This window comes from Exiguobacterium sp. s128, from assembly GCF_018618815.1.
GTDB classification, from domain to species: Bacteria; Bacillota; Bacilli; order Exiguobacteriales; family Exiguobacteriaceae; genus Exiguobacterium_A; species Exiguobacterium_A antarcticum.
This window is the reverse complement of the sequence record NZ_JACSMT010000005.1, coordinates 57,058-110,731: the sequence shown is the minus strand read 5'-3', so window position 1 is coordinate 110,731 and position 53,674 is coordinate 57,058. Positions and strand designations below refer to the sequence as shown.

The 53,674-nt window shown below is 49.9% G+C and carries 50 protein-coding genes, 7 tRNA genes and 2 rRNA genes (1 of these 59 cut by a window edge); 45 read left to right on the top strand and 14 right to left on the bottom strand.

The features are described 5' to 3' along the window. The 30 genes from KNQ13_RS03810 to KNQ13_RS03665 all read left to right on the top strand — a co-directional run. Positions 1-98, top strand: a 23S ribosomal RNA gene (locus KNQ13_RS03810); the annotation flags it as partial. 48 nt (positions 99-146) lie between these two features. After that, a 5S ribosomal RNA gene (gene rrf / locus KNQ13_RS03805) occupies positions 147-262 on the top strand. Positions 263-278: 16 nt separating this feature from the next. Next, positions 279-353 (top strand) — tRNA-Asn (locus KNQ13_RS03800). 2 nt (positions 354-355) lie between these two features. Then, a tRNA-Glu gene (locus tag KNQ13_RS03795) sits at positions 356-430 on the top strand. Between the two features lie 11 nt (positions 431-441). Then, a tRNA-Thr gene (locus KNQ13_RS03790) sits at positions 442-514 on the top strand. A gap of 37 nt (positions 515-551) precedes the next feature. Then, a tRNA-Tyr gene (locus tag KNQ13_RS03785) sits at positions 552-635 on the top strand. A gap of 4 nt (positions 636-639) precedes the next feature. Next, positions 640-712, top strand: a tRNA-Lys gene (locus KNQ13_RS03780). Between the two features lie 6 nt (positions 713-718). After that, a tRNA-Gly gene (locus KNQ13_RS03775) sits at positions 719-790 on the top strand. A 12-nt stretch (positions 791-802) separates the two neighbouring features. After that, positions 803-878 (top strand) — tRNA-Ala (locus KNQ13_RS03770). 216 nt (positions 879-1,094) lie between these two features. Continuing rightward, positions 1,095-2,003 carry an arginase gene (gene rocF / locus KNQ13_RS03765; RefSeq protein WP_014969176.1) on the top strand — a complete coding sequence of 303 codons (909 nt, stop codon included), beginning with the start codon at positions 1,095-1,097 and terminating at the stop codon, positions 2,001-2,003. Between the two features lie 127 nt (positions 2,004-2,130). Continuing rightward, positions 2,131-2,694, top strand: a complete 564-nt coding sequence (gene sigW / locus KNQ13_RS03760) for an RNA polymerase sigma factor SigW (RefSeq protein ID WP_014969177.1) — start codon at positions 2,131-2,133, stop codon at positions 2,692-2,694. Between the two features lie 16 nt (positions 2,695-2,710). Continuing rightward, on the top strand, positions 2,711-3,325 hold the full coding sequence (locus KNQ13_RS03755; protein ID WP_014969178.1) for an anti-sigma factor: 615 nt from the start codon (positions 2,711-2,713) through the stop codon (positions 3,323-3,325). An 80-nt stretch (positions 3,326-3,405) separates the two neighbouring features. After that, entirely contained in the window at positions 3,406-4,266 is an 861-nt protein-coding gene (gene cdaA / locus KNQ13_RS03750; protein ID WP_014969179.1) for a diadenylate cyclase CdaA, read from the top strand. After that, complete coding sequence (locus tag KNQ13_RS03745; protein ID WP_026830529.1) at positions 4,266-5,552, top strand: CdaR family protein; 1,287 nt, start codon at positions 4,266-4,268, stop codon at positions 5,550-5,552. The genes cdaA and KNQ13_RS03745 overlap by 1 nt, the downstream gene beginning before the upstream one ends. 29 nt (positions 5,553-5,581) lie before the next feature. After that, positions 5,582-6,937: a phosphoglucosamine mutase gene (gene glmM / locus KNQ13_RS03740; RefSeq protein WP_014969181.1), complete on the top strand. Its 1,356-nt coding sequence runs from the start codon at positions 5,582-5,584 to the stop codon at positions 6,935-6,937. 645 nt (positions 6,938-7,582) lie between these two features. Further along, entirely contained in the window at positions 7,583-9,379 is a 1,797-nt protein-coding gene (glmS, locus tag KNQ13_RS03735; protein WP_014969182.1) for a glutamine--fructose-6-phosphate transaminase (isomerizing), read from the top strand. 89 nt (positions 9,380-9,468) lie between these two features. Beyond that, the gene (locus KNQ13_RS03730) at positions 9,469-10,014 is read left to right on the top strand and encodes an Imm64 family immunity protein (protein ID WP_014969183.1); all 546 of its coding nucleotides are present in this window, start codon (positions 9,469-9,471) and stop codon (positions 10,012-10,014) included. A 4-nt stretch (positions 10,015-10,018) separates the two neighbouring features. Next, on the top strand, positions 10,019-10,600 hold the full coding sequence (locus tag KNQ13_RS03725; RefSeq protein WP_026830530.1) for a PLC family EF-hand domain-containing protein: 582 nt from the start codon (positions 10,019-10,021) through the stop codon (positions 10,598-10,600). 246 nt (positions 10,601-10,846) lie between these two features. After that, the gene (locus tag KNQ13_RS03720) at positions 10,847-11,407 is read left to right on the top strand and encodes an isochorismatase family protein (RefSeq protein WP_026830531.1); all 561 of its coding nucleotides are present in this window, start codon (positions 10,847-10,849) and stop codon (positions 11,405-11,407) included. A 13-nt stretch (positions 11,408-11,420) separates the two neighbouring features. Beyond that, positions 11,421-11,897 (top strand): GNAT family N-acetyltransferase, encoded by a 477-nt coding sequence (locus KNQ13_RS03715; RefSeq protein WP_026830532.1) that lies wholly within the window; start codon positions 11,421-11,423, stop codon positions 11,895-11,897. Continuing rightward, complete coding sequence (locus tag KNQ13_RS03710) at positions 11,894-12,790, top strand: phosphotransferase enzyme family protein (protein WP_026830533.1); 897 nt, start codon at positions 11,894-11,896, stop codon at positions 12,788-12,790. The genes KNQ13_RS03715 and KNQ13_RS03710 overlap by 4 nt, the downstream gene beginning before the upstream one ends. A gap of 65 nt (positions 12,791-12,855) precedes the next feature. Then, positions 12,856-13,845 (top strand): NAD(P)/FAD-dependent oxidoreductase, encoded by a 990-nt coding sequence (locus tag KNQ13_RS03705; RefSeq protein WP_026830534.1) that lies wholly within the window; start codon positions 12,856-12,858, stop codon positions 13,843-13,845. A 97-nt stretch (positions 13,846-13,942) separates the two neighbouring features. Further along, complete coding sequence (locus tag KNQ13_RS03700; RefSeq protein ID WP_026830535.1) at positions 13,943-14,794, top strand: PPK2 family polyphosphate kinase; 852 nt, start codon at positions 13,943-13,945, stop codon at positions 14,792-14,794. A 168-nt stretch (positions 14,795-14,962) separates the two neighbouring features. Continuing rightward, positions 14,963-15,301, top strand: coding sequence for a zinc ribbon domain-containing protein YjdM (locus tag KNQ13_RS03695; protein WP_026830536.1), 339 nt, complete (start codon positions 14,963-14,965; stop codon positions 15,299-15,301). A gap of 139 nt (positions 15,302-15,440) precedes the next feature. Continuing rightward, positions 15,441-15,866 carry a DMT family transporter gene (locus KNQ13_RS03690; protein ID WP_014969191.1) on the top strand — a complete coding sequence of 142 codons (426 nt, stop codon included), beginning with the start codon at positions 15,441-15,443 and terminating at the stop codon, positions 15,864-15,866. 12 nt (positions 15,867-15,878) lie between these two features. After that, positions 15,879-16,547 carry a Crp/Fnr family transcriptional regulator gene (locus tag KNQ13_RS03685; RefSeq protein WP_014969192.1) on the top strand — a complete coding sequence of 223 codons (669 nt, stop codon included), beginning with the start codon at positions 15,879-15,881 and terminating at the stop codon, positions 16,545-16,547. Between the two features lie 12 nt (positions 16,548-16,559). Next, positions 16,560-17,030 (top strand): DMT family transporter, encoded by a 471-nt coding sequence (locus KNQ13_RS03680; RefSeq protein ID WP_014969193.1) that lies wholly within the window; start codon positions 16,560-16,562, stop codon positions 17,028-17,030. 3 nt (positions 17,031-17,033) lie between these two features. Continuing rightward, positions 17,034-17,747, top strand: coding sequence for a YjjG family noncanonical pyrimidine nucleotidase (locus KNQ13_RS03675; protein WP_026830537.1), 714 nt, complete (start codon positions 17,034-17,036; stop codon positions 17,745-17,747). 156 nt (positions 17,748-17,903) lie between these two features. Continuing rightward, positions 17,904-18,344: a GNAT family N-acetyltransferase gene (locus KNQ13_RS03670; RefSeq protein ID WP_026830538.1), complete on the top strand. Its 441-nt coding sequence runs from the start codon at positions 17,904-17,906 to the stop codon at positions 18,342-18,344. Positions 18,345-18,645: 301 nt separating this feature from the next. Further along, positions 18,646-19,125, top strand: a complete 480-nt coding sequence (locus tag KNQ13_RS03665; RefSeq protein ID WP_026830539.1) for a GNAT family N-acetyltransferase — start codon at positions 18,646-18,648, stop codon at positions 19,123-19,125. Positions 19,126-19,198: 73 nt separating this feature from the next. Here the strand turns inward: KNQ13_RS03665 and KNQ13_RS03660 are convergent, their stop codons facing one another. Further along, positions 19,199-19,756 carry a putative periplasmic lipoprotein gene (locus KNQ13_RS03660; RefSeq protein WP_014969199.1) on the bottom strand — a complete coding sequence of 186 codons (558 nt, stop codon included), beginning with the start codon at positions 19,754-19,756 and terminating at the stop codon, positions 19,199-19,201. A 131-nt stretch (positions 19,757-19,887) separates the two neighbouring features. Between KNQ13_RS03660 and KNQ13_RS03655 the strand changes: the two genes are divergently transcribed. The 3 genes from KNQ13_RS03655 (at position 19,888) to KNQ13_RS03645 (ending at position 22,753) form a co-directional block, all read left to right on the top strand. After that, on the top strand, positions 19,888-20,940 hold the full coding sequence (locus KNQ13_RS03655) for a YcjF family protein (RefSeq protein ID WP_026830540.1): 1,053 nt from the start codon (positions 19,888-19,890) through the stop codon (positions 20,938-20,940). A gap of 58 nt (positions 20,941-20,998) precedes the next feature. Further along, complete coding sequence (locus KNQ13_RS03650; RefSeq protein WP_026830541.1) at positions 20,999-21,634, top strand: peroxiredoxin-like family protein; 636 nt, start codon at positions 20,999-21,001, stop codon at positions 21,632-21,634. A gap of 159 nt (positions 21,635-21,793) precedes the next feature. Then, a complete protein-coding gene (locus tag KNQ13_RS03645) occupies positions 21,794-22,753 on the top strand; it encodes a type I phosphomannose isomerase catalytic subunit (protein WP_026830542.1) in 960 nt (319 codons plus the stop codon). A gap of 33 nt (positions 22,754-22,786) precedes the next feature. Here KNQ13_RS03645 and KNQ13_RS03640 read toward each other — a convergent pair whose 3' ends face one another. Then, positions 22,787-24,118: a sugar phosphate nucleotidyltransferase gene (locus tag KNQ13_RS03640; protein ID WP_026830543.1), complete on the bottom strand. Its 1,332-nt coding sequence runs from the start codon at positions 24,116-24,118 to the stop codon at positions 22,787-22,789. A gap of 35 nt (positions 24,119-24,153) precedes the next feature. Between KNQ13_RS03640 and KNQ13_RS03635 the strand changes: the two genes are divergently transcribed. Continuing rightward, a complete protein-coding gene (locus KNQ13_RS03635) occupies positions 24,154-24,765 on the top strand; it encodes a response regulator (RefSeq protein WP_026830544.1) in 612 nt (203 codons plus the stop codon). On the opposite strand, the gene KNQ13_RS03630 is transcribed toward KNQ13_RS03635, so the two are convergent. The 3 genes from KNQ13_RS03630 to KNQ13_RS03620 are packed head-to-tail and all read right to left on the bottom strand — an operon-like array spanning position 24,749 to position 27,935. After that, positions 24,749-25,615: a glycosyltransferase family 2 protein gene (locus KNQ13_RS03630; RefSeq protein WP_026830545.1), complete on the bottom strand. Its 867-nt coding sequence runs from the start codon at positions 25,613-25,615 to the stop codon at positions 24,749-24,751. The two genes, KNQ13_RS03635 and KNQ13_RS03630, sit on opposite strands and share 17 nt — an antisense overlap. Next, positions 25,612-26,751 carry a glycosyltransferase family 4 protein gene (locus KNQ13_RS03625; protein ID WP_026830546.1) on the bottom strand — a complete coding sequence of 380 codons (1,140 nt, stop codon included), beginning with the start codon at positions 26,749-26,751 and terminating at the stop codon, positions 25,612-25,614. Before KNQ13_RS03625 ends, KNQ13_RS03630 begins: the two co-directional genes overlap by 4 nt. Further along, entirely contained in the window at positions 26,748-27,935 is a 1,188-nt protein-coding gene (locus tag KNQ13_RS03620) for an MATE family efflux transporter (protein WP_026830547.1), read from the bottom strand. Before KNQ13_RS03620 ends, KNQ13_RS03625 begins: the two co-directional genes overlap by 4 nt. Before the next feature lie 51 nt (positions 27,936-27,986). On the opposite strand from KNQ13_RS03620, the gene KNQ13_RS03615 reads away from it, so the two are divergent. After that, on the top strand, positions 27,987-29,141 hold the full coding sequence (locus KNQ13_RS03615) for a glycosyltransferase (protein ID WP_034774130.1): 1,155 nt from the start codon (positions 27,987-27,989) through the stop codon (positions 29,139-29,141). A gap of 47 nt (positions 29,142-29,188) precedes the next feature. Here KNQ13_RS03615 and KNQ13_RS03610 read toward each other — a convergent pair whose 3' ends face one another. Together KNQ13_RS03610 and KNQ13_RS03605 are read right to left on the bottom strand one after the other, a co-directional pair. Next, a complete protein-coding gene (locus KNQ13_RS03610) occupies positions 29,189-33,649 on the bottom strand; it encodes an MFS transporter (RefSeq protein ID WP_051590474.1) in 4,461 nt (1,486 codons plus the stop codon). A 141-nt stretch (positions 33,650-33,790) separates the two neighbouring features. Next, positions 33,791-35,317, bottom strand: a complete 1,527-nt coding sequence (locus KNQ13_RS03605) for a methyl-accepting chemotaxis protein (protein ID WP_209548054.1) — start codon at positions 35,315-35,317, stop codon at positions 33,791-33,793. 204 nt (positions 35,318-35,521) lie between these two features. Here KNQ13_RS03605 and ypfJ point away from each other — a divergent pair, with 204 nt between their 5' ends. Further along, positions 35,522-36,367, top strand: coding sequence for a KPN_02809 family neutral zinc metallopeptidase (gene ypfJ, locus KNQ13_RS03600; RefSeq protein WP_026830550.1), 846 nt, complete (start codon positions 35,522-35,524; stop codon positions 36,365-36,367). A 48-nt stretch (positions 36,368-36,415) separates the two neighbouring features. Here ypfJ and KNQ13_RS03595 read toward each other — a convergent pair whose 3' ends face one another. Both KNQ13_RS03595 and KNQ13_RS03590 read right to left on the bottom strand, forming a co-directional pair. Then, a complete protein-coding gene (locus KNQ13_RS03595; protein ID WP_026830551.1) occupies positions 36,416-36,805 on the bottom strand; it encodes a nuclear transport factor 2 family protein in 390 nt (129 codons plus the stop codon). Positions 36,806-36,820: 15 nt separating this feature from the next. Beyond that, the gene (locus KNQ13_RS03590) at positions 36,821-37,303 is read right to left on the bottom strand and encodes an RrF2 family transcriptional regulator (protein WP_014969205.1); all 483 of its coding nucleotides are present in this window, start codon (positions 37,301-37,303) and stop codon (positions 36,821-36,823) included. Between the two features lie 211 nt (positions 37,304-37,514). Between KNQ13_RS03590 and cydD the strand changes: the two genes are divergently transcribed. Both cydD and cydC read left to right on the top strand, forming a co-directional pair. After that, positions 37,515-39,245 carry a thiol reductant ABC exporter subunit CydD gene (gene cydD / locus KNQ13_RS03585; protein WP_026830552.1) on the top strand — a complete coding sequence of 577 codons (1,731 nt, stop codon included), beginning with the start codon at positions 37,515-37,517 and terminating at the stop codon, positions 39,243-39,245. Beyond that, positions 39,242-40,960 carry a thiol reductant ABC exporter subunit CydC gene (gene cydC / locus KNQ13_RS03580; protein WP_026830553.1) on the top strand — a complete coding sequence of 573 codons (1,719 nt, stop codon included), beginning with the start codon at positions 39,242-39,244 and terminating at the stop codon, positions 40,958-40,960. The genes cydD and cydC overlap by 4 nt, the downstream gene beginning before the upstream one ends. 291 nt (positions 40,961-41,251) lie before the next feature. Here the strand turns inward: cydC and kynB are convergent, their stop codons facing one another. The 4 genes from kynB to kynU are packed head-to-tail and all read right to left on the bottom strand — an operon-like array spanning position 41,252 to position 45,418. Beyond that, positions 41,252-41,875 (bottom strand): arylformamidase, encoded by a 624-nt coding sequence (gene kynB, locus KNQ13_RS03575; RefSeq protein WP_026830554.1) that lies wholly within the window; start codon positions 41,873-41,875, stop codon positions 41,252-41,254. A 13-nt stretch (positions 41,876-41,888) separates the two neighbouring features. Next, the gene (gene kynA / locus KNQ13_RS03570; RefSeq protein WP_026830555.1) at positions 41,889-42,728 is read right to left on the bottom strand and encodes a tryptophan 2,3-dioxygenase; all 840 of its coding nucleotides are present in this window, start codon (positions 42,726-42,728) and stop codon (positions 41,889-41,891) included. 20 nt (positions 42,729-42,748) lie between these two features. Beyond that, entirely contained in the window at positions 42,749-44,131 is a 1,383-nt protein-coding gene (locus KNQ13_RS03565; RefSeq protein WP_026830556.1) for an amino acid permease, read from the bottom strand. 9 nt (positions 44,132-44,140) lie between these two features. Continuing rightward, on the bottom strand, positions 44,141-45,418 hold the full coding sequence (kynU, locus tag KNQ13_RS03560) for a kynureninase (protein WP_026830557.1): 1,278 nt from the start codon (positions 45,416-45,418) through the stop codon (positions 44,141-44,143). 111 nt (positions 45,419-45,529) lie between these two features. Between kynU and KNQ13_RS03555 the strand changes: the two genes are divergently transcribed. The 3 genes from KNQ13_RS03555 to KNQ13_RS03545 are packed head-to-tail and all read left to right on the top strand — an operon-like array spanning position 45,530 to position 47,233. Continuing rightward, entirely contained in the window at positions 45,530-46,153 is a 624-nt protein-coding gene (locus tag KNQ13_RS03555; protein WP_026830558.1) for a TetR/AcrR family transcriptional regulator, read from the top strand. A gap of 45 nt (positions 46,154-46,198) precedes the next feature. Continuing rightward, positions 46,199-46,651 (top strand): DUF4385 domain-containing protein, encoded by a 453-nt coding sequence (locus KNQ13_RS03550; RefSeq protein ID WP_014969213.1) that lies wholly within the window; start codon positions 46,199-46,201, stop codon positions 46,649-46,651. Positions 46,652-46,696: 45 nt separating this feature from the next. After that, the gene (locus tag KNQ13_RS03545) at positions 46,697-47,233 is read left to right on the top strand and encodes a DM13 domain-containing protein (RefSeq protein WP_261974119.1); all 537 of its coding nucleotides are present in this window, start codon (positions 46,697-46,699) and stop codon (positions 47,231-47,233) included. Positions 47,234-47,289: 56 nt separating this feature from the next. On the opposite strand, the gene KNQ13_RS03540 is transcribed toward KNQ13_RS03545, so the two are convergent. After that, complete coding sequence (locus KNQ13_RS03540) at positions 47,290-48,486, bottom strand: MFS transporter (RefSeq protein ID WP_014969215.1); 1,197 nt, start codon at positions 48,484-48,486, stop codon at positions 47,290-47,292. A gap of 523 nt (positions 48,487-49,009) precedes the next feature. On the opposite strand from KNQ13_RS03540, the gene arcA reads away from it, so the two are divergent. The 4 genes in view from arcA to arcC are tightly spaced (at most 27 nt apart) and all read left to right on the top strand, a layout consistent with a single transcriptional unit that may run on beyond the window. Further along, positions 49,010-50,278 carry an arginine deiminase gene (gene arcA / locus KNQ13_RS03535; RefSeq protein WP_051590475.1) on the top strand — a complete coding sequence of 423 codons (1,269 nt, stop codon included), beginning with the start codon at positions 49,010-49,012 and terminating at the stop codon, positions 50,276-50,278. Positions 50,279-50,299: 21 nt separating this feature from the next. Continuing rightward, positions 50,300-51,325, top strand: coding sequence for an ornithine carbamoyltransferase (gene argF, locus KNQ13_RS03530; RefSeq protein ID WP_026830562.1), 1,026 nt, complete (start codon positions 50,300-50,302; stop codon positions 51,323-51,325). A 27-nt stretch (positions 51,326-51,352) separates the two neighbouring features. Next, positions 51,353-52,822, top strand: a complete 1,470-nt coding sequence (arcD, locus tag KNQ13_RS03525; protein WP_034774132.1) for an arginine-ornithine antiporter — start codon at positions 51,353-51,355, stop codon at positions 52,820-52,822. Between the two features lie 12 nt (positions 52,823-52,834). After that, positions 52,835-53,674: the 5' portion of a carbamate kinase gene (arcC, locus tag KNQ13_RS03520; protein ID WP_026830564.1), read on the top strand. The gene runs 117 nt beyond the window's last position; the window shows 840 of its 957 coding nt (coding positions 1-840); the start codon lies at positions 52,835-52,837; the stop codon falls past the right edge of the window.

Below are 53,674 nucleotides of genomic sequence, written 5' to 3'. Positions count from 1 at the left end.
AGAAAGACCCCTCAGAGACGATGAGGTAGATAGGTCACGGGTGGAAGCATGGCGACATGCGGAGCTGAGTGATACTAATCGGTCGAGGCCTTGTTCTAGCAGATGATCTTGTTGATGACTTCAGTTTTGAGGGCGCGAGCCCGTCGTCTGGTGACGATAGCCAAGTGGTCACACCCGTTCCCATGCCGAACACGGAAGTTAAGCACTTGAACGCCGAAAGTAGTTGGGGGCTTCCCCCTGTGAGGATAGGACGTTGCCAGGCCATTTATTTTACTTATTCCGCAATAGCTCAGTGGTAGAGCAACCGGCTGTTAACCGGTAGGTCGTAGGTTCAAATCCTACTTGCGGAGCCAATGGCCCGTTGGTCAAGCGGTTAAGACACCGCCCTTTCACGGCGGTATCACGGGTTCGATTCCCGTACGGGTCACCATTTCTTTTTTTGCCGGTGTAGCTCAGCTGGTAGAGCAACTGACTTGTAATCAGTAGGTCGCGGGTTCGACTCCTGTTGCCGGCACTGTTTTTTTTCAATTGTATAAGTTCCTAGACAAACTGGGGGGGTAGCGAAGTGGCTAAACGCGGCGGACTGTAAATCCGCTCCCTCGGGTTCGGCGGTTCGAATCCGCCCCCCCCCACCATGTCGAGCCATTAGCTCAGTTGGTAGAGCATCTGACTTTTAATCAGAGGGTCGCAGGTTCGAATCCTGCATGGCTCATATTTTGCGGAAGTAGTTCAGTGGTAGAATACGACCTTGCCAAGGTCGGGGTCGCGGGTTCGAATCCCGTCTTCCGCTTTTTGTTTTTGAGGGGCCTTAGCTCAGCTGGGAGAGCGCCTGCCTTGCACGCAGGAGGTCAGCGGTTCGATCCCGCTAGGCTCCACCAATTTTGCTTAAAGATCTTAAGCGAGTTTCGTTCGTCTTAAGTTTTTTTATACTTGAAATGCCTGCACTTAAAGTACGTACGCGAAAGCACTGTGAGTTTACTCACGGTGCTTTTTTGTTGGGGTTCTGTATAATCATGCGTCATCATGTCGAGTTGAACCACTTGGTTGTTACCGCTTACAATTGAGATAACTTACTGAGTAAAGGGGAATACGTGATGAACATTGCATATATCAGCGTACCGTATCGTTATGGTCAAGGAAAACCGGGGACGGAACAAGGACCGGCTGCTGTCGAACAAGCGGGGTTATTTGAGACACTGGCAGTACACGGTCAAGAAGCGGTCCGCTACGGGGAAGCGGCTGTCTTGTCAGAGGATGCAGTCCGGGAAGAAGATCCGCAACTGAAACGCCTAGAAGGTGTTGTCCATACGACAAACGATTTACATTTAATCGTTCGTGATACGCTGACGGAGCAACGTTTTCCATTACTTGTCGGTGGCGATCACAGCATGGCGATCGGAACGATTGCCGGGCTCCAACAAGTCGTGCCACGTCTTGGAGTCATCTGGTTTGATGCGCATGGTGATTTAAACACACCCGATACGTCACCATCAGGTAACATTCACGGGATGCCGCTTGCCGTCGCATTAGGGGAAGGGCATCAACGTTTAACGGAGATTGGTGGCAGTGACGTCAAACTACAACCGGAACACCTTGTGTTCATCGGCTTACGGGATGTCGATGCAGGGGAACAGGAATTGATTGATCGTCTTGGGATCCGCGTCTACGATATGGAAGCGATTCGGACACGGGGAATGGATACGATCATGGAAGAAGCGATCGCCTATCTGAAAGAGACGACGGATGCCTTTTATCTCAGCTTCGACATGGACGGCCTCGATCCGAGTCTGGTCGAAGGGACAGGGACGCGTGTCGCAGACGGAATCCTACTGGATGACGCGAAAACGGTCTTACGTCATTGTGCGGAACAAGAGGACTTCATCGCAGCTGAATTCGTCGAAGTTAATCCGTTGTTGGAAGAAGGAAACGGGACGGCACTCCTTGCCAACGAATTGATTGGAAACTTACTCCAGTATATGCGGAACCACCGTTTAGTAAAATAATGGATGGAACTTGAACTCTTTTCGTCAGAGTTCAAGTTTTTTTTGTTACAATTCAAATTGAGATGAAACATTATGTAGGTCGACTCCGTATAAGAGATTGACCGCATAGAGCGGGGGGTATTTGAAAGTGGAAGAAACAACACTACGTTTGATTGAACGGGTGAAGCAGGGAGACCGTGACGCATTTGCGGCACTTGTTGATCTATATAAAGAAGGTGCTTTTCTAGTTGCATTCCGCGTCCTGCGTGACCGGATGGAAGCAGAAGATGCGACACAGGAAGCCTTTATTCGGGTATTCACGAAAATTGACTCTTACAATGCCCAATGGAAGTTCCGGACGTGGTTGTACCGAATCGTGACGAATGTCTCGATTGATCGACTTCGAAAAAAACGTCCCGACTATTCGCTTGATGCTGAAATGTCAGGAACAGAAGGACTGACTTTGTACTCCCAGTTAGAAAGTAAGGACCAGCTCCCCGAAGATCAAGTGATTGATTCTGAACAACGGCAAGACGTTGGGGAAGCGATTGCCGGTTTACCGGAAAAATACCGGATTCCGCTTGTCTTGAAATACATTGAAGATTTATCGCTCAAAGAAATCAGCGAACTGATTGATTTACCTGTTGCTACTGTCAAAACTAGAATTCATCGTGGACGGGAAGCATTGAAAAAGCATTTTGGGAAACGATGAGAAGGAGGCACTCACCATGACACGAGAAAAAGTGTACGAACGGATACAGGATTATTTAGATCAGAATCAACCCCCAGAAGACTTCAAACGACTTGAAGCGGAGTTACGGGAAGCGGATGCGATGAACGAGTTCGAAGAGTATCGGCTCCTCGATGCAGAGTTACGCACGCTTCCAGCACCCAAGCTTTCGGCGGACTTTACATCCCGCGTGCTGGCACAATTGCCCGAACAGGTGGAACATCCGAATGTAACTCCGCTTCGCTCATCATCTCGCTTCGGCGGCAAGATGAAACAGTATCCGTTACTGGCTGCAGCGTCTGTCTTCATGCTGTTATCCGTCGGCAGTCTCGGTGGATACTTGACGCAAGAAGAACAGGACTTGTCCTATACGAACGTCCCTGGAATCGTCGCTGAAAATGGCGAGGTCGTCGTACCGGAAGGGGTCACGGTCGACCAAGACCTTTACGTCGAAGGTGGAAACGTCCGCATCGAAGGGAAAGTCAACGGGAACGTGACGACGGTAGACGGGAAAGCCTACACAGCAAGCGCCGGAAACGTCACGGGCGAGATCAAGCAGATCGATCAGCTGTTTGAACGCGTCTGGTACGGAATTAAACGAATCTTTGAATGAATCAGGTGGGACGAGTCTAACTCGTCCCTTTGTGCTATAATGAAAGCTGTTTAAATCAGATGAGATAGGGGGCACGGTTGGTGAATTACTTCAACTGGCAACCACTTCAATTTCAATTGTTGAAACTGGGAGAAAACGTACATTGGTACGATTATATTAATGATGTGATCGATATCGCGGTCGTGACATTCGTCATTTACCGTTTGATGATCATTGTCAAAGGAACAAAAGCAGTCCAATTGATCAAAGGGATTTCTGTCATTTTGATCAGCTGGTTCTTAAGCGGATTCTTCGGACTGAAGACGTTACAATTTCTGCTGAACCAAATCATTACGTACGGCCTGCTCGGAATCATCATCATCTTCCAGCCGGAGTTACGCCGGGGACTCGAACACCTCGGACGGACGAGCAAATTTTTCTCGCGCAGCGCCATCAGTGATGAAGACGAGCAAGTCCGGATCGTCGACGCGTTAGTCACGTCGGCTCAGTACATGTCAAAACGTCGAATCGGGGCACTGGTCACGATCGAGCGGGAGACGGGGCTCAGTGAATATGTCGAAACGGGCATTCCGCTTGGTTCACAAATCACGAGTCAGTTGCTGATCAACCTGTTCATCCCGAACACACCACTCCATGACGGAGCGGTCATCGTCCAACAAGGGAAACTCGCAGCAGCAGCTTGCTACTTGCCGCTTTCTGAGAGTGCACATATCTCAAAGGATCTTGGGACACGCCACCGGGCAGCAATCGGTGTCAGTGAAGTGACGGACAGTGTCACACTGGTCGTGTCGGAAGAAACAGGTGGTGTCTCACTTGCGATCAATGGTCGTCTTTACCGAGAGCTGGATGAAGAATCCCTCCGAACGAAGCTGCTTGAGACGATCGTCAAAGTCGAACCGACGAATACTTCCTTCTTGAACTGGATGGGGGCGAAAAAATAATGTTCGAAAAATGGTTCAATGAACGCTGGTTCCTTCGAATCGTTGCCGTCTTGCTCGCCATCATGCTGTATTTGATGGTGGCTGGGTCGAATTCGACCGGAAAAAGTGATGCCGCCAGTCTGTTACCGATTGCCGGTCAAGGATCAGCAAAGTTTGACGTACCGGTGACCGTCAATTATGATGAAACGCAGTGGGTCGCCTATAATATTCCAGAAACGATTGAAACGACGGTCAAAGGACCGTCCAGCAGCTTAACGATGTTACGGCTCGTCAAAGACTTTGGTCTATCGATTGATTTGACGGGACTTGATCCCGGGTATCATCGTGTCCGCTTAGCGGCGAATGGATTTGGCAAGGACGTCGAAGTGACCCCAAAACAAGAAACGATCGAAGTTTTCCTTGATAAAAAAGTCACAAAAGAAGTCCCGGTCCAAGTCGCACTCTTAAATAAAAACAAGATTGCCGAAGGATATGTCGTCGGCGAAGCACAGCCGACGCGGCAAACGGTGTCTGTGACGGGCGGGGCAGAAAAACTTCAAGCCATCACGGCGATTCAAGTTCCGATTGACGTGACGGGACGAGCGGAGACCTTTACGGAATCGTTTAACGTCAAAGCAACGGATGCGAACGGAAATACGATCAGCGCGACCTATGACCCAGAACAACTGGATGTCACGGTGCCGGTCTATAAAGAAAGCAAAACCGTTCCGATCAATGTCGAGACGACAGATGCGGTCAAAAAGGGTTATAAAGTCGTCAAAATCGTTCCTGTCATCACGGAAGCGCGGTTATACGGAACAAAAGAGGAGTTATCCCGGATTGGTTCCGTCAATACGGAAGCAGTCTCCTTAAAAGGTTTAACGAAGACGGTGGATCGGACGGTCAAACTGGTCGAACCGGATAACGTGACAGCGATGGAACCAACATCGATCACGGTCAGCATCGTCGTCGAAAAGGAAAATGCCAAAGCGACGACGGAAACAGTCGAAGATCGGGCCGAAAAAACGATTTCCGGTATTCCGGTCACGCTGAACGGATTTGACGAGGCGAAGTATACGATTGACTATGAACAGACGATTGATCTTGTCGTCCGTGGCAGTGAAGCGGATCTTGCGTCGATTGATGCAACGGATATCAAAGCGGTCATCGATGTGACCGGTTTAAAAGAAGGAACACACGGATTACCGATTTCGTACCAGACGTCGAAAGCCTTTGACGTCTTGCGTCCGGATAATATGGATATCACACTAAAAGCGATTCCCCGGACATCGGTCCAAACCAATTAAATCAACTTTGTGAAATGAGGAAATAGAACATGGGTAAGTATTTTGGAACTGACGGCGTCCGCGGCGTCGCAAACGTAGAATTGACACCTGAACTGGCATATCGTCTTGGTCGGATAGGTGGATATGTCTTAACGAAACACGAAAGTACACGTCCGAAAGTTTTGATCGGTCGCGATACACGTGTCTCTGGACAAATGCTTGAGAGCGCGTTGATCGCAGGGCTCCTATCGATCGGAGCAGAAGTCATGCGTCTTGGTGTCATCTCGACACCCGGCGTCGCCTACTTGACGAAAACAATGGATGCGACTGCAGGCGTCATGATTTCCGCGTCACACAACCCGGTTGAAGACAACGGAATCAAGTTCTTCGGGTCAGACGGCTTTAAGCTTGATGACGCAACAGAACTTGAAATCGAAGGTTTACTGGATGAAGTGGAAGATACGTTACCACGTCCGTCAGGCAAAGAACTTGGATTCGTTCATGACTACTATGAAGGGGCACAAAAGTACCTTCATATGTTACGTCAGACATCGGATGAAGATTTCTCAGGCATCCATGTCGCAATCGACGGAGCGCACGGAGCGACTTCAAGTCTTGCGCCACGTCTGTTCGGTGACTTGGAAGCGGAAGTCTCGACGATCGGTACGACACCAAACGGTCTCAACATCAATGAAGGTGTTGGTTCGACGCATCCGGAACACTTGGCGGCATTCGTCCTTGAAAAAGGTGCTCACGTTGGTCTGTCGTTTGACGGCGACGGTGACCGTTTGATTGCAATCGATGAGAACGGTGAAATCGTCGATGGCGATAAAATCATGTTCATCTGTGGAAAATACCTCAACGAAATCGGTCGTTTGAAAGACAATACGATCGTCGCGACGGTCATGAGTAACCTTGGTTTCCACAAAACAGTTGAAGCCCACGGTATGACAGCATTACAAACAGCGGTCGGTGACCGCTACGTCGTCGAAGAAATGCGTAAAAACAACTATACACTCGGTGGCGAACAGTCAGGGCACATCATCTTCATGGATTATTCGACGACAGGAGACGGCATGCTTTCAGGCGTCCAACTTCTGCAAATCATGAAGGCGACGGGCAAGAAATTGTCGGAACTGGCAGCCGAGATGCCGGTCTTCCCGCAACGTCTCGTCAACATCCGCGTGTCGGATAAAAATGGTGCGATGAACGGTCCAGCCGTTCAAGCGATCATTGCGGAAGTCGAGTCGGAAATGGCCGGCAACGGTCGGATTCTCGTCCGTGCGTCCGGAACAGAACCACTTGTCCGTGTCATGGCGGAAGCACCTTCGCAAGAAGCGTGTGACATGTATGTCGAACGGATTGCGAACGTCGTCCGTGAAAACTACGCGTTACAAGAAAACTGAGTGAATCGGAGGGGCGGATGAATAATCCGCTCCTTTTTTTGTTGGACGGATTGTCAGAGGGACTATGACAGCTTTCAAACTGACTCTGTCAAAATGCTTTTTTTCACGCGCTTTTCTCAGGCGGAACGCAAGCTAGCTGTCGTCTTTGACAACCGGGTCTTGCCTGTTCCTGGCGGAAGCGGAGCTTCCTCTTCCTGTAGAAGTCGCATGAAAAATGCATTTCTGTGTCACATGATAAAAAAGCATCATCAAACAGACAAAAGACAAAAAAGCAGAGCAAAAATAAAAAAAGAGTTTTTTACAAAATCTAGGTATTAGAGGTATCGTTTAGAAAAATATCGGGAATAGTTACAAATACGTTACCTTTCTTGCTTTTTCCAAATAAAGTTCGTATGATTGTAAAGTCGGACAGAAACGGGGTCAGACAGAATCAAAAAGCGCCAGGGCTGTCTATGTGATAGGCAGCTGACGAGGTGGGGGTTTATCGAATCATTCGGCGGATGCCTCCCGGTACCATGTCAGTACCGAAAAACTCATCTGAAATCGTTTAAGTGATTAGACGGACAAACAGATGTGTCATGACAACTCTCGACAAGAGCCGTTTCCTCTTCAGGGAAATACTTGTAAATGGGAGAGAAAAACATTATGTGCGGTATCGTAGGTATGATCGGACAGGTTAACACAAAAGAAATTTTATTAAAGGGACTCGAAAAACTCGAGTACCGTGGTTATGATTCGGCTGGTCTTGCGTTCGTCAACGACGGCGTTCAAGTCCATAAAGAAGTTGGCCGCATCGCCGCGCTACGCGCAGTCGTTCCTGCAGAAGCAGATGGTCTCGTTGGGATTGGTCACACACGTTGGGCGACACATGGTGTCCCAAGCGTACCGAATGCCCATCCACACCAAAGTGCGTCATCACGTTTCACACTCGTGCATAACGGTGTCATCGAAAACGATGAGCAGTTAAAAGCAGAACTCAATGTCGATCTCCTCAGCGACACGGATACAGAAGTCATCGTTCAGATGATCGAAAAGAACTTTGAAACAACAGGTGACGTGACGGAAGCATTCCGCCAAACACTTCGTGTCCTTCACGGTTCATATGCACTTGCATTAATCGATGCTGAAAACCCGGATGTTTTGTATGTCGCAAAAAATAAATCACCACTTCTCGTGGGTCTTGGTGACGGTACGTTCAACGTTGTCGCGTCTGACGCGATGGCCATGCTTCAAGTAACGGATCAGTTCGTTGAGTTGCATGACGGCGAAATGATCATCTTGACGCGTGACAGTGTCACGATCCAGGATTTAGACGGAAACGTCAAAGAGCGTGACGCGTATACAGCGGAAATCGATGCATCAGATATCGAAAAAGGCACATACGCACACTATATGCTTAAAGAAATGGATGAGCAGCCGGCAGTTATCCGGAACATCGTTCAAAAATACCAAAACGAGTCAGGCGAAATCACACTCGATCAGTCAGTCCGTGATTTAGTCCTTGGACGTGATCGTGTCTACATCATCGGTTGCGGAACAAGCTACCACGCGGGATTGATCGGAAAACAATTGATCGAACAAATCGCGGGTATCCCGACAGAAGTCCACATCTCGTCTGAGTTCGGCTACAACATGCCGCTTTTGACGGAGAAACCATTGTTCCTCTTCCTGTCACAATCAGGTGAAACAGCGGACAGCCGTGCGGTTCTCGTCGAAGCGAAAAAACTCGGTCACCCGGCACTCACCATCACAAACGTTGCAGGTTCTACCCTGTCACGTGAAGCAAACGCAACGCTCTTGTTGCATGCAGGTCCTGAAATCGCGGTTGCCTCAACAAAAGCGTACACAGCACAAATCGCTGTTCTCGCAGTCCTTGCGTTTGACCTCGCTCAAGCAAAAGGTGTCGCCGTCAACTTCGATCTTATGAAAGAACTCGGCAAGATCTCAAGTGCGATGGAATCCGTCATGTCACAAAAAGAACGGTTCCAGGAAATCGCTACAGAATACTTGTCTGAATCACGCAATGCCTTCTTCATCGGTCGTGGTCAAGATGCGTATGTCGGAATGGAAGGGGCGCTCAAGCTCAAAGAAATTTCGTATATCCAAGCAGAAGGTTACGCCGGCGGCGAATTGAAACACGGTCCAATCGCTTTGATCGAAGACAACACACCGGTCATCGCCCTCGTGACACAACCACACGTTCACCTCAACAACCGAGGTAACGTCAAGGAAGTCGTCGCACGTGGCGCTAACGCGTGTGTCATCGCAGCGGAAGGTCTCGAATTGCCGACGGATGCGTTCGTCATCCCAGCAGTCGAGCCGCTCTTGTCACCACTCTTGTCTGTCTTACCGCTTCAGTTGATCTCATACTATGCGGCACTTGGCCGTGATTGCGACGTCGACAAGCCACGTAACTTGGCGAAATCGGTAACAGTCGAATAATTGACTCATCCTATACCCTTTCAGATGAAACCATCTGGAAGGGTGTTTTTATATGCCGGAACGTATTTGAAAAGGGAAGGGGACATCCTATGATCAATATCGGATTGGTCTATGACGAAACGAACAAAATCGACAAGGAACTGGGGCGACTCCTTCACTATCTTGAAAAGCAAGGTGCGTGGGTGCTCGACGCATGCGTTTCTTTGGACGAAGACGGGGAGAAGTGGGTGGGAAACAATCAGAAAGAACTGGACTATGCGCTGCTCACCCGTTATTACTACGGAGAAGTTTCCGTCTGTCTCAAAGTTTGTCATGGAATGAAAGAGATTCCGATTCAGATTAGTATTCAAAAAGAACAGCAGTTTTTTGGATTTGTTCTGTCTTTTGACGAGATACGTTTTGAAGAAGTAGGAATCGATCGACTAGAAGACATCGCGATTCAGTTCATGCGACAGCTAACCAATGTGACTCATTTTCAATATGCTTTTTGTGATTACGATAGCGAAATCGAACTGCATCCAAAACAAAAGAAACAAATAGACAGCGGATACGCCATCGTCTATTGGCATGGAGAAGAAGTGATGAAAAACAGTTGGAAAATTGATGGACTGACAGCGCGAGGAAAGGAGGAATGAGCAGATGAATAGAAAATGGAACTGGGTCCAAGCCTTTCCGCAGTCCTGCGCGGTCGATGTACGGCTCGTGACACGTCTTTTGCCACGCCGATTATTCAGAACAACGACTTCTGGAACGATTGAGATCGCATGTGGGGAAGAACGGTTGATTCTTCCGTCCCGTGTGTACTTCGAGGAAGTACCAGAGGAAAAAATCCAAGCATTAACGAAACGACAACGGTGGTTGCTGTATTGTTTGTACACGCGCCATCATGATGGGTATATCCGTGAAAAATACGTGCGACGGCTGGAAGCAGAGCAGGCGGATGCGGACTGGGTGCTGCCCTATCTGATTGAATTGACCGGAGAATACGTCTACGAGATTCTCGAGAGGATTGAACCGATGTTACATGACTGGTCAGAGATGCAACTGTCTTCCTTTGTTCAAACCGATGATGTCTATATGGCACGCATCGAGCAGCGGATTATCAGTTACTGGAACTTACATCAGCGGACAGCCTATCCGATTTTGTGGGATTCCTCGTATGTAGGGTTCCGAATCGGAGAATATTATCGGTTGAAACGTCGTCCGGGAGTTCGTTCTTGAAGAATATGTTTGATTTTAGGCTAAAGTAAATCACCAGCACAAAAAAACCGTACTTCCGATAGAGGGAGTACGGTTTTTTGGGTTAGACCTTGCAACAATTCCAGACATAACATCCTTCCTATCGTTTTACTTAAGGCATCAGACAGTCGAAAAGTTTCAGGAAGGATTGAATTCGCTCACAAAAACAGGATTTTCCAGGGGTAAAAGGAAAAGAGTATCAAAGAAACTAAAAGGAGGTACATTACGATGCGACAAGCGGTACTCATCATCGATTTTCAAAACGATCTCGTCGAAGGTACACCCGAAGAATCCGGTGTGCATGCGAAGGAAAACGTCATCGAGGTCATCAATCAGGTCGTGCAAGAAGCACACAACGATCATCATGCCATTGTCTTTATTCGGGATCTCGATGTCGCGAACGGACAAGGAGCTGGTTTTTTGGTCCATCCGTCGATTCAAATCCCGAATCATGCCGTCACGTTCGATAAAGCCGCAACCAACTCGTTCCATGGGACCCCGTTGCTCGGTTATCTGAAAGAGCAACAAATTGAACATGTGGTCATCCTTGGCTGCAAGACGGAACACTGTATCGACACGGCTGTCCGCAGTGCAACGGTCAACGGTTTTGATGTGACACTTGTCGCCGACGGACATACGACAAACGGATCCGTTGTTTTATCGGCAGAGCAGATGATTGCCCATCATAACCAGGTCTTGCATGGTCATTACAATGTCGAACATTTTGCGATGGTCCGTCCTTCAACGGAGAAGTTGTTTGAACCGATCCACGATCAATATAGAATGTAAAAGGAGTGAAGTCATGATTGAACTGCGAAAGATGGACGAAGCGGATTATCCCGCCTATGCGACACTCGTCATGGATGAGCGGGTCATGCGGACGGAACACGCCTTAACGGAAAGCGAAGCGAAACGACGGTTTGCGTCAATCATCGAACGACAACGGCATGATCGTCTCGGAACGTATGTGGTCTATCAGGACGAAACATGGATCGGCATCGGTCATGTCACACGTAGCGTACGACAACCGTTTGAAGCAGAACTCGGGTATATGTTATTACCGGAACAATGGGGCAATGGGTATGGATCATTGCTCGCCTCACGATTGCTCGAACTGGCAACGGAACATGAATTGACCGTCGTCACGGCAACGATTGATCCAAATCACCTGGCGTCACGAAAGATATTAACGAATCTTGGATTCCACTCGACGTATGTGGGACCAATTGACGGGTTGCCCGGCGAAATTCTCGAAAAACGATTGGGGGATCCGGTATGACCCGGGAAGAATGGATCCAATGGTTTGACCTCGATGTTGCAGACAGTTTTCCCGTCACCGATTCCTACAGTTCAGACGTCGACCGGCTGTTACTGCGCGACGGACGGACCGTGTTTTTAAAGCGACCTTATACTGCCGACAAATGGTATCGGGAACACGGTTGGTTGACGTATTTAGCCAATCGAGTCGCTGTGCCGAAGATTCTCATGGAGGCGCGACCGACCAGACAGACGACGGGTGCATTTGTGCTGGAAGCATTAAATGGTGCGACAATCGAGACAGTGACACCGGCACTGGCAATACAAATCGGACGGTTGCACGCAACACTCCACAATTGTACACGCGATGCCTACGGCGATTTTAGCGAGGATGGATTTACAGCGTTTCCTTCGCAGGACTGGCATGTTTTTCGGAACGCGAAATTGACCTCGTTCCAACCGGCCATCCAACACGTTTTATCACCCGCTCTGTATCACGCCGCCTTTACGGAATTAGAGCGGCGTGAACGTGAGTTACCAACTCCGTCAGACTCCGTTGCCGTTCATCTGGATTTTCGACTCGGCAATCTGCTCGCAGACGGCGAGTCATTGACGGGGATGATTGACTTCGAGACAGCACGTTTCGGGGCGACGGAAATCGACTTCACGAAACTCGATCGGGATGTGTTCCAAGGGGGAAGAGCCTTGCTTGATGCCTATCAAGACGGATACGGACAGGTCCGGACACCGGAACCAATCGAAGTCTATTTGCCGTACTACCGTCTCTTTGAAGCACTGACGGGAATCGGCTGGTGTGTTAAGCGCGGACTGGAACACCATCAACAGTTTTTTAACAATAACCATGCCCGCTTACTGGTAGAGTTGGAACGGACGAGCATATTCGAAGAACGTTAAAAGACGTTGTTTGACCGGCAAACCGTTATACTTGGAAAAATGAAGCAAGTAGAGGGGGAAGTTGGATGGAACAACAAAAACGGATTGGGATTATTGGTGGCGGACTCGCCGGGATTTTTGCGGCACGTCAACTGTTGGCGGAAGGATATGCGGTCGAGGTCATCGAAAAAAGCCAGAGTGTCGGGGGACGGATGGCGACGAGACGGATTAATCAAGGGACAGCGGACCATGGCGCCGTCTTCTTTACGGTCCGGACGGACGAACTCGCGCAAGAAGTCGACGAATGGCTCGAAAAAGGATGGATCCGGAAGTGGTTCGGCGATGATTTTCCACGCTATATCGCAGTCAACGGGATGAATCAGCTCGTTCAATCGATTGCCAACGGGATTCCGGTCTACTTGAACGAACAAGTCGAACAAATCATATCGGATGAGCCCGGTCTTCAGACCATCTCGTCTGAACAAACACGGACATATGATGCGATTCTCGTAACGGCACCCGTTCCGCAAGCCTATGATTTATTTAAGGCATCACCACTGACGCTCGTTGAGACCGATCACGCCCGTCTCGAAAAAGTGACGTTTGAGCCGACTTTCGTGGGGCTGTTTGAGCTTCAAGAGGCATTCGACATTGGCGAATTTGGTCTACTCGACGAGGGTCTCGTATCCGGAATGTTGAAAATCGTCAACAATGCGCAAAAAGAAGTCTCAACCACCCCACTCCTGAGCGTCTATATGACAGGTGATTGGAGTGAAGCCTGGTATGACAAAGGGGAAGACAAGACGCTTACGGAAATCGAACAGTTACTGCAGAAGCAACTTGGACCAGTCAAAATAATTTCAAAACAGCTGAAACGTTGGCGGTATGCACAGGCGCGGGACGTTTTCCATACCCCTTATCTGAAGCTCGATCGGCACCCTGTTTGGCTCGCGGGAGATGCCTTCCTTGACCCGCAAGATACGTCCGGAAGGACACGGGTCGAGAGTGCCGTCATCTCTGGTCTGCGTGTCGCAGCAGCGCTCGATACCCATTTTAAACAATTGACGAACGTTTAGCCCCAGCGATTATGATAAAGATAAGTTCATCTGAACGTTTCTGATTCAGACGCTTTGGGTAAATATCCCTTACGTACTTAAAACAAGGGGGACTATCATGAACATCAAAAAATATCGTGTGGCACCAGGTGAATCGATCCGATTATCGGACTATCCGACATCGGATGAAGAACGGATTGCGGAAGACGAATTACTGGAAACACATATTCCAAAAAGCGTCGAGGAGTTAAAAGAACTCCATTGGCGTCTGCATGCGGAAGAGAAAAACGGGATTTTGGTCATCCTGCAGGCGATTGACGCCGGCGGGAAAGATGAAGCCATCAGTTATATCTTCTCGAACTTGAATGCTCAAGGCTTGCGGACGATTTCGGTCAAGAAACCATCCGACACGGAGAAAAAACATGACTATCTCTGGCGGATCCATGAAGGATTGCCGGAAAAAGGTGAAGTCGGTATTTTGAACCGGTCGTATTACGAAGAAGTTATCGCACCGCGGATTCATGATTTACTGGAAGAAGAAGAAGTGCCGGACGATCAAGATGTCTGGAAGATGCGTTACCGTCAAATCAATGACTTTGAGCGGTATCTCGTCGAAAACGGCTTCCGCGTCGTCAAGTTTCTATTTAACGTCTCAAAAGACGAGCAGAAAAAACGGTTGCTCGAACGGATCAAAGACCCGAAGAAGAACTTCGAGTTTTCGTTCAGCGACGTCGAAGAACGGGAACATTGGGACGAGTACCAGGACATTTTTGCCGAACTCGTTTCACATACATCGACGGAACACGCGCCGTGGCACATCCTGCCGGCAGACGACGAGTGGTTCACACGCTATATCGTGACGGAAGTCATGAACGACGTCCTGCGTGAGATCGACCCGCAGTATCCGAAGCTGACGGATGAGGATCAGGAAAAACTCGACGAAGCGATCAAAAAGCTGGAAAGTGAATAAACGCAGGGGCTGACACGAAAGTCAGTTTCAGATGCTAACGGGAGACGGATTCCAACATCCGTCTCCCGTTTTGTCTGTTTCCAACCAACTCTTTTTTCCTGCAACAAGCTGTTTGTTCTTTTGCTATACTCAAGTGAAAGAATCAATCAAGTATTGGAGGAATGAGATATGAATGAATACCCAAATTGTCCGAACTGCGGTTCAACGTATACATACGAAGATGGTAACCTGTTCGTATGCCCGGAATGTGCCCATGAATGGACAGCTGCGGATACGGAAGTGGCAGAAGAAACCAACGTCATCCGCGACGCGAACGGAAATGTACTGAACGACGGCGATACGATCACCGTCATCAAGGATTTAAAAGTGAAAGGCACATCACTTGTCGTCAAACAAGGGACACGCGTCAAAGGAATCCGCCTCGTCGATGGGGACCATGACATCGATTGTAAGATTGATGGACTGGGTGCGATGAAGTTGAAGTCGGAGTTCGTCAAAAAAATTTAATTGAGATGCCGCCTGTCATCACGATGAGGCGGTTTTTCATGGAGAGGTTATGAATGATTGTTCAGGACAAATGTCCTTTAACAGTTTTTCAAATTCCGTTTAAATGAAGATAAGAAAAATCAGGAGAGGAGGAACACGGATGCGGGGAGTTCTTTTTGCAATCAGCGGTGGTTTTTTTCTGACGCTCCAAAGCGTTGCCAATGCCCGGATCAGTAACGGCATCGGCACGTGGCAAGCGGCGACATTGACTCAGATGACAGGTTTTATCGTCGCTTTATTGATTACACTGATCTTACGCGACCGGACCTTTCGGCAGATGAAAGAGGTCAAATTGCTGTATCTGTCCGGTGGTGCCTTAGCGGCAGCGGTCTTATTCAGTAACATGACGGCCGTTCATTTGATGGGTGTGACGTTGACGATTTCTTTATTCCTGATTGCTCAGCTTGGATTAGCTTTGGTAATTGATTGGAACGGCTGGTTCGGGATGATCAAACGACGGCTCCAGCTGCCGCAAGTCATCGGAATCTTGATGATGATTGGCGGCGTGCTGATCTTAAAGTGGTAAGGGGGAAACAACGTGGAACAAGCGCAACTGGACGAGTATTTGGAACGGTTTCAATTGACGGAAGTGTTTGCCGGCGGGTTGCGTGAGCATTTACAACCGGTCGCTTTTCAAGCAGGAGACTGGTTGTGCCGTCAAGGGGATGCGGCGGACCGGATGTACTTGTTGCTCGAGGGGAAACTGAAAATCACCCATATGTCGGCGACTGGAAAACGGCTCGTCTTATCGTTTAAGCATCCGTTTGATCTGGTCGGCGACATCGAATACGTTCGCCGGACCCCGTTGATGAATACAGTCGAAGCCGTCACACCGGTCACGGCAGTCAGCATTTCCTATGCGGCACTCGAGCAAAAGGGAACGGACAATCCGGCACTGCTTCGGTTTTTACTCGAGACGATTACGATGAAGTTTGAATTGAAGTCGCATTCGATGAGTTTTAACCTGCTGTATCCGGTCGAGGTCCGGCTCGCCAGTTATCTCCTGTCGATGACACCGGAAACACCGACGTTACCGGTCAGTGATCTGGTCGATGCGGCGGATTTGATCGGGACGAGTTATCGTCACCTCAACCGTGTCTTACGGCAATTCAGTCAGGACGGCTTGATTGAACGGACGAACCGGACGATTACGATCGTGGACCGGAATGGTCTGACGGAACGGGTCGGCGAAAGTATCTATGAGTGAGGAGGAAACAAGATGACGCTTGGAATAGTCCTCGCCTTATTCGGCGGGATGATGGTCTGTATCCAAAATACATTTAATGCCAAGGTCAAGGAACGGGTCGGGGCATGGGCGACGACGACACTCGTGTTAGGTCTCGGATTCCTCGCTTCCCTGACGATCGGATTGATCGTTGAAGGCGGCGGACTTTTTTCGATGAACGGGATGCAACCGTGGTTTTGGTTCAGCGGGATTATCGGCGTCGGCGTCGTTTTGTGTGTGACGCAAGGAGTGCAACAGCTCGGACCGAGTTACGCGATCTCAATCGTCATGGTCTCACAAATCCTGTTTGCTTTACTCTGGGACACACTTGGCTGGTTCGGACTCGATCAAGTGGCGTTCACCTGGACAAAAGCTGTCGGTGTGGTTCTGATCGGCGGCGGTGTTTTATTGTTCCAACTCGGCGGCAAATTGACTGAACGACGGATGTTACGAAAAGGAGCCTAATAAATGAATTACACGACATTGTTATTTGATATCGATCATACCTTGCTTGATTTTGATGCGACGGAACGCTCTGCTTTACGACAATTGTTTGAAGACGAGCAGCTCGAGTGGACAGAAGAGCGGGAAGCCCGTTACCGGACGATTAACCAATCTTTATGGAAAGCGCTTGAACGGGGAGAAGTAACACGGAATGAAGTGATTACGTCACGTTTTGTGACGTTTTTTGCCGAGCAGGGCCGGACGGTCGACGGCAGTCAAATCGATGCACGATACCGGACCTACTTAAGCCGTGGAACAGAATTAATCGAAGGAGCGATCGAACTCCTCCATGTGCTCAAAGGGAAGTATCAGTTGTATGTCGTGACGAACGGTGTCGCGGTGACACAACGGGCACGACTTAGAGGATCTGGTCTCGCGCCTTATTTTGACGGGGTTTTTGTCTCAGAAGAAACCGGTTATCAAAAGCCGATGGCGGCCTTTTTTGATTATGTGTTTGACCGGATCCCGGATGCGACGCGCGAACAGACCATGATTATCGGCGATTCGTTGACGGCAGACATCCAAGGCGGCATTATGGCAGGGATTGCGACATGTTGGTTTAATCCTACTCATGCCGCGGCGCCGGCAGAACTGATGCCGACCTATACGATCGAGCGGCTTGATCAGCTTGTGACGCTGCTTGGGACGAAAGAGGTAGTTCGGACAACCTCGAAATAAAATCTAAGTAATGAGATGGATTTAACATATCCTGGATACCATCCGATAATAATTAAAAGATTACGAAAGGAGGCGATCATGGTGAACATGACGCAAACAAAACAGGAAACGGGGCGCGATGCGTAACCCGTTTTCTAAAAAACGGGGGGAATGGATATGCAGATTGAATTACGACCAGTCACGAACGAGAACTGGGAAGCCTGTTGTGCACTCGAATTAACAACAGAACAACAGGGATTTTTAGAACCGAACGTCTACTCGATTGCTCAGGCCGGTTTTGAGCCGGCGCTCGTCATGCAGGCGATTTATGCAGCGGATGAGTTGGTCGGATTTTTGATGTACAATACGGAGCGGGAAGAACTGGATGGCTACTGGATTTACCGCTTGATGGTTGACCGCCGTCATCAAGGGTCAGGAATCGGACGGGAAGCGATGCGGTTGTTGCTTGTAGAAATGCAACAGCTTCCGAAAGTGGCATGCATTGTAGTCGGTTATCATCTGGACAATCAAGTTGCGCACCGTCTGTACGAACGACTCGGATTTGTTGATTACGGCGACCGCTTCGGAAAGGAAATGGCGGTCCGATATACGTTTTAAGCAACAAGATCTTAGCCTGGATAAGGTCTTTTTTGAAGGAACAGAACCGCCGGACGTTCGAGAAATTAAGCCGAAAGTCACCGTTCTAGATGCGAATAAACAGAGGTTCCGGTCGACGTTCCGCCTGCCGGAACCGTCCGAACACACGCGGGAAGAATATTATCTCGAAACTGGGTACAGCAATACTGTGCTCAATACACCACTGGCCTTGCAACCGATCCCGTTTACGGTTAACTAACAGGAAAACCGAACCGGACGTCGAACTCCAAACGGATATCGATTTAACAAGGAGTGGGAGAGTATGAATGTACGGGCAATGACCGCAGCCGATTATCCGGAAGTCGGTCGGATTTACAAACAGGGGATAAAGACGCAGAATGCGACGTTTCGAACGGAAGTACCGTCGTTTGACTACTGGGATGCCCATCATCACATACACAGCCGGCTGGTGGCGGAAGAAGACGGGAAGATGCTCGGATGGGTCGCTATTAGTCCCTTTTCGTCGATTCCCGCCTATCAGGGCGTGGCGGAAGTCAGTCTTTATATTGACGAAGATGCCCGTGGCAAAGGAGTCGGCACCGCATTGATGCATGCTGTCATCGAAGCGAGTGAAGCGGCTGGGATCTGGACGTTGCATTCACAAATCTTTCCGGAAAATACGGTCAGTCTGAAGTTGCACCACCGGTTTGGTTTCCGGGAAGTCGGCCGGCGGGAACGGATCGGACAATTGGCCGGCGTCTGGCGGGATACGATTTTACTGGAACGCAGAAGTCAGATTTAAAACGAAGCGAATTATATGAAAAGGGGAGATGGATGTTAGTGTCCGCCTCCCTTTTGTGTCTTAAAAATTAAAGTCATTCACTTGCTTTTAAAACAAGCGCAAAAATCTGTTCGTCCTTCTTCACATCAATATCCTCAGGACCATGGATATCTTCGAGTGAATGCGTCTCGATTTTACCACTTGTTGATACATGACGAAGCAACAGCACGTCATAATCACTCAGCGTGAAGTTCGAGCTAGGACCCGTAGTGCTGAAGGCAACTGGTTTTTGTTTTAACGCTTCATGGGCACGAATACTTCCGCCTTCTAGATTCGCGCCAAAGTGAATGTATTTCGCTGAAGAGGATTGAAGGACTCGGAGTGTCGAATCGTATTTCTTTGGTTCAATTTCCATGGAAAAGAGTGTCCGTTCTTTGTGGTTCGGCAAATATTCCACGCCTTTTAACAGATAGTTTTTGTTCAGCTTACCTTTTAAGTGATAAGCAGCGATATCTTGATCATTGATTTCCGCAAAAACTTTTTCACCGGCTTTTAATTTAATGGAAGATACGGTCAATGTATCACTTGTTGGTGATGTGCAGCCACTCAATAAGAAGGTAGCCGTCAGCAAAAAGACGCTGTATGTTTTCATGATCAGATCCTCATCTCGTAAGTAGTTACTGGTAATATTCACCAACGGATGAAAATAGACCTTCTTTTCAAGGATGATTTCAATGGAGAACGGGAAAAGACCGACAGCAGGTATTTTCAGGAGGGATAAAGATGGATGATTTTTTTGGAGAAGGTCTTGAGACCAATGAGCAGAAACGCAAACGAAAACTCGAAGAAGTGTTTGACCAATCGTTTGAGTCAGAACGCCGCGACTTTAACCAGTCACTTGAACAAGAAGTGACTGTTGCTTTAATCGGGGACGTCAATGCGGGCAAATCCTCGACGCTGAATGCGATCCTTGGTCGGGAAGTTGCGACCGTTGGAGCAAAACCGGGGGAGACGACACGGATCGATCAAATCCGGCAACATCCGGAAGATAAGGTCGTCTTCGTCGATACGCCGGGACTGAACGATGCGAACAGCCTAAACTCGGACACGACATGGAAGTTTTACCAAAGCGCGGATGTCATTCTCTACTTCTTGAACGCCGCCGGGACCGTCTTATCGGAAACGGAAACAAAAAACTTCAAGAAGATTTATGCCCACAATAAAAACATCGTCATCGTCGTCACGAAAATCGATGCGACGAACGACCTCGCGACGATTTTGTCGCATATCGAATCGAAGTTACCGGGACCGAAAGTCGTGCCGGTCTCCGCGATGGACGGGACGAACATTGACCGTCTGCGGCGTGAGGTGCTCGACATTTTAAAAAAGTTCAACAAGGATAATCTGTTTGTTCGCGAGATCGATCCGGCGTTGCGGGGGAAAATTGCGAACAACTGGATCGTCGGAGCAGGGACAGCAGCTGGAGCAATTGGAGCGGTACCGTTTCCGGGAGCCGACATCATTCCGTTAACATCGATTCAAATCGGACTGATGCTGAAGCTGTCAAATTTGTACGAGCGGAATCTCTCGAAGGAAAGTGCGAAGGAGTTATTGGTCGTGACGATTGTCGGCAACTCCGGGAAAACAGCGTTCCGGCAACTGGCGAAGATGGTCCCAGGATACGGAGCAATCATTGGGGCCGGTGTCGCCTCGACGGCGACAATCGCGCTCGGATACGGGACGAAATACGCTTATGAAAATAAACTCGAACTGACACCGGAAAGTCTGATGGGCTTCATTAAGAAATTCCGCAAAAAACCGGACGGAGCAAAATAACGGACAGATTGCGGAAGTCCCTGCTATGCTGTAAGACAAACATAAAGGGGGACACATCGTGTCTACATTGCTCGAAGAAATCCGCGCGTATCAAGAACAATTTCGTCAAAAGGCGCCGCAGGAAAAACAACGACTGATGGCACAAGCGACAAACGAGTTAGCCGCATCAGATGGTGCCAAAGGATTGAGCGTCGGAGATGAGGCACCCCGCTTCACGTTGCCGAGTGCATCCGGTCAGTCCGTGTCGTTAGAGGAACTGCTGCAAGATGGTCCGGTCATCGTAACGTTTTATCGGGGAGGCTGGTGCCCGTATTGTAATTTGGAGCTCCGGGCCTACCAACGGGAATTAGAAAAAATTGAGGCAAAAGGAGCGACGCTAGTAGCGATCAGTCCGGAAACACCGGATCACTCGCTCTCGACGCAGGAAAAAAATGACCTGGCATTTCAAGTGTTGAGTGATGTCGATAACGTCGTCGCCCGTCAGTTCGACCTTGTGTTCGACATGCCGGACTATTTAATCGACGTGTACAAGGCATCCGGTCTTGACGTTGCCGGCCATAACGGTAACGAGGACTGGCAGTTGCCGAAACCGGCAACGTTCATCATTCAGCCGTCCGGTAAAGTTTCAATTGCTGACGTCCCGGCGGATTATACAAAACGGACAGATCCGCTCACAATCATCGAAACGCTATGAACTGAGAACGAAATCCCGCCTTTCATTCAGGCGGGATTTTTTTCTGTGGCGTACCATTCTTTTGTTGATAAATGTATATAAATGGGTATATAAAGGTAACGAATTGAAGAAATGGAGGTGGGCGTTACTCCTTTTTCAATCAAGGAGTTCGCGGTGTCTATGTATAAAATCGAGCCAGTATTCAAAGAACGGATTTGGGGTGGTCGTCGTCTTGAAGAGTTGTTTCATTTCGATTTACCGGCAGGATCAATCGGAGAATGCTGGACGGTTTCGGCACATCCGAGCGGACGAACTCCTTTAGCGGATGGTCCCTATCAAGGACAGACGTTAGATCAATTATGGCAGAATCACCGGACAAGTTTGTTTGGTCCATACGCATTGGATGCTTTTCCTTTACACGTCAAGCTGCTCGATTCCTCGTCATATTTATCCGTTCAAGTCCATCCGAATGATGCGGACGCCAAACGACTGGAAGGGGAACCGTACGGAAAAAATGAATGTTGGTATATCCTCGAGGCGAAGGAAGGGGCGGAAGTCATCGTCGGTCACCATCTGTCCTGTCGCGAAGAACTCGTGACGTGTGCTGAGCGGAAGGAGTGGGATGCCTGTCTTCGTCATCAGTCTGTCCGCAAAGGAGATTTCATCTACATTCCGAGTGGAACGATTCATGCGCTTGGTCCGGGAATCGTGTTGCTCGAAATTCAACAGATGAGTGACCGGACGTATCGACTGTATGATTATGACCGTCTTGATGCGGATGGAAATCGACGTGAACTACACCTCGAAAAAGCAATCGCTGTCACGACGATTCCGGATGAACCGTTGACGATCCGACCGATTCAGGAGACGACGACTTCTGGGACGAAAACGACGTTACTGGAAGTCCCGTTCTTCACGGTCATCCATCATGACATCAAGGGGGCGGACTACTGCTTATCCAACAGTCCGACGTTTCGGCTGCTCACCGTCGTGTCAGGTCATGGGGAATTGCGTTCGGCAAATCATTCTGAACAACGTCTCTTGCAAAAAGGGGATCAGTATTTCATTCCCTGTTCAGCGGGGGAATACCGCATCTCCGGACAACTGGAGTGCGTGACAAGTGAGGTGTTTCCAAGTTAAAGGCACGTATCGCTTTTGCGATACGTGCCGCCGTTAATTCGAACCGAGTGAGATCGGAAGCGGATAGTTGTCTTCCTCCGTCCAGTCGATGGAGTATTTGATTTCGATCATAATCAAGTCACTCAATGTCTTTAATGTATGCGGCACCTCGCGTGGAATGTGGACGACGGAAGTGGGACCAAGCAATTGATGTTCCCCGTCGATGATCGCTTCGGCTTGTCCTTGAAGAATGCTCCACGTCGAGTCTGTCTGAGCATGGTAATGATGACTGATCTGGTGGTTGGCTTGGATATGCAGACGACGTGTCACGGCATACCGTCCGTCTTCAAGTTGTTGTTGATGAAGAATCGTCGCATACCCCCAGCGTTTCCATTCAAATTGCGGGGGCAGTTCTTGATCGACAAGATAATCTTTAAGATGAGGCGTTTCATCTTTTGATGAAACGAGGACACCGTCGGGGCTGACCGAAACAATTAAATCGGTCAAGCCGATTCCGAGGACAGGCACTTGCATTTCATTGACGATATGCGTATTAGTGGAATGGATCAATCGCGCATTGCCATGAATCGAACTCGGCATTTCTTCCGTCAGAGTATTCCAGGTCCCGAGATCTTTCCAGTATCCGTCATACCGGTGGACAAACAGGTTGGTTGTTTTCTCGACGACGGCATAATCAAACGATGTTTTCTCAAGCAAGTCATACGCCGTTCGTAAGTCCTGATACGTCACAGGCACCTGTTGCTCGTTCAGTCGTTCCGTTAAGAAGTCAAGCCGGCAGGCGAATACCCCGCAATTCCACAACGCTCCTTGATCAATCAACTCGACTGCAGTCTCCAAGGATGGCTTTTCACGGAATTGTTGAACCGTAGACATCGGACTTGTAGATTCAGGAATAATATAGCCGTATTTCGACGTCGGATGAAGCGGTTCGACCCCCATCAAGTGAAGGGCATCGGGATGAGCCTGAACGGCCTCATCGAGCATAGAAAATCGTTCAAAAAAAGAAGCATCGACATAAGGGTCAACGGGCATGATGATGATTGTTTCTGTTGGATCAATCCGTTCTGCCAAGTAACTTGTTGCGAGCATGATGGCAGGAAACGTATCCCGCCGAGACGGTTCGTGGATGACGGACACCTTTGTGCCAAGCTGATGTTCAATTGCATCGAGCTGGGCTTCGGTCGTCGTGATGACGGTTCGATCCGCTAGACCACTTGTTTCTAACTGTTGAAACACCCGCTCCATCATCGATTGTTTTTGTCCGTCGGCATCTTCAAGAATCCGCAGGAATTGTTTGGAGTTTAAATCGTTCGACAGCGGCCAAAGTCGTTTTCCGGATCCACCTGATAATAAGAGAATATACATCATCCAACACCCTTTCTGAACTGGAGGTTTTAAAGATGGCACTGTACTTATTAGTTGATGCGCATGAGCCGACAAGAAAGATTTTGCAACGAAAGTTACTGGAACGAAATCAGGAAGTACTGGAAGCTGAATCGGCAGAAGAGGCCTTATCGGTACTCGAAGTACAAGATGTTGATGTCATCATGACAGAATTGCGGTTGCCACAACTCGACGGTGTCGAACTGCTGAAAAAGGTCACGCAATTGTACCCGTTAACGAAACAGATTGTTCTGACCGACTACATGCAATTGCATACGTTACTCGCTGCCGTCAATTCCGGAAACATCAGTCGTTTGATGACAAAACCATTGAAAATTGATGAAACGATTCTTCGCATCATGGAAAAGGTCGGAGCCGAAGTCGTTGAGACGAAACATCGAAAGAAAAATATTGGCGTCATGTTTAATGGGATTTTGACCAATGCGAATCGTCCGTATTGTTTATTTTTTGAAGATGGAACGATTGTTGGCCGCCGTGCGTTGGAAATTCCGAATCAAGAAGCGCCGGATGATGAAATGAACGGCTTGCACCGTTTTGAGTTTCCGACGCAATTCGGAACCTATATCTTGTACCAATCAATGAATGGGACGGTCATGAAACACGTTTGAAGACAAGCGACTCGACTCCGATGAAGCTGAGGCGGATGTACATGTAAATCACACCAGCAGCAAGAAGCGGATGGCGAACGTATTTTTTGAGATTTGTTTTGTGATACAAGACCGGTCGGAAAAAGTACCAACGCTGTAATGCCTTTGTTAGTCCGCCGTCTTCGTTTTGAAGCGTCTTCGGCATGACGTCAAAGTAATAGCGTTTCTTTTGGAGCAGGTCGGTAAGTTCGACCTGTTTTTCATTGTGCCGGACGAAAGTGAAGGTCGCCCGCCGGATTTGTCCCCCTTGCTCCAAATAGCGGATGGTTGGTTGTGTTTCCTCAAAACTGATTTGCGTTGGATCAATTTCACCTGAAGTCACATAGGCGTCGAGCCGCCAAAAACGAGCGGCTTCAATCGAATTGGCATCGAGCTGATCCGTCGGAATATTAAACAAATTCCGTTCGAACACCTTGACCTGACTGAAAAAATTCGAATGGTCGCTGTATGCCTGTTCCGGGATGACAAGTGCTCCGATATCCGGGTGGGCTTCGAGGTACAACAAACAACTTTTCAGCATGTCATCCGAAAGCACCATGTCCGAATCGATGATGTACAGATACTCGACGTGGAGTGCTTTTAGACGATCGATAGCCGTTTTTCGCGCAATCCCGCGTTCACCATGCGGTAAAGCGATGACCTCAAAGCGTTCATCGTGTTGTGTTAATCGTCTGATCGTCTGAACCGTTTGGTCGGTCGATCCATCGTCGGCAATGATACAACGAAAAGGTGAAGCTTGGGCTTGGAGCGAACGAATCGTTTCCTCAATAATGGCTTGATTTTGATACGTCGACATTGCGATTCCAATCATACATACTCCTCCTTCACATCAACTAGTGGAAGTTCGTTCTGGAGCCAATTTCGAAAGTGTTGACCTGTGTTATCCCAGTGCAGTGTCTGGGCGAAGCGATGTGCAGCATAACGAATCGTATCGTATTGTTCGGTGTCTTGAATGCAGGAACGCATTTCAGAAGCGAGTGCACCGGGCGACTGGGCAACTGTCATATAACCCGCCATCCCGTAATGGACGGCATCTCGTAAACCGGGGGCGTCATAGACGATCGTCGGTGTGCCGACTGCTGCCGCTTCGCTGACCGTCAAGCCCCAGCCTTCGCGTTTGGAAGGGAAGAGGAGTGCGGTCGCACGACTCATCCGTTCAAGCTTTTCCTCTGCGCTGACAAAGCCGAAGTACGTAATATCTCCCCGGATTTTTTCCGGGACAAGCGGGTCCAGCTGTTGTTGAACATAGCGCGCATCTTTTTTACCGATGACCCAAAACTTCGCTGTCGGGAATTCTTGTTTCAAGATGACGAAGGCTTGAATGGCATCGTCGATTCCTTTATAGGCAGACATCCGTCCGACGTATAAAAAGGTCGGGACCGATTCTTTTGGTTGCCATTCCTCTTCTTTCCACGGAATGAAATCGAGTCCTTCGGGCAGAATCGTAATCTGTGGTTTAGAAAAACCGATGGAGCGTAAGTCATCCGCCGTCGACTGACTGACCGTCAAGGCACGTCCGTGACGGTACAGCTGAAGCCGGGGCGTCTCGGTCTGTTCACCGAGCCAGGCATACGGGCGCTTGACGTTGATCTGCCAGATTTCACGCGTGAACTGATGAATGAACAGGGCACGCTTAGCGCGTGGGACATACAACGGCGTGAAGAACTGATGCGTGTTGACCTGATCGACGACGAGATCGATCGAAGAGGCGTGTTTGTAATAGTAAGATGCCGCATACGGAATGACGGTTGCGAGCGTACCGTGGCGGACATACGTGATGCCGTCTAAAAATTCGACGTCACGCCCCCCTTCAAAGGCGGGGGATAGATGCGTGATTGTATAGTCATCCGCGACACGGCGAAGCATTTCGTGTGTAAAGACCTCGGCACCACCGGCCTTCGGGTGTTTGATGTCACGCCACGATAAGAATAAGAGACGGGGTTTCATAAAAGCTCCTCCTTTTTCACAATCAATCGCTGTTTTGGCAAAATGAATCTCAGGACAAAGGCACTTCCTAACAAGACGATCGCTTGCCCGGTCAACCAAATTTCAACCGTTTGGCGGACGAACAAGAGGGAGAGGACCAATAAGACGAGAATCCCCCAAAACCATTTCAGATAGCTTGTCCGGTGTAGCGAAAATTGGACAAGTGCCTCGTACTGGATCAGCGTGATGCCGGCGTAGACGAGCACCATGTATTTGACATACTGTCCGGCTAAATCGTAGCCGTCTCCGAATAACCAGGGAATGAGATACGGGACAATCGTGACGTAAAAGATGACGGCACAGGCGAGCCCACTCAATAGAAACAGGTACAACTTACGTTCCCAAATGTGAAAGGACTGTTGGTGATTGAAACTGCTGAGACGCGGCAACAACAGTTGGGATAAGGAGAGTGCGACGAACAACAATAATTGACCGAACCGCAACGCAACGGAATAGTCTCCGGCAAATGTCGGGAAAAATCGTGTTACAAGAAGACTGTCTAGTGTAAAGAAAAGGGTCATGACGACTTGGGTGTGAATCAAATGCGTCAGACCGTTCCAACGGGTTGGACCGGTACTCTCTGGGAATGGTGTCTGAAGAAGGCTGACAAGATAAGCCATTAGCATCCCGATCAAGATAAAGGCTAAGGCAAGGGTTACGTTCGTATACTGAAGCAAAAGCCAGGTGGCGATCACTTTCGTTAACGATTCGACATAATAGGAAAGGTTCAGCGCGTAAAAACGTTCTTGTGCTTGAATGACACCACGCCTGAAAGATAATAAGATATGGAAAAAGACTGTAAGCACAACAAGAAGAAGGTTTATTCTGGTAAAAGGTAGAAGGATAGGTAAGACATACAGTAAGATAAGTAAAATGACTCCGACGACAGCAAGCAACCGGTTTCGTAAAACACGATAATGATTCGTTAAATGTTGACTGAGGTCGCGTGTGACCGTCCACTGCAAGGCGCTTCCGATGATAAGGAGCAGACCCAGTAAAGCGAGATAACCGTTTAAAAATCCATAGTCGACACTCGATAATTGACGGGCTAACAACAAGTGGTAGGCATAGTTGACGATGTTCAATAAAATGTCTAGAATTGGAAAAATTAAAATCACTGCATGACGGTTTAGAAAACCAGTCATCAGAACACCTCCCATCAATCGGTTTGAATGATACGGAAAGGATGAATCAGCATGAACCAAGGTCACATCGCTATTTTCACGGATCATGGACGACAAATTTCCTACGAAACTCTGATTCCTTATTATCCAATACTCTTTTACACACAACCGGGTAAATGTCCTGCCTCCTTCGAACAAATCGCTATTACAGAAGTTCAGAGTGCGGAAGAAGAACATGATATCAAGCTGTATATCGTCGACTATCAGATGGGTGCAGACGAGTTGAAAATCTTAAATCAAATCCGTAGTATCCGCTCACGGGCAAAAATTTTGCTGATCAAGGATGTCGTACGGATGAAAGGCGATTTCCCGTATGAAGCGGTAAAAGGGGATGGGGTTCTCCGTACCTTTTCCTATCGAGCGAGCTATCCGAATGAATTGTTTGCTGAAATCCAACATATCATCCATCCTGAATATCCCATTTTAAAAGATACTATAGCCTTTATATTACCAATATTTAACGAAGAGAAACGTTTTATGTATGTAAAACAATTTTTAGAAGCATTAGCGGAACTAATCAGTGAAGATTACATTCATGCTTCGATCAACTTTTTTGATGATGCGTCTTCCGATCAATCGAAAGCGTTGTTGCAGGATTATCGTTCCATCGTCATGGACGCGACGGATACATTGTTCACGGTCGGGTATCTCGAAGTCCACCAGGTGGAACGGAATACCCGGAAAGCCGGGTTGTTCATCGAAGGGATGAAAAACATCTCGAGTGATTATTATGTATTTGTCGATGCCGATAACTCGTTTAAGACGGAAGACATCGCCCGTTTACTGACGATTGCCCAAAATGATTATTATGATATCGTCATTGGGACAAAAGATTTGACGATTGAAGACCGTGGACTTGTCCGGCGTCTGCTCAGTTTCGCCAAACGAAATCTGACACGGACCTTTTTACCGAAAGGGGTCACCGATTCGCAGACCGGTCTAAAAATCATCAATCGTCGTGTCGTCCCGCGGATCCTGCCGTATTTAAACGTCGAGAGTGGACTGGCGATTGATCTTGAATTGATGTATGCCGCGAAAAAAGAACGGTTGCGTGTGTTCCAACAGCCCGTGACCTGTATCGAGCGGGAAGGATCACACGTCAATCTGGTCAAGGACTCGATTGCTTTTTTAAAGACGATGGTTGCCTTGTATCAACGGCATCGTTAAATACCCTGTACCGACCCGCTGCATATCGAGTCGGTACAGGGTATTTGTCATGTCTTGGATTTTTTAGGCCGACGAATCGTTGAGGACAGTTTCTCGCGGAACCGCTGACGAACCGCTCCGAACCGTTGACCTGTCATCCACCAGATCAGCAGCCCGCTCAAGGGGAACGCGAGCAGCAGGACGGTCAGTCCGACATAATAGACGGGACGTAAGACGACAGTGACATCGGCGGTTGCTTGAGTGGACCGGTACAACTGACTGACGCCGTTCAGCGCGATGTTACCCCGCATCGGCGCGACACCGTCACGCAACTCAAAGAGCGGTGTCGGCGAATCGTTGACCGTAAAACGACCAAGGGGCTCCTGACTCGTAATATGTCGATTCATCAACGACGGGGTGACACCAAGTTTCTCGGCTGGTGTTTGAGCGAACAGCGGTTTTCCGGTCTGCTCCGCCATCACAAACTGATCGACGAGGATCAGTTGATCGTAAGGGAGAAACTCCAGATTTTTAAGCTGTAAGCTGCCCGCCTTTTTCTCATTACCGCGTGTCCAGATGTGGAGTTGCATCCGCACCGCCTTTTTCGGAGGAATGATCATCTGTTCGTAATGATTCCAGCGGCTCTTTTTGTCTTCCTCGACTTCATTGATGAAATCGGTCCCGATGACACGGTCTTTTTCATCCAGATAAAAGACTTTCAAGTGACGTTGCCGCACGTTTTTACTGACCGCATCAAACTGCAACAAGTATTCATGGTTCGGACGTGCCTTGATTTTTTGAGAGGCGAAGATATACCAGTCACACGAACAAGTTGCTTCATATTCCATTCGATACGTACCGTCTTTTTCGCTCCCGCTAAACATATCGTCCGTGATCGAGACACATGTCGCACAATTGGCGGCTGCTTCCGGTTCCGTAAGTGGCTTGTCGGTGACGATTTCACTCGGATCAAACTGATGCAGATCGTCCATCGTAACGAGTGACGGAACGGCACTCGCATACACCAGTTCAATCTCATAACGACCGCCCATCAACGGAATGTCTTCCAGCGTAATCTGATGAAGTGCCGAGTAGACATCCGGCAAAGATTCGAGTTGATACGGAAAATCCCGGTGCAACGGATCGAAGGTCACGGTTTCTTGACCAATCGCTTGTTTTCGGATGTCCGGCGTCTTGAAATCCTGCGCTGTCAAGACACGCCGGTAGATGATTTTTTTCCCATCGCGCAGCAAGACGGTCAACCGGCCATTTGTGTTCGTCGGTCGTGTCGCTTTCAGCTGGATGTCATAGGTTCCATCCTCAGCAACATCAATCGTTCGGCGTAACGTTCCTTTTTGAGCAGCTACACCTTTTCCGAAACTGAATCCGGGATAGTTACGTTCGGATTGAAGGTGTCCCTCGTAATCAAAGGCGTTTTCTGCTTCGAGCACCATCAACGTTTTGGTGATTGGAAGTTTCTCTTCCAGTCGTTCCTGAACTTTCGTCCATTCTGTTTTTGGAATCAAGACGATGTTTTGAACGGCATTAAAGCCGGACGTATTCGTGATGCGGAGTGTCGAACTTGTGTTGTCTGCGACGAAGTTTCCGAGAGGCACCCAAACGAGTTTTGCGCCTGCCGCTTGCTTCGTCTTGACAGAGAATGTTTGGTCGTTGAATTCAAAGTCAAGCTGGCCGCCGTTTTGGTTCAATAAGACACGTGCGTAACCGGCATAACGACCTCGGGTAGTCTCTTTTGTCATCTCAATCGTGTTCGGTACCATATAGTCCTCGAAACTGAAAATCTTGATATCGTGGACCCACCAATACGTCTTCCGTTCCGGACGCTGAAAACTCAGCAAATCAATCCGCATCGTCTTGGCGTCTTTCGGGGTGACGTACTCGCCTTGAAGATGGATTGCGTCAAGATCACCGGAGTCGCGGGGAGCGACGACATACGTCTGATTCAGTTCACGATCTTTGGCATCGTAAAACCGGACTTTGACGTGCAACCGGTCAACACCACGACCGGACGCTGTGATGTCAAACCGGTACGCATTGTTCGGTAAGGCGTCCAGCTTGCCGGATTTCGCGACCTGCCAAATGTATTTCGGATCACCCTCTGCGACTTCCGCCCGCAGGACAGGCAGGTTATTTTCCTTTGACAAAGGATTAGGGGATAAGTCGACGATGTCCGGATTATCCGCTTTGAAAAATGTCTCGTCCTCAAGCATCGAGTTGAACGACGCGACTTGTTTCGTCTTCAACTGATCGAGTTTATAGACGGGGGCATCTATCTTTGCCGAGGCGAAAGACAAGCCGATTCCATCCCCGAAGTCGAGATCGAATGATGGATTGCTGATTCCTTGTGTCCGTAAATACCAGCGCCAATCACTGTTTGCCAAAAACGTTTTGCCCCAGTTCAGGAACGAGTTGGCGGAGTCGATCGCGTCAAACGGTTTCCAGAAGTATTGTTCCGGTACCTGACTCAGTAACACATCGTTTTCTTCCGCCATCTCGATGATGTCGTCTTTCTTTAACCACGATAAGCCGTCTTGATGGGCTTGGGTCGCATACAAAATGGATTGGGGACCAAGTTTATAATCATCCAAAGTCGAGAAAGTGACTGACCGTTCGAGACCGTATGGGGTCAGAATCAACTGTGGAACAGTCCGACTGTCAAGTGGCTCGATTAAATCGAATAACGTAAACAGCCCCACTTGTTTTGTCGCGAGCAGATCGTGTTGGGTGGCGAGAATCTTTTTATTGAAGGCTTGCCGCTCCTTCATGCCCGTATATTCCGTCCGGTACGCGAACTGTTGCAGACCAAACGCCTGTGCAATTTGCCCGGCTTGATCGGAGCGGCCCGTATCGAGCAAATATTGCATGAACGTCATCATGTAGCGGACCGTCTGGGTGGTACCTTCGTGATGAAAAACCGTGTTTGCCTGCGAACCGTAGACTTGGACGTCCCCGGTCGCTTTGGTTTCGCCGTCCGGATGCGGATTTTTATTCCAGGTCGGTGTCGCGACCCCCGTACTCGGTTGTGTCATTTCATCTGCAATCGGAAACTGAAGCCATTTCCCGTCAATCAGTTCTTGAACGACGGTATATTCTTTCGGCATCTTCACCGGATGATAAAAACCTTCCATGTAGACGGCGCGATACGGCCAGAAAAACAACCCGAGGGCGATGACAGTCGTTCCAATCGCAAGCAGGCGGTAAACCGGAAGCGGCAACGTTTTGGAAGGGCGGTTGAACACGGTCGCGAGGCTTGAAGCGAGCAACAAACTATAGCTGACCATCAGCAATCCGACTAACTTGTTGGGGTCACGAAACATGGCGCCGATCAGCGGAGTCTTCGTGACGAACAAGACAAAGAGGTCGGCGACCTGCTCGTGAGTCCCTGTCGCAAAAACAATCAACGGGATGCTGAGACCGGTGAAGAATAACAGGATTGGCTGACGATAGGAGACAAACGCACCAAACGAAATCAACAACAGAATAACGCCGCCGCCTAACCAGAAACTGAGCGGTAACGTCGTCAGATCGAACATCGGCCACCAGTAGCTCGTTAAATAAAACACATTCGTCCACGAAGAATGACGGCTGAACAACATCAACGTATCAGAGACATTGATGTTGTGTTGCGAAGCTTGCGATCCGGTCAAGATGGAACCGACATACATGAAAAACCAGTATGAATTAAACAATAGGAAAACAAGAGAAAAGGCAATCGTGGAGCGGACATAAAAACCAATCAACGGTTTAATGATCTGCTCTTTCCGACGTGTCCAAAAGGTCTTCGCAAAAATCAGGGCGACCATGATGCCCATGTAGATCAAGGAGAAGAAAAAGTAATGGATGCCGGCTGCCATGAAAGCAAAGACGACGGATAGTCCGGTAATGTCGATCCATGTCCGGCGCGACAGCCGGTCGGATAATGAAAAGTTCGGATTGAATTGTTCACGGAACTTGGGATCAAATATATTAAAAAACAACAACAAGGCGAGTGGGAAGACGGAGTAGCCACATAAGAGATAAATGTGCTGGATCCGCGTGATGACCCATGGATTCAAGGCATAAAACAAAGCGGCGATGCCAAAAGCGACGAGTGATAAAAAAGAAAAGTGAGGTGAGACGTAGACCGAATGCAACCGTTTTGTTAAAGCGAACATCGAAACAGCGGACACGATCAACAAGCCAAAAATAAACGACTTGATCAAAATCGGACCGGACGCACCAAACAGTAAACTGAGCAGATAAAAGGGAAAGATGTAAATCAGACGGGCGACATTCAACAAGGTCGTCGTACTCCAGCGGTTATTCCAGGCGCCAAAAATTTCCTCGAGATAACGATTGGACGAGAGACCAAATGACATATCACTGAAGACGACCATTCCCGGTTTCAGCAGGGGGGCGCCGTACAAAACAATCAAAACGAGAACGCCGGTTAACACGAGAGCATCTTTGTGATAGGTTCGACCAAATCTGCGGGCAACATCGAGTAGTGATTGTAGTGAGGTCTGCATCAAAGAACTCCTCTCTCAAAAAAAGGTCAATTCTCTTACTATTCGGGATATGATGGGATGATTCCTAGAACGGCTCCACTTAATTTTAACAAAAATGCAAGCAGGCTCCTCCGTCTGAAGGAGGAGCCTGCTTGATTTAGGTTACCGATCGATATGATTGGTCAATTCATCAACCAATTGTTCCAACGAACTTGTCATCTGACCGAGTGATTGGGTCATCGTTTCAAATTCGTGTTGGACGGTCGTTTGCTGTTCGAGTGAGACGGCAGTCGACTCAATGCCGTACCGGACTTCAAGCGAAGCGGCTCGGGTCGTCTCCATCCGTTGTTCGATATCGAGCATCTGGACACCGACTCCTTGACGCGCTGTTTGAATCGAGTTGATGCTTTGTTCGACCTCCTGTACCAGTTGCGTGATGTCAGAAAATGTCTGCCGGACACGCTTGGTCATCTGTCGGTTTTCCGACAGTGTCGTCGTATAACTGGCTGCCGTTTCCTTGATTTGATCGGTATCCGCAATCAATGCCTGTAAAACTTCCGTCACTTCATTGGCATAACTGCGCGACTGGACGGCAAGGTGACCAACTTCCGTCGCGACGACGGCAAAGCCACGTCCGGCATCACCGGCACGTGCCGCTTCGATGGCTGCATTTAACGCTAGCAAGTTCGTCTGACCGGCAATCGCTTCCAGATTCGCCAGGATTTTTTGGATTTTATCGGACCGACCGGCCATGGCGGTGATGGAAGTATGCAGACCATTCGTCGATTCGACCATCGCTTCGACCCGGCGATCCATCAGATGCATTTCTTCATTTCCGGTCAAAGCGGTTTTCGTCATATTTTCCGTCGTTGTGGCCGTCCGTGCCATTTTCGACTGAATCGTTGCGATAGCCGCATTGACCTGATGCAATTGATCTGTTCCTTGTTGCATCGATTGGTGTTGTCCGTCGGCAGAGTCAACAATCGGCGCAATCGCAGTCGCAATTTGATTGGTCGCTTCGACCGATTGGACAGCGGCTTGTTGTAAATGCCTCGTATTGGTTTTTAAACTACCGACCAGGGATTCAATCTGCTGACTGACATTCGTGATCAGTTTCGTCGCATCCGCTTCGCGGCGTGATGCCGCCTGACGTTCCTTATTCTGAACAGCGATTTGAATGATGAGCGCAGCACTCGTCAAAATCAGGAAGACAGCATGAATCATCAGGATACTGAACGGATAACCGGCTGTACCGCAAATCAACGCCGGTACAAAAAAGAATCCGGCAAAATGTTGAACGGCGAACAGAACGGTACTGACAAGAATCAAATCAATCCGACGGAAGTAGGCAATCAAGGCCAACACCATAAAAATTGAGAAATGGTATTCGACGAGTCCGTTTCCGCCGGCGACAATCGACATACTGGAGAAAGTTAACGTCACCGTCAACAAAAGCGGTACGTTTTTACTGCGCGGGCGCATTCGGTACAAGACTGTAGCAGCAAGCAAACAAATGACCGGTAACAAAGCAATCCAAGTCAGAGCGATTGGTGAGGCGGCACTGACGTTTCCACGAATGATTTGATAGCCGTCAGCAAAAGTGGTGAATCGGTGTAAAACATGAACGATGAGTGACAAGATGACAACAAATGAACTAATCCCAAGCATAAGCTGATTCCGGCGTTTCATAAAATAAAATTCCTCCAATTTTTAGTTGCAGCTGAAATAAAGCACGAATGCACACGCTGAATGTATCTCACTATCGGTTGGCCATTTCAGATTGTTTAGCTTCAAGATGTTTAAAATAAAATTAAATCTTAAAATAGGAAATCAAGGATAAACAAACACGATGTGGGGTATAGAAATGCATTGAGACTTGTAGGAGGAACGCGTATGAAATGGAAGGGTAGAGAAAGAAGTTCAAACGTCGAAGATCGACGGGGGATGGGTGGAAAAGGAGTCGCTGGGATTGGTGGTGGCCTTGGAATCATTATTCTAATCGTTGTTACTTTGATGGGAGGCAATCCGGCTGATCTGTTAGGGGGACTAACAGAATCGGATAACGGCAGCCAGACAGAGTACCAAGAAACGGCGAAAGAAAAAGAAGCGGCTGATTTTGTCTCTGTTGTCTTAGCCGACACGGAAGAAGTCTGGACAAAGGAATTTAAACAAGACGGGATGACCTATAAAGAACCGACGCTCGTCCTCTATAAGGATCAGGTCAGTTCAGCGTGTGGACAAGCCGGGAAGTCTGTCGGGCCTTTTTATTGTCCAGGTGATCAGAAATTATACATCGATCTTAGTTTTTATGATGAGTTACAAACGAAGTACGGCGCACCCGGCGATTTTGCGATGGCGTATGTCATCGCCCATGAAGTCGGACACCATGTCCAGACACTGCTCGGTACGTCGGACGAAATCATGCCGCTCCGTCAAAAGATGAGTGAAGAGAAGTTTAACAAATACCTCGTTCGTTTTGAGTTGCAGGCGGATTATTATGCCGGCGTTTGGGCGCACCATGCGCAAGGACAAAACTTGCTTGAAGAAGGGGATCTGGAAGAGGCGCTTGGTGCTGCGAATGCAGTTGGGGACGATACGTTACAAGAAAAAGGACAAGGTTATGTCGTGCCGGAAAGCTTTACCCACGGTACTTCCGCACAGCGGGAACGTTGGTTCCAAAAAGGATTCGACAACGGAACGATTGAAGGCGGCGACACCTTCAAGGCGAAGAACTTATAAGCATGAGCAACAGGCACCACTTCATAACGAAGTGATGCCTGTTTTAGATTAATCGTTGTATTGGTTGAACATCGCTGTATCGTCCGGGACATTGGCAAGGTAGACGATTTTTCCGTCTGCATCCAGTCGGGCGATATCCGTTCCGTCTTGCGTGAAGACCGATCCGTCCGCCCGCTTACCGCAAACGGCCCAGCGTGTTTCCATCGTATCCCCTGTTTCTGAAGGAACCCAGCCGGCGTACATGTGCTTGATGTCTTGATTGGCCGTAAAAACCATCCGGACGAACTGTTTCCACGCTTCGATTCCGTGTTGTCCCTGTCCGTTGAGGACGAATGTGATGTCATCCGAAAATAGTGCAATCAAATCCGTAAAGGCTTGCTCGTCGGTCCGGGAAGCGTCAAATAAATCAAAATAACGGTCAAGTGTAGTAGTGTTCATCATAATAATCTCCTTTTAGTTGCGAATCATTTTTTCTTCGATTAAGCTTTGCAGTTTTGTCAGATGGTCAGGCGGACAATTCAAATAAATTTCGCGGCGGATCGAATCAATCGTTTCGCGTTTGAGCGTCGATTGCCACGACTGTTCGGCTTCTGTCATCAAGTCGGACAATAAGCAGATGTTTTGGTTTTGGATGCCCATCAAATCTTCAAAGACTCCGCTTGACGCATACAACGATTGTTTCCCTTCAATCGCTTCATAGACATCAAAAACACGAATTTGTTCAGGGGAAGCTTTCAGACGGAATCCGCCTTTGGCTCCGGGAACGGATATCAACAGATCCGCATGAACGAGCTTCCGGAGCAGTTTTTGAAAATAGGTCGGGGAAGCGCCGAGTTGTTGGCTGATGAATTCGCCCGGCAGGACCCCTTTATCCGGTAAAAACGTCAATAACAGCATGGCATAGATGGATTGCTCAACACCGGTTTTCATTTGCATAAAACATTCTCCTTTTTGTATAACGTGGATAACTATTGTCCACGATACAACCGGATCAATGAATTGTCCAGTAAAATGTCTCTCACAAAACCGTCACACCTTTTCGGCAGCATACCCGTGGCATCAACAGAATGGATTCGGTATACTAAATGTACGATATGTGAAAATATTCACTAAAAGTCGTTCACACTTTGTGAAAGGGCGTTTGATTATGAATCCACTTAAAGGAATCATCACGATTCCGCGTTCAATTTTAATACAACTGATGCTGGCGGCCGTCTTAATGGGTGTTGCCGTCATCGGTCAATCCTATTTAATCGTCATCATCGTCGATCGGATTTTCCTGCAAGGGGATCCGTTCGCGGCAGTCATTCCGTTGCTTGGTGTCCTATTGTTGATGCTTGTCCTGCGCGTCGGCGTCACGTATTGGAACGGACGTCTCGGGACGAATCTTGCGGCACGGGTCAAACAAGACTTACGCCAGGCACTTGTCGCGAAATATACGAAAAACTCCGTTGAATCGATGCTCGAAGGACAATCCGGAAAAAAGGTCAGTGTCCTACTGGATTCCGTCGATGAGATGGACAGTTATTACAGTCAGTACATGCCGAAAGTCATCCAGACGTCGATCGTCCCGCTGATGGTGCTGATTGCAGCCTTCAGCTATGACTGGGTCACGGGACTCGTCATGATGATTACAGCCCCGTTCATTCCGTTGTTTTACATCGTCATCGGGATCATGACCCAAAATCGGGCCGATACGCAACTGGAGAAGATGAATGCCTTCTCCGGAACATTTCTGGATACGTTACAGGGACTGACGACGTTGAAATTATTTGGTCGGGCGAAGGCCCAACAGGACGTCATCGAACGGAGCAGCCTCGACTTTCGGGATGCGACATTGACGGTGTTGAAACTTGCCTTCTTGTCATCACTGATGCTCGAATTCATCTCGATGCTCAGTATGGGAATGATTGCGCTTGAAGTCAGCTTACGTTTGATTCTGTTCCAAAGTATCACCTTTGTCCCGGCCTTTTTGATGTTGGTATTGGCGCCGGAATACTATCTGGCGTTAAAGGAAATGGGCGCAGCCTTCCATACGGGACGGGGCAGTGTCGCGGCCGCGAAACAGATTGCAGCGGAACTGACGGAAGATGACCGGAGCGTCGTCTTCGGACAGACGGAACTACCGGCAGCCCGTCCACCACGGATCGAATTAAAGGACGTCGCTTTTTCATACCGCGATGCCCGGTTTGCGATGACCGAACTGAATCTTGCGATCGAACCGTATCAGAAGGTCGCGTTGATCGGTCGCAGCGGAGCCGGCAAATCAACGGTCCTTCAGTTATTGGCGGGTCTCGCCGATCCGCAGGACGGACAACTGTTACTTGACGCTCAACCCCGTCAGATGATCACCGAAGCAAGCTGGTTCCGCCAACTGAGCTATATCTCCCAGCATCCGTATTTGTATGCCGGGACACTTGCGGAGAATATTGCAATTGGTGAATTACGCGAGGCATCACGTTCAGCGATTGAACAGGCCGCATCTGACGCCGGTCTGACAGAACTGATTCAGCAGTTGCCGAACGGACTCGATACGGTGATCGGGGAAGGCGGACGCGGATTATCCGGCGGAGAAAAACAGCGCGTTGCCTTGGCGCGTGCGTTCTTAAAACGACCGAACATCATCTTGTTTGATGAACCGACGACCGGTCTTGACGTCAAGACGGAACGGTTGCTGCAAGAAGCAATCACTGTTTTAGGACGTGAAGCAACGGTCATCACGGTCGCCCACCGATTGCATACGATTGAACAATCGGATCAAATCGTCATTCTGGAAGCAGGACGGATTGTCGACCGGGGAACACATGAAGAATTACTCGAACGTGAATCGGAGTATGCGATGATGCGTGCCGTTCAACGAGGGGAGGAGACACGATGAAAGAGTTGATGGGAATTTTTCGCTTGATGTTGCACCAAAAACGAGACATCGTCTTCTCGATTGTCTTCGGTGTTCTGGCTGGAGTCACAGCGGTCGGTTTATTTGCGGCAAGCGGCTTTCTGATTTCAAAAGCCGCTTTATTGCCACCGATCCAGACACTGGCTGTCTTGATTGCCTTACAGAAACTGTCGAGCTTGACGCGGGCGGCGAGTCGTTACGCCGAACGCTATTATTCACACCGGGCGACGTTTACGATTCTCAGTGACTTACGGACGACGTTTTATAAACGACTCGAGCCGCTTGCACCGGGGATCTTTGCGAAGTACCGGAGTGGTGACCTGCTCGCACGAATTGTCGGTGACGTCGAAAGTCTCCAAAATACGTTTTTACGGGTCGTCTATCCACCGATCATCTTAGTGCTCGTTTTTCTTTGTACGATCTTTTTCGTCAGCTTCTTTTCACTCAGTGTTGCGCTTGTCCTCGTGATTGGTCTTCTGTTGACGGGATTCGTCATTCCCGGCTGGTTTGCCTACCGGGAACAACGCTTTGCCCGGTCCGTTCGGGCACGGCGGGGGGAACTGTCGACGGAAGTGACGGAATTGTTCCAGGGCTACCGGGATTTAAAGATTTATCAACAACTCGGAAACAAGGAAGCAGAACTGAATGCTGTCGCAGCGCGGTACGTGGCGGAAGAAAAACGCAACGGGCTGCACGCCGTCTCGAATCTTGCATGGAATACACTCGCCACCTTGATCATTTCCTGGATTGTGTTGGGTCTCGGTGCTTATCTGGTCGCCGACGGTCAGCTCGACGGTGTTTTCCTGGCCTTACTCGTCATGACCTCGTTGACGGTGTTTGAAAATGCAGCCCCAATGGCGATTTTGCCGGGCTTCTTTGAAGACAGCCGCCATGCGGCGCGACGGCTCGATGATGTGGTCGAAGCGACAGCGGAACCGGAATATCGTTCGTTTGAGCTGACGCGGGCACCGGAACTCCGGGCCGAACAGGTCACGTTTGCGTTTCCCGATCAGGAACGTCCGGTCTTACGAGACGTCAGCGTGACGTTTCCTGCCGGCAGCAAAACAGCAATTGTCGGAGCGAGCGGCTCCGGGAAATCGACCTTACTGCAACTGTTGTTGCGGATGTATCCGGCAGACGGGATCCGGATTGAGGGAACCCCCGGTCAAGAGATCGATCCGGAAGCGGTATGGCGACAGTCGAATGTCGTCTTGCAACAAAACCATTTCTTTTACGGAACGATCCGCGACAATCTGCAGCTTGCTAGTAGCGAGGCAACGGATGATCAGATGATCGAAGCACTGAATCAAGTGGGCCTTTCGTTGCTCGCTCTTGACGACCGGGTGCTCGAAAAAGGGGAAAACCTGTCCGGCGGTGAAAAACAACGGCTGGCGATTGCCCGGATTTTCTTACGGCAAGCTCCGCTCTACCTGCTCGACGAACCGACCTCATCAGTCGATGCCTTGACGGAACAGACGATCTTGCAGCACTTATTCGCACGTGCAACGGATGCAACGCTGTTGCTGGTCAGTCACCGTCTCGCAGGACTCGAGAAGATGGACCAAATCGTTGTCATGGAGCAAGGTCAAGTCGTCGAAGTTGGCACGTATGCTGATTTGATGGCACGACAAGGTGCTTTTTATGCCTTAAAACAAGTCGAACAATCAGTCTTTACACCGGATCAACTGGTCCGTTAAACCAACAGCCCCCTCCGTCGCTACCAAAGCGTTGGAGGGGGCTGTTTACTATGAAGAGAATTCAATAAGGCAGGACAGCTGGCTTGTGTCTCGCCTGAGGAAAGCGCGTGAGAAAAGAGTGATTGCTTTTGAAACCATCCCTTTTGAGGCTATCAAAAAGCCGCCTTGTTTCACGATTCTGAAAGTAAAAAGTACAATTCAGCTGCGCTGTCAGGAACAAACAAGACCCGATTTTCTGTCTTTAGACAGGAAATCGAGTCTTATTTCTCGTGTAAGTCAAATCTATTGATTTTAATACGGTCGCATCAACGCACGGACGGGACTGCCGTCACCGTCGACGAGCGGAAGCGGAACGGCGTTTAAGTGATAGTCACCTGGTGTGATCGCATCGAGTACGAGCCCTTCCAAGATGTGGACACCGTGTGCTGCGAGGGCATGGTGGGCACTCATCTCTTTACTGTCGATTGCGTCAACAGACGGTAAATCAAGACCAATCAATTCGATACCCAGTGCTCCGAGACGTTCGGCAAGACTCGGTGTCAGGACCGGAATCGTCTCCGGGAACACGGATTTATCGACCCAGCCGTCCGTTTTGATGATCAACCGGCGGACATCGGTTAAATCAAATGCCTCGAGATCACTTGCGACAAGTTCGGTCCGACCGGGCAGATAAATGACACGGGCATGACCGATGTAGAGGTCCGGATCAAGATCAATCACTTTTTGACCGGCATCGTCAAAGTGAAACGGTGCATCGATGTGGGTGCCGGTGTGCAGACTCATCGTGACTTGACCGACGTTGACGGAACCGGTGTCGGCTTTACTCCAATTAATCGTGTAGTTGAACTTCGTATCGCCCGGCCATGTCGTAACGGACGAGGTTAATGGTTGTGAGACATCGATCCAACGGTTCATAGAAGATTCCCCCTCAAAGTTTTGTCCGGACCGACCAGAGTTCCGGGAAAAAGCGGTGGTCGAGCACACGGCGCAGATAACTGACGCCGGACGAACCACCCGTTCCCGGTTTTTGACCGATGATCCGTTCGACGGTGCTCATATGATTAAAGCGCCACATCTGTTGCTGGCTGCCGATGTCGAGCAACTTTTCACCGAGTTCATATAAATCCCAGTACTGTTCGACGTCCTGATAGACGATGGCCCAGGCGGCTTCGACACTCGCGTCAGCTTCCCAGTCTTGCGTGACATCCCGGTTGAGGATCGTCTCGTCAATCGGTAAGCCGCGCCGGTGCATCGCCCGGACGGTTTCGTCATAGATGCTCGGTGTCTTCAAGTCTGCCGTTAATTGAGTGAACAGCGCCGTTTCGTGCTCATAGACCCGCAGCATCTGCGCATTCTTAAACCCGAGGGCAAACTCGATTTGCCGGTTTTGGTAAGACTGGAATCCGGATGAATGTCCCAGCGAATCACGGAACTCCAGATACTCAGCCGGTGTCAGCGTCGAGAGGACACTCCACGATTGAATCAATTGTTGTTGAATTTTCGAGATCCGGGCGAGCATCTTAAACGACCGCTCAAGCTGATCGTCGGCAATCGCTTTAGTGGCGGCCGACATCTCATGCAAAATCAACTTCATCCAAAGCTCACTTGTCTGATGGATGACGATGAACAGCATCTCATCATGATGGTCCGATAAGCGTTGCTGGCTCGTCAAAAGCGAGTCGAGCTGTAAATAATCCCCGTAAGACATATCTTTTTTGAAGTCGGTTTGAATCGTTTCTTCGATTTGCGTCGCATCCGTCTGTTTCATTCCAATCGATCCCCTTTACGTCAAAGTGATTGTGAACGGTTTGTTTGATCCGCTTGCGGCGGATTGTTGCGTTTCCAAAACACATAGGCAATCGTCAAGAACAGTAACCATGGAACTCCGAATTTCAAGACGATTTGGAAATCCGTGAACCAGGTCGTGATGACGAGGGCAAACAGCAGGATGGCCCCGAGTGCCGTCAAGTACGGATAGCCCATCATGCGGACCGGCAGTTTCCGTCCACCGTCCCGTTCCCAGGCTTTCCGGAAATAGAGGTGGGAGATGAAAATCATGAACCAGGTGAAGATTGCCCCGAACATCGAAATCCCCATCATGAACGGATAAGAGACACTCGACTGGCTGCTGATGACAGCGGCAAGGAAAATCCCGAGCGTCGAGACGGCAAGTGCAAACAAGGGAACACCTTTCGTATTCAATCGGCTGAAAATCCGCGGTGCGTACGTTGCTTTCGACAACGAGTACATCATACGCGTCGACGCATACAACTGACTGTTCATCGCGGATAAGGCAGCCGTCAGGATGATGAAGTTCATGATGCCGGCAGCACCGGGAATCGATAACATCTCCATCACTTTGACGAACGGGCTTTGATCGACACCGCCCGCCTGTTGCCACGGCACGATCATCAACATCAAGGCAATCGTGATGACATAAAATGTCGATAAGCGGAAGACGGTGGCCTTCAGTGCTTTTGGCACCGCGACATCCGGATCTTTCGCTTCACCGGCCGTGACGGCAATCAGTTCCGTCCCGAGAAAACTAAATAACGAGATGAAGACGGCAATCCAGAGACCGGAAAAACCAAACGGCAGGAAGCCACCGTCATTCGTAAAGTTTTGCGTACCGATGTCCGGAGAGTTACTCCCGAAGACCAGGTATGCGCCGAGAATCATGAACATTAAAATCGCACTGATTTTAATGACGGAGAACCAGTATTCAAATGTCGCAAACGTATTGACGGTCGTTGCGTTGATATAAATCAAGGCAATCGCAAAGACAAAAATCCAGATGTAACCGGGAACGTCCGGAAACCAGTATTTCATGTAGATGGCGATGGCGCTGACTTCGACACCGATTGCAAGAACGTTCGCGACCCAGTAAGAATAGCGGACAAGAAATCCAGCGTATGGACTGATGTATTGTTCGGCAATCGTTCCGAATGAGCCGGACGTCGGGTGGGCGACGGTCATTTCCGCGAGGCAACCCATCAAGAGCAGGACGATGAAGGCACCGATCGCGTAACTGACGAGGACACTTGGTCCGGCGAGACTGATGGCGAGACCGCTCCCGAGAAAAAGTCCCGTTCCGATCGCGCAACCCATCGCAATCATTGTTAATTGGCGTGTTTTTAAGTCACGCCGTAGTTCAGTAGGGTGTTCTTTCATAATTCCTCCTTACGCGACGACTTCGCGTTCGTTCTTAAACTGTTCATATTGTTTTTCGTCCATGATCGTTTTCAAAATCGAGACGACCTCATAGACATCTTCAAAGCTATTATACAAGGCAACAGGGGCCAGCCGGACAATATTCGGTGCCCGGAAATCAGGAATGACGTGATGCGCCTTCAATGCTTTACAGATCCGTGCCGCTTCCGGATGTTCGAGACTCAAGTGAGCACCACGTCGTTTGTCGTCACGCGGGTTCCCGATTACAAAGCCGTACGGCGTCAATTCCTGATCGACGAGCGTCATCATGTAGTCCGTCAGTGCCAATGACTTTGTCCGGACTGCGTCGATCCCGACTTCTGCAAACAGCTCGAGTGCACCGATTTGCGGGGCGAGGCTCAAGACGTGCGGCGTTCCGATCTGGAAGGCACCGGCGTTTTCGGCAGGAGTCATCGTATGATCCATATCAAACTGTTTATCTTTACGGGAGCCGAACCAGCCGGTCAGACCCGGCAACGTGCCGAAATGCCGTTCGTGGACAAACAGTCCGCCGACCGTTCCCGGACCGCCATTTAAATGTTTGTAGTTGCACCAGTAGGCAAAGTCGACGCCCCAGTCATGAAAGGCATGCGGAATCGCACCGACGGAATGACAGCCGTCAAAGCCGATCAAGATACCGCGGGCATGGGCTTCCCGTGTCAGACGTTCCATATCTAAAATCTGACCACTCCGGTACAGGACGGTCGGTAAGACAATCAACGCGATCTCCTCCGTCATCGCGGCAATGATATCCGCTTCATCGAGAAACCGTCCGTCACGACTCTCGACTTGGACGAGATGTTCTGCCGGATCGAGTCCGCGCAACCGCAGCTGACTTTGAAGCGCATAAATGTCAGACGGGAATGTTAAGCTGTCGGCTAAAATCTTTGTCCGTTGTCCGGATGGGGCAAAAAACGTTGCTACGAGTTGATGCAGATTGACCGTCGTCGAACCGGTCACCATGACTTCATCCGCACTTCCGCCAACGAGGGGTGCGTTTAAGGCAGCCAGTTTTTCAGACAGTTCAAACCACGGATGGCGTCCTTTCATCCATCCGTCAATCCCGAGTTCGCGCCAATCGGCGAGTGATTCGAGCAACGTGGTTTCCGCCCGTTTCGATAACAGCCCAAGTGAGTTGCCGTCCATGTAAATCGAGCCTTCCTGGAGATAAAATTCGTCCCGGTAAGGGGCCAGTCGATCCTGTTCGTCTCGTTCGATTGCTTCCGCACGCTTAGCGGTCAATGGCATGTCCGTTCCTCCTCAAAATGAATCCGTAATCAATTTTGACAAAAGCGTAGCAAACAAATTGACATTGTGTCAATATTATCGGATAGAGAAGCAGGAGAGGTGGGGAAAATCATGAAATCAGACGACATGAAAATCGATAAACGGCATCTTCGGACAATCCGGACACGGGAAAAACTGTTGGTGGCAGCCCGGGAAGTTTTTCTCGAAAACGACTTTCAAACGACGACGATTTCACAAATCATCAAGCGGGCAGGTGTCGGCTACGGGACGGCATACGTTCACTTTGAAGGAAAAGATGAACTGTTAATCGTCCTGATGGAAGACGTCATGGATCGTTTTCATCAAGTGGCGGAACAACCGTTTGAGCCAGGAACAGCTGAAGAAGCTAAAAAACAAATCGAGCAACAGGCGACGGCTTTCCTGCGGCTCGCCGAACAAGAACGGGAGATGCTCCGAATCGTCGAACAGGCAATCGGCGTGTCGTATATCATCCGGGCCAAGTGGAAACAAATCCGCGAACGCTTCATTGAACGGATCAGCCGCGACGTCCGCTATGCGCAGGGCAGTGGACTCGCCCGTTCGGACCTCAATCCGACACTCGTTGCACGCGGCTGGTTTTTTGCAAACGAAATGTATCTGTTCGAAGTGATCCGGGAAGAGACGACAGCGTCGATTGAAGAAATCGCGAAAACCTTGACGGCGGTCTATACGACCGGACTGTACGAACACGATTAAAGCCGCTTGTTCCCGGGAATCCTTTAGGGGAAGGGAGCGATAAGCATGGCATTTGATTACGATTTAGATTTTGAGACGACGGATTTTCGGAAAGAACCGGAAAAGTACCGCGTCGGACGGGGGGAGCAGGGCGTCCTGCTCGTTGAACCGTATAAAGGAGAAATTTTGCCGCACTGGCGATTCAAGACGCCGGAAATCGCAACGGAATCTTCTGAAAAAATCTATCAGATGTATTTGGATTACAAAGAAGCCGGAGACTTCGTCGGGATGGACATGGCGCGGAAATTTATTCAGATGGGACACACACGGGCACGCCGGTACACGAATTACAAAGGCGGACGGAAATATAAAAACAAAGAGACGGGCGAGTTGAACGAGCGGAAAATCGATCCGGAAAAAGCGAAGTCGGCTGAAATTTTCCGAGAAAAATGGAATCTGATCCGGGCGGATGAAGAGTATTTAACATTAAAAAAGGCGCATCAAAAACAATATGGCTAAACGAACGGTCAGGAGTTCTACAAGCGGAGGAATGGAGTGGAGACGGTGCGAAACGGATCAAAAATCATATTGGCAATTGTGGTCGTCGGTGTACTGGCGTTGAGTTGGTGGCTCGTATCGCCGCTGTTCTTGCATCAAGCCGTGGATGAGAAATTGCCTCCCGCTTCTTCGACGGTAGAACAAGAAGATGAGACAACAGCATCCGAGACGGACCAGTCGGAACCTACAACACCGGCTCCCGAAGAAGCACAGGCTGACTTCTCCGGAACGTTTGTGGACGGTGAAAAAAATTATCAAACGTCAGGAAAGATTAAAACGGTAACGGCAGACGACGATGTGTTATATCTGCGATTCGAAGATTTTCAAACGATGAACGGACCGGACTTGTTTGTTTACTTGGTGGAGCCAGGCAAAGAAACGGCAGACGGGATCCGCCTCGGGGCGCTAAAAGGGAATCAGGGAGACCAAAACTACGTCCTCCCGAAAGAAGTGGATTTGACGCAACATAGCCGTGTCGTCATCTGGTGTCGCGCCTTTGATGCTGATTTTGGAACGGGTGAATTAAAAGCAACAAGTGAATAAAAACAGCAACTCGCTTCCGGATGTGATATCGGAAGCGAGTTGCTTTTTGTCTGGTATTAAGACGTTTGTTCGATTTTTTTGATCAGCCGGGACTGACGGCGTTGCCAGATGACAGAACCAATCAAGGTCACAGCGAGGAAAACAAGTCCGAGTACGAACGGATAGAGAATGTTGACGTCATATAACAATCCGGCAAGTGTCGGACCGAGGACGTTTCCGATACTCATGTAGGCATTGTTCATGCCCATCGCAAAACCTTGTTCGTTTCCGGCGAGCTTGGAAATCATCGTGTTCAAGACCGGACGTAGGATGGATGTCGCAAGGAAAATGACGAGTGTGACGGCAAAGAATCCACCGTAGCTCGCTGTCAGTAACGACAACAAGAAACCGAGTGTCGCAATCAACAGGAAGATGTTCAAGACTTTTCCTTCGCCGAGACTGCGCGACAACTTGTCGACGACGAAAATTTGGGCGATGACACTGATGATTCCGGTCGACGTCACCATGATGGCGATGTCTTTTGGAGACGCCCCAAACTGATTGTCGACGAACAGACCGAGGACAGACTCATAGGCCATCAACCCAAAACTCATGACAAGCGTGATGACGAGCGGGACGAAGTAGGGTTTATGGAACGACGCGCCGAGTTTGCTCCACATCGAACCTTCATCCGGTGCCATCGCCGTTGCGTCATGGACGTCACTTTCTTGAAGCAACAGAACGCTGAACAAAACAGCAAGTAACGAGACGAGTGCTGAGATGAGCAGTGGCAATTTCAAATCGAATTCAGCAAGAAAACCGCCGATTCCGGGACCGATGACGATTCCGAGTGACATCGCTGCAGAGACATAACTATTCCCTTTTGCGCGCTGATCCATCGTCGTGATGTCCGCGACGTAAGCAAAGATCGCTGGAATCAATAATGCCGCACCGACACCACCGATTGCCCGCGATATATAGAGAATCGTGACGGAATTCGAGAAGTAAAAGACGAACATCGATAACGTCAGCCCAATCAAACCATAAATGATCATCTTCCGGCGACCGTATTGATCCGCCCATTTTCCGGCGACGGGTGACATGATGAGCTGTGCTCCGGCAAATATGGCAATCATCAGACCGGCAGCGGTTCCGCCTTGACCGATTGAAGCTAAATAAGCGGGCAGAATCGGAATGATGATCCCGAAGCTCCCGACGGCGATGAACATATTGATCATCAGGACCGTTAATTTTTTACGTTGATCCGCTTGCAAGGGGATCCCTTCTTTCTGGACGCTACTGTCAGCGTTTAGTGTATGTACCTTTACTATCTTAGTTTCAAGGGAAAGACCGTGTCAATTTAGAGCGTTGAAAAAGCTTAAAACAGACAAACGATGATTTAAAGTAAAAAGGAGTGATTCTGAACTGCTCCCACAAAAAAGGTTACAGTTTTTCGATTTGTCTGACTCACGCCCCATGCTTCACTTCGTAGTCTAGGTTTGTCTGTGTCCATCCGCCAGTTCTCTTATTTTTGCTAACAGACTCATCAATTAAATGAAGGATTACATATTTTTGAAAAAAAAAAGAATCGTTCATGCAAAAACAATGCAAGGATTCGGGGTGCAATTGGGGAGCGACCAGAATGTTATTGCATGGGGATACGTTCACTTGCATAAAAGTTCTGGTCATATGTGTAAACGCTTACATAGTTAGGGACGGAAGCCCGCTGCATATGCTCAACAGTGAGCATAAACTAAGGGTGTAAGCAGGAATGATATCCCTAAAGGAGGATTCATCATGACACAATCACTAGATGGACATGAACGGACGACTGGGGCGATACGAAATTTACCAATCCACGTCACGTCCGAGATCGGTGAATTGAAGACGGTACTCTTGAAACGGCCGGGCCGGGAGCTCGAGAACTTGACACCAGACCATCTCGGTCGTCTGCTGTTCGACGATATCCCACACCTGCCCGTCATCCAAAAGGAGCACGACTATTTTGCCGCTGTCCTGAGAAACAGAGGAATCGAGGTGCTCTACCTCGAGAAGCTGATGGAGGAGGTACTCGCGATTCCTCACTTGCGGGAACAGTTCGTCGCCAACGTCCTCGAGGAATCGAAGTCGAACATCAATGGATCGTACGAGAAGCTTCGCGATTATCTGCTCAGCTTCGACAACGAGCAGCTCGTCGAGGCCGTCATGGCGGGTATCCGCAAGACGGAAATTCCGCACAGCAAGCGGACGCACCTGCATGAGATGATCGAGGACACATATCCGTTCTATCTCGATCCGATGCCGAACCTCTATTTCACGCGTGATCCAGCAGCTGCGATCGGCGACGGCCTGACGATCAACCGGATGAAGGAACCGGCGCGGCGGCGTGAATCACTCTTCATGCACTATATCATCACATATCACCCCCGCTTCGCGAAGCATGACATCCCGGTCTGGTCGGACCGTGAATACCGCTTCTCGATGGAAGGGGGCGACGAACTCGTTCTGTCGAAAGAAGTGCTCGCAATCGGTATCTCGGAACGGACGACGGCACAAGGGATCGAACGGCTCGCACGCAACCTGTTCGAGCGGAGCGAGTTCAAGAAGGTCATCGCGATTGAAATTCCGAAATCCCGCGCATTTATGCATCTCGACACCGTCTTCACGATGGTTGACTACGACAAGTTCACGATCCATTCGGCGATACAGGGATCGGGCGGGCAGATGAACATCTTTGAGCTGACGCGCGGTGCGGACGACATTACGATCACGAAACGGACCGACCTGCTCGAGACGTTGAAGGAAGCGCTCCATCTCGACCACCTTGTCCTCATCCCGTGCGGCGGAGGGGACGCGATCGCCTCGGCCCGCGAGCAGTGGAGCGACGGATCGAATACGCTCGCAATCGCACCGGGCGTCGTCGTCACGTACGACCGAAACTACGTCTCGAACGAGCTGCTACGGTCACACGGAATCGAAGTAATCGAGATTGGGTCGAGCGAACTGTCACGTGGACGAGGTGGTCCGCGGTGTATGAGTTGTCCGTTGGTACGAGAAGATATCTAAAACCAAGAGGAGGAACCTATCATGTCGAAAACAGCGCATATTGATCTCCGGAATCGTCACTTCCTTTCATTGAATGAGTTTACAGAAAGTGAGATCAATTACCTGATTGATCTATCGGCAGAACTGAAACGGCAGAAACAGGAAGGCATTCCGCACCGTGTCCTTAGTGGTAAGAACATCGCGCTCTTGTTCGAGAAACCGTCGACTCGGACGCGCTGCGCCTTCACAGTCGCTGCAATCGATCTCGGAATGCATCCGGAGTACCTCGGTAAGAACGACATCCAGTTCGGCAAGAAGGAATCGGTCCGTGACACGGCGATCGTCCTCGGCCGGATGTTCGACGGCATCCAGTATCGCGGCTTCAGCCACGCGACGGTCGAAGGTCTCGCGAAGGACGCAGGCATCCCGGTCTGGAACGGCTTGACCGACCTGTACCATCCGACGCAAATCCTCGCTGACTTCCTGACCGTCAAGGAACAGAGAGGGCATCTGAAAGGCATCAAGTTCGTCTATGTCGGTGACGGCCGGAATAATATGGGCAATACCCTTTTGATTGGCGGGGCGAAGGTCGGGATGGACATCCGGATCTGCGCGCCGGAATCGCTCTGGCCGGAACGCTCGATCATCGACTACGCGGAAGCGGTCGCTGCCGAGAACGGCGGACGGATCATGGTGACGGAAGACATCGACGCCGCCGTCGACGGGGCGGACGTCATCTATACGGACGTCTGGGTCTCGATGGGTGAAGAAGCTCAATTCGAGGAGCGGATCAAGCTGCTCACACCGTATCAGGTCGATATGGAGATGATCCGCAAGACAGGCAACGACGATGTCGTCTTTCTCCACTGCCTGCCTGCCTTCCATGATCAGGAGACGGAGGTCGGGCGCGCCATCTTTGAGAAATACGGACTGCGCGAGATGGAGGTGACGGATGAGGTGTTCCAAAGCACGCATTCCTCCGTCTTCGATCAGGCAGAGAACCGGATGCATACGATCAAGGCCGTGATGGCGGCGACGATGACGGACTGCTCTGACATTTGGAACTGATTTCTCACACCAGAAAGGATGAGAGTTATGGTTACCAAACCGCATGACACGACCGGCACATCAGGTACGTCGCCAGCGAAACAACAGAAGAAATTAGGATTCTTCGCACTGACGGCAGTCGTCGTCGGCTCGATGATTGGGGGCGGGGCGTTTAACCTCGCCGCCGACATGGCGGTCGGCGCGAGCGCCGGCGCTGTCCTGATCGGATGGGTGATCACCGGCATCGGGATCATCGCGCTCGGACTCAGCTTCCAAAACTTGACGATGCGTCGGCCGGACCTCGACGGCGGCATCTACAGTTACGCCCGTGCAGGGTTTGGTCCGTTCGTCGGCTTCAACTCGGCTTGGGGATACTGGCTGTCGGCCTGGCTCGGCAACGTCGCCTATGCCACGCTCCTGTTCAGCTCGGTCGGTTATTTCTTCCCCGTCTTTGAGGGCGGGCAGAACCTCGCCTCGATCCTCGGGGCATCCGTTCTTCTCTGGCTCGTCCACGCCTTGATCCTGCGCGGCGTCCATGAGGCCTCGCTCGTCAACATCATCACGACGATTGCGAAGCTCGTCCCGATTTTTGCCTTCATCACGCTCATATTGTTTGCCTTCAACCTCGACCAGTTCACGTTCCAGTTCTTCGGTGAAGGTGGCTTCAACTTCAGCTCGGTCAAGGAGCAAGTCGTCTCGACGATGCTCGTCACGCTCTGGGTATTCATCGGTGTCGAAGGGGCGGTCGTCCTGTCAGGGCGCGCAAATAAACGCTCTGACATCGGAAAGGCGACCGTGATCGGTCTGATTGGGACACTCATCATCTACGTCCTGATCTCCGTCATGTCGCTCGGTGTCATGTCCAATGCGGATCTTGCCACCATCGACCGTCCGGCGATGGCGTATATCCTCGAGAGCGTCGTCGGGCAATGGGGTGCCGTCCTGATTAACATCGGGCTCGTCATCTCGGTGCTCGGGGCATGGCTCGGCTGGACGCTGCTTGCGGCCGAGATTCCGTATATCGCAGCGAAGGATGGGGTCTTCCCGAAATGGTTTGCGAAAGAGAACAAGAACGAGGCACCGGTCAATGCCCTTTGGCTGACGAACGGCTTGATTCAGCTCTTCCTGTTCACCTTCCTGATTTCGGACGCCGCCTACACGTTCGCTTTTTCGCTCGCTTCGAGCGCGATCCTGATCCCTTACGCGGTCTCTGCCTTCTTCCAGGTGAAGGTGTCGCGCGGTGAGATCGGTTATGCGCCGGGTGAGAAACGGACGCGCGACCTGATGCTCGGGCTCGTCGCTTCCGCCTACGGCATTTGGCTAATTTACGCGGCAGGTATGGATTATCTTCTGCTGACGACGCTCCTGTACGCACCGGGTACGCTTCTGTACGTCAAGGCACAACGGGAGGCAGGCATCAAAGGACTGACGAAATGGGAATGGACGGGTACTGCGGTACTGACGGTCCTCGCGTTTGCTGCGCTCATCGCAATGTGGAATGGCAATTTATCCATCTAGGAGGAGTTTGACATGAAAGGAAAACGAATCGTCATCGCGCTTGGAGGGAACGCGATTCAGCAAGGGAAGGAAGCGACGGCTGAGGCGCAGATCCGGGCCGTTGCAAGGACAGCAGACGCGCTCGCTGGGCTCGTTTCGGAAGGCTATGAGATGGTCGTCACCCACGGGAACGGACCACAGGTCGGGAGCCTGCTACTTCAGCAGGCGTCGTCGATCCCAGCAATCCCGGCGATGCCACTCGACGTCTGTGTTGCGATGACACAAGGGATGATCGGCTACTGGTTTCAGAACGCGCTCGACCATGCGTTCCTGCACAGAGAAAGTCCGCCGACGGTCGCGACCGTCGTCACGCGTTGCGTCGTCGATCCGAATGACCCGGCCTTCCTGAATCCGACGAAACCGATTGGTCCGTTCTATAGCGAGGAGGCGGCGAACGCCCTGACGATGAACGGATATGTCTACCGCGAGGACGCGGGGCGCGGCTACCGACGTGTCGTCCCGAGCCCACGCCCACAGTCGATCATCGAGCATCGCGTGTTGACCGACCTCGTCGAACGGGGACATCTCGTCGTCGCCTCGGGTGGTGGTGGGATCCCCGTCGTTGAGACAGGAGAAGGATATGTCGGCGTCGAGGCCGTCATCGACAAGGACTTTGCGGCCGAGAAGCTCGCTGAGCTGATCGAGGCCGACACGCTCGTCATCCTGACGGCGGTCGAACATGTCGCGATCCACTATCATCAGCCGGACGAGCTGGCGCTTCGGGAAGTGACCGCCGCGGAGCTTGAGCGATATATCGCAAGCGGGGAGTTCGCGCCCGGCAGTATGTTGCCGAAGGTCGAGGCCGCGCTCGAG

What these genes read in the sequence shown, in the direction of transcription:
- cydC (WP_026830553.1), top strand. Translation starts at nt 39,242, where the DNA reads ATGAAAGAGTTGATGGGAATTTTTCGCTTGATGTTGCACCAAAAACGA.
- arcA (WP_051590475.1), top strand. Translation starts at nt 49,010, where the DNA reads ATGACACAATCACTAGATGGACATGAACGGACGACTGGGGCGATACGA.
- arcD (WP_034774132.1), top strand. Translation starts at nt 51,353, where the DNA reads ATGGTTACCAAACCGCATGACACGACCGGCACATCAGGTACGTCGCCA.
- KNQ13_RS03690 (WP_014969191.1), top strand. Translation starts at nt 15,441, where the DNA reads ATGCGGGGAGTTCTTTTTGCAATCAGCGGTGGTTTTTTTCTGACGCTC.
- KNQ13_RS03670 (WP_026830538.1), top strand. Translation starts at nt 17,904, where the DNA reads ATGCAGATTGAATTACGACCAGTCACGAACGAGAACTGGGAAGCCTGT.
- KNQ13_RS03565 (WP_026830556.1), bottom strand. Translation starts at nt 44,131, where the DNA reads ATGAAAGAACACCCTACTGAACTACGGCGTGACTTAAAAACACGCCAA.
- KNQ13_RS03550 (WP_014969213.1), top strand. Translation starts at nt 46,199, where the DNA reads ATGGCATTTGATTACGATTTAGATTTTGAGACGACGGATTTTCGGAAA.
- KNQ13_RS03655 (WP_026830540.1), top strand. Translation starts at nt 19,888, where the DNA reads ATGGATGATTTTTTTGGAGAAGGTCTTGAGACCAATGAGCAGAAACGC.
- glmM (WP_014969181.1), top strand. Translation starts at nt 5,582, where the DNA reads ATGGGTAAGTATTTTGGAACTGACGGCGTCCGCGGCGTCGCAAACGTA.
- KNQ13_RS03635 (WP_026830544.1), top strand. Translation starts at nt 24,154, where the DNA reads ATGGCACTGTACTTATTAGTTGATGCGCATGAGCCGACAAGAAAGATT.
- KNQ13_RS03630 (WP_026830545.1), bottom strand. Translation starts at nt 25,615, where the DNA reads ATGATTGGAATCGCAATGTCGACGTATCAAAATCAAGCCATTATTGAG.
- KNQ13_RS03615 (WP_034774130.1), top strand. Translation starts at nt 27,987, where the DNA reads ATGAACCAAGGTCACATCGCTATTTTCACGGATCATGGACGACAAATT.
- KNQ13_RS03610 (WP_051590474.1), bottom strand. Translation starts at nt 33,649, where the DNA reads ATGCAGACCTCACTACAATCACTACTCGATGTTGCCCGCAGATTTGGT.
- KNQ13_RS03625 (WP_026830546.1), bottom strand. Translation starts at nt 26,751, where the DNA reads ATGAAACCCCGTCTCTTATTCTTATCGTGGCGTGACATCAAACACCCG.
- kynU (WP_026830557.1), bottom strand. Translation starts at nt 45,418, where the DNA reads ATGCCATTGACCGCTAAGCGTGCGGAAGCAATCGAACGAGACGAACAG.
- glmS (WP_014969182.1), top strand. Translation starts at nt 7,583, where the DNA reads ATGTGCGGTATCGTAGGTATGATCGGACAGGTTAACACAAAAGAAATT.
- KNQ13_RS03745 (WP_026830529.1), top strand. Translation starts at nt 4,266, where the DNA reads ATGTTCGAAAAATGGTTCAATGAACGCTGGTTCCTTCGAATCGTTGCC.
- KNQ13_RS03705 (WP_026830534.1), top strand. Translation starts at nt 12,856, where the DNA reads ATGGAACAACAAAAACGGATTGGGATTATTGGTGGCGGACTCGCCGGG.
- KNQ13_RS03605 (WP_209548054.1), bottom strand. Translation starts at nt 35,317, where the DNA reads ATGAAACGCCGGAATCAGCTTATGCTTGGGATTAGTTCATTTGTTGTC.
- KNQ13_RS03660 (WP_014969199.1), bottom strand. Translation starts at nt 19,756, where the DNA reads ATGAAAACATACAGCGTCTTTTTGCTGACGGCTACCTTCTTATTGAGT.
- rocF (WP_014969176.1), top strand. Translation starts at nt 1,095, where the DNA reads ATGAACATTGCATATATCAGCGTACCGTATCGTTATGGTCAAGGAAAA.
- KNQ13_RS03695 (WP_026830536.1), top strand. Translation starts at nt 14,963, where the DNA reads ATGAATGAATACCCAAATTGTCCGAACTGCGGTTCAACGTATACATAC.
- KNQ13_RS03700 (WP_026830535.1), top strand. Translation starts at nt 13,943, where the DNA reads ATGAACATCAAAAAATATCGTGTGGCACCAGGTGAATCGATCCGATTA.
- KNQ13_RS03680 (WP_014969193.1), top strand. Translation starts at nt 16,560, where the DNA reads ATGACGCTTGGAATAGTCCTCGCCTTATTCGGCGGGATGATGGTCTGT.
- KNQ13_RS03555 (WP_026830558.1), top strand. Translation starts at nt 45,530, where the DNA reads ATGAAATCAGACGACATGAAAATCGATAAACGGCATCTTCGGACAATC.
- KNQ13_RS03645 (WP_026830542.1), top strand. Translation starts at nt 21,794, where the DNA reads ATGTATAAAATCGAGCCAGTATTCAAAGAACGGATTTGGGGTGGTCGT.
- KNQ13_RS03715 (WP_026830532.1), top strand. Translation starts at nt 11,421, where the DNA reads ATGATTGAACTGCGAAAGATGGACGAAGCGGATTATCCCGCCTATGCG.
- argF (WP_026830562.1), top strand. Translation starts at nt 50,300, where the DNA reads ATGTCGAAAACAGCGCATATTGATCTCCGGAATCGTCACTTCCTTTCA.
- KNQ13_RS03665 (WP_026830539.1), top strand. Translation starts at nt 18,646, where the DNA reads ATGAATGTACGGGCAATGACCGCAGCCGATTATCCGGAAGTCGGTCGG.
- KNQ13_RS03640 (WP_026830543.1), bottom strand. Translation starts at nt 24,118, where the DNA reads ATGTATATTCTCTTATTATCAGGTGGATCCGGAAAACGACTTTGGCCG.
- KNQ13_RS03730 (WP_014969183.1), top strand. Translation starts at nt 9,469, where the DNA reads ATGATCAATATCGGATTGGTCTATGACGAAACGAACAAAATCGACAAG.
- ypfJ (WP_026830550.1), top strand. Translation starts at nt 35,522, where the DNA reads ATGAAATGGAAGGGTAGAGAAAGAAGTTCAAACGTCGAAGATCGACGG.
- KNQ13_RS03725 (WP_026830530.1), top strand. Translation starts at nt 10,019, where the DNA reads ATGAATAGAAAATGGAACTGGGTCCAAGCCTTTCCGCAGTCCTGCGCG.
- KNQ13_RS03590 (WP_014969205.1), bottom strand. Translation starts at nt 37,303, where the DNA reads ATGCAAATGAAAACCGGTGTTGAGCAATCCATCTATGCCATGCTGTTA.
- KNQ13_RS03620 (WP_026830547.1), bottom strand. Translation starts at nt 27,935, where the DNA reads ATGACTGGTTTTCTAAACCGTCATGCAGTGATTTTAATTTTTCCAATT.
- KNQ13_RS03720 (WP_026830531.1), top strand. Translation starts at nt 10,847, where the DNA reads ATGCGACAAGCGGTACTCATCATCGATTTTCAAAACGATCTCGTCGAA.
- KNQ13_RS03675 (WP_026830537.1), top strand. Translation starts at nt 17,034, where the DNA reads ATGAATTACACGACATTGTTATTTGATATCGATCATACCTTGCTTGAT.
- kynB (WP_026830554.1), bottom strand. Translation starts at nt 41,875, where the DNA reads ATGAACCGTTGGATCGATGTCTCACAACCATTAACCTCGTCCGTTACG.
- KNQ13_RS03755 (WP_014969178.1), top strand. Translation starts at nt 2,711, where the DNA reads ATGACACGAGAAAAAGTGTACGAACGGATACAGGATTATTTAGATCAG.
- KNQ13_RS03595 (WP_026830551.1), bottom strand. Translation starts at nt 36,805, where the DNA reads ATGAACACTACTACACTTGACCGTTATTTTGATTTATTTGACGCTTCC.
- cydD (WP_026830552.1), top strand. Translation starts at nt 37,515, where the DNA reads ATGAATCCACTTAAAGGAATCATCACGATTCCGCGTTCAATTTTAATA.
- KNQ13_RS03710 (WP_026830533.1), top strand. Translation starts at nt 11,894, where the DNA reads ATGACCCGGGAAGAATGGATCCAATGGTTTGACCTCGATGTTGCAGAC.
- kynA (WP_026830555.1), bottom strand. Translation starts at nt 42,728, where the DNA reads ATGAAACAGACGGATGCGACGCAAATCGAAGAAACGATTCAAACCGAC.